At 71.5% G+C, this 57,671-nt stretch carries 45 protein-coding genes, 1 tRNA gene and 4 pseudogenes (2 of these 50 cut by a window edge); 33 read left to right on the top strand and 17 right to left on the bottom strand.

Features of this window, described 5'->3' with window-relative positions; translation table 11 throughout:
- From AMK25_RS29550 to AMK25_RS29505, 10 genes are all read left to right on the top strand, one after another.
- Nucleotides 1–774, top strand: the 3' portion of a protein-coding gene (locus AMK25_RS29550) for an NAD kinase (protein WP_073831635.1). Its footprint begins 111 nt before the window's first position; only the last 774 of its 885 coding nucleotides appear in the window; the start codon falls outside the window, past its left edge; its stop codon occupies nucleotides 772–774.
- 633 nt (nucleotides 775–1,407) lie between these two features.
- A complete protein-coding gene (recN, locus tag AMK25_RS29545; RefSeq protein ID WP_073831634.1) occupies nucleotides 1,408–3,165 on the top strand; it encodes a DNA repair protein RecN in 1,758 nt (585 codons plus the stop codon).
- A gap of 118 nt (nucleotides 3,166–3,283) precedes the next feature.
- Entirely contained in the window at nucleotides 3,284–4,462 is a 1,179-nt protein-coding gene (gene steA / locus AMK25_RS29540; RefSeq protein WP_073831633.1) for a putative cytokinetic ring protein SteA, read from the top strand.
- Between the two features lie 28 nt (nucleotides 4,463–4,490).
- Nucleotides 4,491–5,432 carry a copper transporter gene (locus AMK25_RS29535; RefSeq protein ID WP_073831632.1) on the top strand — a complete coding sequence of 314 codons (942 nt, stop codon included), beginning with the start codon at nucleotides 4,491–4,493 and terminating at the stop codon, nucleotides 5,430–5,432.
- A 60-nt stretch (nucleotides 5,433–5,492) separates the two neighbouring features.
- Nucleotides 5,493–6,356, top strand: a complete 864-nt coding sequence (locus tag AMK25_RS29530) for a hypothetical protein (protein WP_073831631.1) — start codon at nucleotides 5,493–5,495, stop codon at nucleotides 6,354–6,356.
- A 1-nt stretch (nucleotide 6,357) separates the two neighbouring features.
- Entirely contained in the window at nucleotides 6,358–8,055 is a 1,698-nt protein-coding gene (gene murJ / locus AMK25_RS29525) for a murein biosynthesis integral membrane protein MurJ (RefSeq protein ID WP_073831630.1), read from the top strand.
- Entirely contained in the window at nucleotides 8,052–9,185 is a 1,134-nt protein-coding gene (locus tag AMK25_RS29520) for a glycosyltransferase family 4 protein (RefSeq protein WP_073831629.1), read from the top strand. Before murJ ends, AMK25_RS29520 begins: the two co-directional genes overlap by 4 nt.
- Complete coding sequence (locus AMK25_RS29515; protein ID WP_073831628.1) at nucleotides 9,185–11,686, top strand: hypothetical protein; 2,502 nt, start codon at nucleotides 9,185–9,187, stop codon at nucleotides 11,684–11,686. The genes AMK25_RS29520 and AMK25_RS29515 overlap by 1 nt, the downstream gene beginning before the upstream one ends.
- Nucleotides 11,687–12,091: 405 nt before the next feature.
- Nucleotides 12,092–13,822, top strand: a complete 1,731-nt coding sequence (locus AMK25_RS29510) for a CTP synthase (protein WP_073831627.1) — start codon at nucleotides 12,092–12,094, stop codon at nucleotides 13,820–13,822.
- A complete protein-coding gene (locus tag AMK25_RS29505; protein ID WP_073831626.1) occupies nucleotides 13,819–14,424 on the top strand; it encodes an NUDIX domain-containing protein in 606 nt (201 codons plus the stop codon). Before AMK25_RS29510 ends, AMK25_RS29505 begins: the two co-directional genes overlap by 4 nt.
- Before the next feature lie 66 nt (nucleotides 14,425–14,490).
- Here the strand turns inward: AMK25_RS29505 and AMK25_RS29500 are convergent, their stop codons facing one another.
- The gene (locus AMK25_RS29500; protein WP_143194810.1) at nucleotides 14,491–14,805 is read right to left on the bottom strand and encodes a TM2 domain-containing protein; all 315 of its coding nucleotides are present in this window, start codon (nucleotides 14,803–14,805) and stop codon (nucleotides 14,491–14,493) included.
- A gap of 228 nt (nucleotides 14,806–15,033) precedes the next feature.
- Between AMK25_RS29500 and ald the strand changes: the two genes are divergently transcribed.
- The 9 genes from ald to AMK25_RS29455 all read left to right on the top strand — a co-directional run bounded on the left by ald (nucleotide 15,034) and on the right by AMK25_RS29455 (nucleotide 23,756).
- Entirely contained in the window at nucleotides 15,034–16,149 is a 1,116-nt protein-coding gene (ald, locus tag AMK25_RS29495; RefSeq protein ID WP_073831625.1) for an alanine dehydrogenase, read from the top strand.
- 11 nt (nucleotides 16,150–16,160) lie between these two features.
- Complete coding sequence (locus AMK25_RS29490; RefSeq protein WP_073831658.1) at nucleotides 16,161–17,132, top strand: site-specific tyrosine recombinase XerD; 972 nt, start codon at nucleotides 16,161–16,163, stop codon at nucleotides 17,130–17,132.
- Nucleotides 17,133–17,353: 221 nt separating this feature from the next.
- Nucleotides 17,354–18,277, top strand: coding sequence for a ParA family protein (locus AMK25_RS29485; RefSeq protein WP_013285595.1), 924 nt, complete (start codon nucleotides 17,354–17,356; stop codon nucleotides 18,275–18,277).
- A 41-nt stretch (nucleotides 18,278–18,318) separates the two neighbouring features.
- Nucleotides 18,319–19,434, top strand: a complete 1,116-nt coding sequence (locus AMK25_RS29480; RefSeq protein ID WP_073831624.1) for a segregation and condensation protein A — start codon at nucleotides 18,319–18,321, stop codon at nucleotides 19,432–19,434.
- A 4-nt stretch (nucleotides 19,435–19,438) separates the two neighbouring features.
- The gene (scpB, locus tag AMK25_RS29475) at nucleotides 19,439–20,527 is read left to right on the top strand and encodes an SMC-Scp complex subunit ScpB (RefSeq protein WP_073831623.1); all 1,089 of its coding nucleotides are present in this window, start codon (nucleotides 19,439–19,441) and stop codon (nucleotides 20,525–20,527) included.
- On the top strand, nucleotides 20,514–21,284 hold the full coding sequence (locus AMK25_RS29470) for a pseudouridine synthase (protein WP_073831622.1): 771 nt from the start codon (nucleotides 20,514–20,516) through the stop codon (nucleotides 21,282–21,284). Before scpB ends, AMK25_RS29470 begins: the two co-directional genes overlap by 14 nt.
- Before the next feature lie 171 nt (nucleotides 21,285–21,455).
- Entirely contained in the window at nucleotides 21,456–22,136 is a 681-nt protein-coding gene (gene cmk, locus AMK25_RS29465) for a (d)CMP kinase (protein ID WP_073831621.1), read from the top strand.
- A complete protein-coding gene (der, locus tag AMK25_RS29460; RefSeq protein WP_073831620.1) occupies nucleotides 22,133–23,539 on the top strand; it encodes a ribosome biogenesis GTPase Der in 1,407 nt (468 codons plus the stop codon). Before cmk ends, der begins: the two co-directional genes overlap by 4 nt.
- 143 nt (nucleotides 23,540–23,682) lie before the next feature.
- Nucleotides 23,683–23,756: transfer RNA gene (locus tag AMK25_RS29455), tRNA-Pro, on the top strand.
- A gap of 239 nt (nucleotides 23,757–23,995) precedes the next feature.
- On the opposite strand, the gene AMK25_RS29450 is transcribed toward AMK25_RS29455, so the two are convergent.
- The 5 genes and pseudogenes from AMK25_RS29450 to AMK25_RS33120 all read right to left on the bottom strand — a co-directional run bounded on the left by AMK25_RS29450 (nucleotide 23,996) and on the right by AMK25_RS33120 (nucleotide 27,146).
- Complete coding sequence (locus AMK25_RS29450) at nucleotides 23,996–24,934, bottom strand: hypothetical protein (RefSeq protein ID WP_083664861.1); 939 nt, start codon at nucleotides 24,932–24,934, stop codon at nucleotides 23,996–23,998.
- A 283-nt stretch (nucleotides 24,935–25,217) separates the two neighbouring features.
- Nucleotides 25,218–25,316, bottom strand: a pseudogene (locus AMK25_RS32885) (IS5 family transposase); the annotation flags it as partial.
- A gap of 183 nt (nucleotides 25,317–25,499) precedes the next feature.
- Entirely contained in the window at nucleotides 25,500–26,045 is a 546-nt protein-coding gene (locus tag AMK25_RS29440) for a hypothetical protein (RefSeq protein WP_073831618.1), read from the bottom strand.
- 31 nt (nucleotides 26,046–26,076) lie between these two features.
- Nucleotides 26,077–26,721: a hypothetical protein gene (locus AMK25_RS32880; RefSeq protein ID WP_241826548.1), complete on the bottom strand. Its 645-nt coding sequence runs from the start codon at nucleotides 26,719–26,721 to the stop codon at nucleotides 26,077–26,079.
- Nucleotides 26,718–27,146: pseudogene (locus AMK25_RS33120) on the bottom strand (NADAR family protein). Before AMK25_RS33120 ends, AMK25_RS32880 begins: the two are co-directional and overlap by 4 nt.
- 325 nt (nucleotides 27,147–27,471) lie before the next feature.
- On the opposite strand from AMK25_RS33120, the gene AMK25_RS29425 reads away from it, so the two are divergent.
- Nucleotides 27,472–30,147: a S8 family serine peptidase gene (locus AMK25_RS29425; RefSeq protein WP_073831617.1), complete on the top strand. Its 2,676-nt coding sequence runs from the start codon at nucleotides 27,472–27,474 to the stop codon at nucleotides 30,145–30,147.
- Nucleotides 30,148–30,739: 592 nt separating this feature from the next.
- Here the strand turns inward: AMK25_RS29425 and AMK25_RS29420 are convergent.
- Nucleotides 30,740–31,255: an Lrp/AsnC family transcriptional regulator gene (locus AMK25_RS29420; protein ID WP_241826547.1), complete on the bottom strand. Its 516-nt coding sequence runs from the start codon at nucleotides 31,253–31,255 to the stop codon at nucleotides 30,740–30,742.
- A 51-nt stretch (nucleotides 31,256–31,306) separates the two neighbouring features.
- Here AMK25_RS29420 and AMK25_RS29415 point away from each other — a divergent pair, with 51 nt between their 5' ends.
- From AMK25_RS29415 to AMK25_RS29395, 4 genes and pseudogenes are all read left to right on the top strand, one after another.
- A complete protein-coding gene (locus AMK25_RS29415) occupies nucleotides 31,307–32,365 on the top strand; it encodes a Glu/Leu/Phe/Val dehydrogenase dimerization domain-containing protein (protein ID WP_241826546.1) in 1,059 nt (352 codons plus the stop codon).
- Between the two features lie 238 nt (nucleotides 32,366–32,603).
- Nucleotides 32,604–32,818: pseudogene (locus AMK25_RS32870) on the top strand (transposase); the annotation flags it as partial.
- 205 nt (nucleotides 32,819–33,023) lie between these two features.
- The gene (locus tag AMK25_RS29400) at nucleotides 33,024–34,061 is read left to right on the top strand and encodes a DUF808 domain-containing protein (RefSeq protein ID WP_073831614.1); all 1,038 of its coding nucleotides are present in this window, start codon (nucleotides 33,024–33,026) and stop codon (nucleotides 34,059–34,061) included.
- A gap of 528 nt (nucleotides 34,062–34,589) precedes the next feature.
- Nucleotides 34,590–35,024, top strand: a complete 435-nt coding sequence (locus AMK25_RS29395; protein WP_073831613.1) for a DoxX family protein — start codon at nucleotides 34,590–34,592, stop codon at nucleotides 35,022–35,024.
- A 46-nt stretch (nucleotides 35,025–35,070) separates the two neighbouring features.
- On the opposite strand, the gene AMK25_RS29390 is transcribed toward AMK25_RS29395, so the two are convergent.
- Nucleotides 35,071–35,328, bottom strand: a complete 258-nt coding sequence (locus AMK25_RS29390; protein ID WP_143194807.1) for a hypothetical protein — start codon at nucleotides 35,326–35,328, stop codon at nucleotides 35,071–35,073.
- 276 nt (nucleotides 35,329–35,604) lie between these two features.
- Between AMK25_RS29390 and AMK25_RS29385 the strand changes: the two genes are divergently transcribed.
- Both AMK25_RS29385 and AMK25_RS29380 read left to right on the top strand, forming a co-directional pair.
- Nucleotides 35,605–36,231, top strand: a complete 627-nt coding sequence (locus AMK25_RS29385; RefSeq protein WP_073831611.1) for a VOC family protein — start codon at nucleotides 35,605–35,607, stop codon at nucleotides 36,229–36,231.
- Nucleotides 36,232–36,342: 111 nt separating this feature from the next.
- Nucleotides 36,343–36,834 carry a GNAT family N-acetyltransferase gene (locus AMK25_RS29380; RefSeq protein ID WP_158070684.1) on the top strand — a complete coding sequence of 164 codons (492 nt, stop codon included), beginning with the start codon at nucleotides 36,343–36,345 and terminating at the stop codon, nucleotides 36,832–36,834.
- Nucleotides 36,835–36,894: 60 nt separating this feature from the next.
- Here AMK25_RS29380 and AMK25_RS29375 read toward each other — a convergent pair whose 3' ends face one another.
- Complete coding sequence (locus AMK25_RS29375; RefSeq protein WP_143194806.1) at nucleotides 36,895–37,431, bottom strand: RICIN domain-containing protein; 537 nt, start codon at nucleotides 37,429–37,431, stop codon at nucleotides 36,895–36,897.
- A gap of 462 nt (nucleotides 37,432–37,893) precedes the next feature.
- Here AMK25_RS29375 and AMK25_RS32865 point away from each other — a divergent pair.
- Nucleotides 37,894–38,031, top strand: a pseudogene (locus AMK25_RS32865) (IS256 family transposase); the annotation flags it as partial.
- 49 nt (nucleotides 38,032–38,080) lie between these two features.
- Here the strand turns inward: AMK25_RS32865 and AMK25_RS29370 are convergent.
- The 3 genes from AMK25_RS29370 to AMK25_RS29360 all read right to left on the bottom strand — a co-directional run bounded on the left by AMK25_RS29370 (nucleotide 38,081) and on the right by AMK25_RS29360 (nucleotide 45,268).
- The gene (locus tag AMK25_RS29370) at nucleotides 38,081–42,853 is read right to left on the bottom strand and encodes a golvesin C-terminal-like domain-containing protein (protein WP_206744916.1); all 4,773 of its coding nucleotides are present in this window, start codon (nucleotides 42,851–42,853) and stop codon (nucleotides 38,081–38,083) included.
- Nucleotides 42,854–43,088: 235 nt separating this feature from the next.
- Entirely contained in the window at nucleotides 43,089–44,060 is a 972-nt protein-coding gene (locus tag AMK25_RS29365; protein WP_241826545.1) for an ArsR/SmtB family transcription factor, read from the bottom strand.
- Nucleotides 44,061–44,305: 245 nt separating this feature from the next.
- Nucleotides 44,306–45,268, bottom strand: a complete 963-nt coding sequence (locus AMK25_RS29360; protein ID WP_073831606.1) for an N-acetylmuramoyl-L-alanine amidase — start codon at nucleotides 45,266–45,268, stop codon at nucleotides 44,306–44,308.
- Between the two features lie 686 nt (nucleotides 45,269–45,954).
- On the opposite strand from AMK25_RS29360, the gene AMK25_RS29355 reads away from it, so the two are divergent.
- A complete protein-coding gene (locus tag AMK25_RS29355) occupies nucleotides 45,955–47,688 on the top strand; it encodes a hypothetical protein (protein WP_073831605.1) in 1,734 nt (577 codons plus the stop codon).
- Nucleotides 47,689–47,784: 96 nt separating this feature from the next.
- Here AMK25_RS29355 and AMK25_RS29350 read toward each other — a convergent pair whose 3' ends face one another.
- From AMK25_RS29350 to AMK25_RS29340, 3 genes are all read right to left on the bottom strand, one after another.
- Nucleotides 47,785–48,306 carry an AAA family ATPase gene (locus AMK25_RS29350; RefSeq protein ID WP_241826544.1) on the bottom strand — a complete coding sequence of 174 codons (522 nt, stop codon included), beginning with the start codon at nucleotides 48,304–48,306 and terminating at the stop codon, nucleotides 47,785–47,787.
- A gap of 356 nt (nucleotides 48,307–48,662) precedes the next feature.
- Complete coding sequence (locus AMK25_RS29345) at nucleotides 48,663–49,319, bottom strand: response regulator (protein ID WP_073831604.1); 657 nt, start codon at nucleotides 49,317–49,319, stop codon at nucleotides 48,663–48,665.
- Nucleotides 49,316–50,362, bottom strand: coding sequence for a sensor histidine kinase (locus tag AMK25_RS29340; RefSeq protein WP_241826543.1), 1,047 nt, complete (start codon nucleotides 50,360–50,362; stop codon nucleotides 49,316–49,318). The genes AMK25_RS29345 and AMK25_RS29340 overlap by 4 nt, the downstream gene beginning before the upstream one ends.
- Before the next feature lie 274 nt (nucleotides 50,363–50,636).
- Between AMK25_RS29340 and AMK25_RS29335 the strand changes: the two genes are divergently transcribed.
- Nucleotides 50,637–51,155 carry a DUF6326 family protein gene (locus tag AMK25_RS29335; protein WP_073831602.1) on the top strand — a complete coding sequence of 173 codons (519 nt, stop codon included), beginning with the start codon at nucleotides 50,637–50,639 and terminating at the stop codon, nucleotides 51,153–51,155.
- 349 nt (nucleotides 51,156–51,504) lie between these two features.
- Here the strand turns inward: AMK25_RS29335 and AMK25_RS29330 are convergent, their stop codons facing one another.
- Entirely contained in the window at nucleotides 51,505–51,984 is a 480-nt protein-coding gene (locus tag AMK25_RS29330) for a nitroreductase/quinone reductase family protein (RefSeq protein ID WP_073831601.1), read from the bottom strand.
- Between the two features lie 534 nt (nucleotides 51,985–52,518).
- Between AMK25_RS29330 and AMK25_RS32245 the strand changes: the two genes are divergently transcribed.
- The 4 genes from AMK25_RS32245 (at nucleotide 52,519) to AMK25_RS29310 (ending at nucleotide 56,809) form a co-directional block, all read left to right on the top strand.
- The gene (locus AMK25_RS32245) at nucleotides 52,519–54,108 is read left to right on the top strand and encodes a HEAT repeat domain-containing protein (protein ID WP_241826542.1); all 1,590 of its coding nucleotides are present in this window, start codon (nucleotides 52,519–52,521) and stop codon (nucleotides 54,106–54,108) included.
- Between the two features lie 477 nt (nucleotides 54,109–54,585).
- Nucleotides 54,586–55,509 carry an NAD-dependent epimerase/dehydratase family protein gene (locus tag AMK25_RS29320; protein ID WP_073831600.1) on the top strand — a complete coding sequence of 308 codons (924 nt, stop codon included), beginning with the start codon at nucleotides 54,586–54,588 and terminating at the stop codon, nucleotides 55,507–55,509.
- Nucleotides 55,506–55,982, top strand: coding sequence for a nuclear transport factor 2 family protein (locus AMK25_RS29315; RefSeq protein WP_073831599.1), 477 nt, complete (start codon nucleotides 55,506–55,508; stop codon nucleotides 55,980–55,982). Before AMK25_RS29320 ends, AMK25_RS29315 begins: the two co-directional genes overlap by 4 nt.
- Complete coding sequence (locus AMK25_RS29310; RefSeq protein WP_073831598.1) at nucleotides 55,979–56,809, top strand: SDR family NAD(P)-dependent oxidoreductase; 831 nt, start codon at nucleotides 55,979–55,981, stop codon at nucleotides 56,807–56,809. The genes AMK25_RS29315 and AMK25_RS29310 overlap by 4 nt, the downstream gene beginning before the upstream one ends.
- Before the next feature lie 35 nt (nucleotides 56,810–56,844).
- Here AMK25_RS29310 and AMK25_RS29305 read toward each other — a convergent pair whose 3' ends face one another.
- A protein-coding gene (locus tag AMK25_RS29305) for a TIGR03619 family F420-dependent LLM class oxidoreductase (RefSeq protein ID WP_073831597.1) crosses the window boundary here: on the bottom strand, nucleotides 56,845–57,671 show its 3' portion. The gene runs 43 nt beyond the window's last position; only the last 827 of its 870 coding nucleotides appear in the window; its start codon lies off the right edge, out of view; its stop codon occupies nucleotides 56,845–56,847.

Below are 57,671 nucleotides of genomic sequence, written 5' to 3'. Positions count from 1 at the left end.
GCCGAGGAGGCCGACGACCTGGACCTGCCCGGAGTGGTGCCGGTGACCGGTCCGGAGGCGGCCGAGGGCGCCGAGATCGTGTTCGCGCTCGGCGGGGACGGCACGTTCCTGCGCGCGGCCGAGCTGGCCCGTCCGACGAAGGTCCCGTTGCTGGGCATCAATCTCGGCAAGGTCGGCTTCCTCGCCGAGGCGGAGATCGACGACCTGGACACCGCGGTACGGGACGTGGTCGAGCGCAACTACAGCGTGGACGAACGGCTCACGCTGGACGTCACCGCCGAGTTCGAGGGCGGGCCGACCATCGAGTCGTGGGCGCTGAACGAAATCAGCGTGGAAAAGGGCGAGCGCGCCCAGATGCTGGAGCTGCTCGTCGACGTGGACGGCCGGCCGCTGTCCCGGTACGGCTGCGACGGCGTGATCTGCGCGACCCCGACCGGCTCGACGGCGTACGCGTTCTCCGGCGGCGGGCCGGTGGTCTGGCCCGAGGTGGAGGCGCTGCTGCTGGTGCCGATCAGCGCGCACGCGCTGTTCAGCCGCCCGCTGGTGACCGCGCCGACGTCGACGTTCGTCATCACCGTCGACCCGTTCACCACCCTGGCCGTGCTCTGCTGCGACGGCCGGCGCGTCTACGACCTGCCGCCCGGCGCCCGGGTCACGGTACGCCGGGGCACGTTGCCGGTGCGCATCGTGCGGTTGCGGGCGCGCCCGTTCACCGACCGGCTGGTGGCCAAGTTCGACCTGCCCGTCCAGGGCTGGCGGGGCAACCGTCGCTGACCGACGGATCAGCGGAAACCTCCGTTCGGACCACCGGTCCGGGCCGCCGCGCGCGTTACGGTGGGCGTACGGGCCGCGATGAGGTGAGTCCGGGCGCGGCGGTGAGGCCCGCCGCTTCCGGATGCGTGGCCCGGATGTCGCGGGCTCGGCCAGGGGGTGGTCGGGGCCGCGACGGTCGGGACGCCGGAGCGTCGAAGCCGGCCGCGGCGGGCGGACCGGCGCGCCGCGTCCGATCGGGTGTCGACCCCGTCGGGCGGACAGGTCGCGGAGCCGCCGCCGGAGGAAGCGGCGGCGCGCGAGCTGGGCGACGCGATCTCCGGCGTCCCGGCCCTCCACCGCGCTGTGCTCGTGTCCACCCGGCGACATGTCGCCGGTGCGGCGGCCGTCAGGTCGGCCAGCCGCCGTGGTCGGGCACCAGCGGGCAGATCGCGGTGCGACCGTCCACCACGGCCAGTCGGCGGCCCAGCCGCTGCGCGGGCTCACCGACCCGGGCCGTGTCCGCGCGTACCAGGCAGCGGTAGAGCTCCTCCTCGTCCGGGTCAGGCCTCCAGCACGGGGCTGAACCGTACGGATGCCCGCGGCTCGACCTGCCGGCTGGTCAACTGTCACACGGCGGGGCTACTGTCGGGTGCTGTGCTGGAAGAGCTGCGCATCACCGGACTGGGCGTCATCGAGGACACCACGCTGCCGCTGGCCGCGGGGATGAACGTCATCACCGGCGAGACCGGCGCCGGGAAGACCATGGTGGTGACCGGCCTCGGCCTGCTCTTCGGCGGCCGCGCCGACGCCGGCCGGGTGCGCGCCCAGCCGGGCCGCGCGGTGGTGGAGGGCCGGCTGCGCCTGGGCGGGCGGGTGGCCGAGTCGGTGCACGCCCGCATCGTCGACGCCGGTGGTGAGCCCGACGAGGACGGCTCGCTGCTGCTCAGCCGCACCGTGACCATCGAGGGGCGCTCCCGTGCGCACCTGGGCGGCCGGGCCATGCCGGTGTCCACGCTCGGCGAGGTCGGCGAGCAGGCGCTGGCCGTGCACGGCCAGTCCGACCAGCTGCGGCTGCTGCGCCCGGCCGAGCAGCGGGCCTCGCTCGACCGGTTCGCCGGCCCGGAGCACGAGAAGCTGCTCGACGCGCTGCGCGAGACGTACGCCCGGTGGCGCACCGTCGTCGACGACCTGGCCGACCGGCGGCGCAACGCGCGCGAGCGCAACCAGGAGGCCGATCTGCTGCGGCTGGGCCTGGACGAGATCACCCGGGTCGACCCCCAGCCGGGGGAGGACGACGAGCTGAAGGCGGAGGCGCAGCGGCTGGAGCACGCCGAAGGGCTGCGTACCGCGGCGCAGGTCGCGCAGCAGTGCGTGGCCGGCGGCGTCGAGGCGGCCGACGAGACGCCGGACGCGGCGACGCTGCTCGGCACCGCGCGGCGCACGCTGGAGGCGCAGGCCGGCACCGACCCGGCGCTGGGCGAGCTGGCGGCCCGGCTGGAGGAGGCCGCCACGCTGGTCACCGACGTGGCCGCGGAGCTGTCCACCTACCTGGCCGCGCTGGACGCCGACCCGGCCCGCCTGCAGACCGTCTACGAGCGGCGGGCCGCGTTGCGCGGGCTCACCCGCAAGTACGCCGACGACGTCGACGGCGTGGTCGCCTGGGCCGAGCGGGCCCGGACCCGGCTGTCCGATCTGGACACCTCCGACGAACTGCTGGACGAGCTGGACCGCGAGGCGACCCGCCTCGCCGGTGAGGTGGCCGACCTCGCCGGCCGGGTGTCGGCGTCCCGGCGGGAGGCCGCGGTCCGCTTCGCCGAGCAGGTGACTGTCGAGCTGGCCGGGCTGGCCATGCCGCACGCCCGGATCGAGGTGGCGGTGCTGCCCCGCCCGGCGGGCCGGTCCGAGCCGAGCCTGCCGGTCAACGGTGTCGAGACCGGTGTCGGCGCGGACGGCGCCGACGAGGTGGAGCTGCGGTTGCTGGCCCACCCTGGCGCGCCGGCGCTGCCGCTGCAGAAGGGCGCCTCCGGTGGCGAGCTGTCCCGGGTGATGCTCGCCATCGAGGTGGTCTTCGCCGGTTCCGGCGGCCCGCCCACGCTGGTGTTCGACGAGGTCGACGCGGGTGTCGGCGGCCAGGCCGCGGTGGAGATCGGCCGCCGGCTGGCCCGGCTGGCCCGCAGCCACCAGGTGCTCGTGGTCACCCACCTGCCGCAGGTCGCCGCGTTCGCCGACCGGCACCTGGTGGTGGCCAAGGACACCGGGGGAGCGGTCACCACGAGCGGGGTGCGCGTGGTGGAGGACACCGAGCGCGCCCGGGAGCTGGCCCGGATGCTCGCCGGTTTGCCGGACTCGGATCTGGGTATCGCCCATGCCGAGGAGCTCCTGGCCGTGGCGGCCAAGGAAAGGCGTCCGTGATACCCCGATTGTGAGCGCAAGCACACCGGGGCGGGTTCCGGTGTGCTTCCCTGGGTAGGCGGCCCTGCTCAGGCATGTCGCGACAGCAAAACCTGCCTCACATGCCAGGATGGTCACGATGCGTCTACCCATACTGCGCCGGAGCCGGAACCCGGAGCCGGGCTCCATCGTCGGCACCGCGCGCCTCGACCGCCGGACGAAACGGCTGGTCGGGCGGCTGCGCCCCGGCGACATCGCGGTCATCGACCACGTCGACCTGGACCGGGTGGCGGCCGACTCGCTCGTCGCGGTGGGCGTGGCGGCGGTGCTCAACGCCAAGCCGTCGGTCTCCGGGCGCTATCCCAACCTCGGCCCGGAGGTGCTGATCTCCGCGGGCATCCCGCTGCTGGACGACCTCGGCGAGAGCGTCTTCGAGCAGGTCCGTGAGGGCGACCGGGTCCGCATCGAGGGCAACACGGTCTTCGCGGGCGACGAGCCGGTCGCGCACGGCACGCTGCAGGACGCCGAGACCGTGGCCAAGTCGATGGCCGACGCCCGGGAGGGCCTGTCGGTGCAGTTGGAGGCGTTCGCCGCCAACACGATGGACTACCTGCGCCAGGAACGTGACCTGCTGCTCGACGGCGTCGGCGTACCGGAGATCCAGACCCAGATCCAGGGCCGGCACTGCCTGATCGTGGTGCGCGGCTACGACTACAAGGCCGACCTGGACGTGCTGCGCCCGTACATCCGGGAGTTCAAGCCGGTGCTGATCGGCGTCGACGGCGGGGCGGACGCGCTCGTCGAGGCGGGCTACACCCCGGACATGATCATCGGGGACATGGACTCGGTCACCGACGACGTGCTGCGCTGCGGCGCCGAGGTGATCGTGCACGCCTACCCGGACGGGCGGGCCCCGGGTCTGGCCCGGGTCAACGGCCTCGGCGTACCGGCCATCACCTTCCCGGCGGCGGCCACCAGCGAGGACCTCGCCATGCTGCTGGCCGACGAGAAGGGCGCCTCGCTCCTGGTTGCCGTCGGCACCCACGCCACCCTGGTGGAGTTCCTGGACAAGGGCCGCGGCGGCATGGCGTCGACGTTCCTGACCCGCCTGAAGGTGGGCGGCAAGCTGGTCGACGCCAAGGGCGTCAGCCGGCTCTACCGGCAGAGCATCTCCGGGTCGTCGCTGCTGCTGCTGGTCCTGTCGGCGGTGGCCGCGATGGCCTCCGCGGTGGCGGTCTCCACCGTCGGGAAGGCGTATTTGGGCGTGGTCTCCGAATGGTGGGACAATTTCGTGTTCCAGCTCGGCCAGCTCTTCTAGCTCCCCCGACGATCAAGAGGCTGCAAGCGTGATCAACTTTCGCTACCACGTGGTGTCCCTGACCGCGGTCTTCCTGGCGCTGGCGATCGGCCTGGTGGTCGGCACCGCCGCGCTCAACGGGCCGGTCGCCGACTCGCTGCGGGAGAACGTCAACGGTCTGCGCAAGGACAACTCGCTGATGCGCCAGACAGTCAACAGCATGCAGAAGCAGCTGGAGACCGAGGAGGACTTCGCCGCCGAGATGGCCCAGCTGGTCCTGCCCGGCAAGCTGACCGGCCGCCGGGTGCTGGTGCTCACCCTGCCCAGCGGCCGCGACCAGGCCGAGGGGGTGACGAAGATGCTCCAGACCGCCGGGGCCGACGTCACCGGCCGCATCGACGTCCAGGACAAGTTCGTCAACCCGGACAGCAACAACAACCTGCTGGAGCTGGCCGTCACCGCCGCCAGGCCGAACAGCGCCCCCACCGCCAACCTGCCCGGCAACGGGCACGGCGTGGAGACTTCCAGCGCGCTGCTGGCGAACGTCCTGGTGGACCGCCCCGCGGGCAGCCCGGCGGTCAGCGAGGCCGACCGGCGCACCGTGCTGGAGCACTACGCCACCGCCGGCTACCTCACCCCGGCGGACAAGATCTCCACCGCCGCCGAGGCGGTGGTGATGGTCACCGGCCAGCCGTACGTGGACAAGGACTCGGCGAAGAAGGACGAGTCGGTGGTGAAGATCGCCGAGCAGTTCGACCAGGCCGGGGCGCTGGTGGTCGCCGGCATGGGCTCGACCGGGGGGAACCTGGTCTCCGTGGTGCGGGGCGACCCGGTGCTGGCGCAGACCATCTCCACCGTCGACAACGCCAACACCGTGCAGGGCCAGCTGGTCACCAGCCTCGCCCTTGCGCAGCAGCTCACCGAGAAGAAGACCGGCCAGTACGGCGTGGGCGACAACGCCGCGGCCCGGGTGCCTACACTGCCCCGGTGACCGCTGCGGGCCGCCCGGTCCGTGCCGCGTCGCGTTCGAAGTCCGGATCGAGGAGGTCCCGTGAGACTGGGTCGGCTGCTCGCCGTGGGCGCGGGGGTGCTGGCCGCCCGCTACGCGCTGCGCCAGACGCGCACGTCGCCGGGCGGGCCGGCGCTGGAGCGCACCAACTACCGGGGCCGCACGGTGACCCTGGCCGCCGGACCGGCCCTCGCAGTGGGCGCGGCGACCGGGGGCGCGCTGGGCGCCGGCAGCGCCCCGGCCGGAGCCGCCGCGCTCGTCGCCGGGCTCGGGGCGGGCGCTGTCGGCCTCTACGACGACGTGGTCGGCGCACGCCCCGAACAGAAGGCGGCCAAGGGCTTCGCCGGGCACCTCGCCGCGCTGCGCGAGGGGCAGGTCACCGCCGGGATGGTCAAGGTCGCCGGGGTGGGCGTGGCTGGGCTCGGCGCCGCGGCGCTGCTCGCCGCGGACCGGCGGGTCGCCGCACACCCGCGCCGCCAGCGCGCCGGAGCGTTCGGCCGAGGGCTCGACGTGCTGCTCGGCGCCGGCGTGGTGGCCGGCACCGCGAACCTGGTCAACCTGCTCGACCTGCGGCCCGGCCGGGCGCTGAAGTCCGGCATGCTGCTCGGCGTGCCACTGACCACCGGCCCGTACGGCGGCATCGCGGCGGGCGCGGTCGGCGCGTCGGCCGCGCTGGTCGGGGACGACCTCGGCGAACGGGTGATGGTCGGGGACAGCGGCGCCAACGCGCTCGGCGCGCTGCTCGGGGTGAGCATCGCCGCGCGTACCGGGCCGCTGGGCCGGGCCGGCGTGCTGGCCGTGCTCGCCGCGCTCACCGCCGCCAGCGAGAAGGTCAGCTTCACCCAGGTCATCGCGTCCACGCCGGGGCTGCGGCACCTCGACGAGCTGGGCCGGCTGCCCGACTGACGTGACGAAACCGGCACCTCTCGCCGCCGCCGGCCGCGTCGCCGGGGCGGCCGCCCTCATCGCCGTCCTCACCGTGGTCAGCCGCCTCGCCGGCTTCGGCCGTACCGCCGTGTTCACCTGGACGCTGTCCACCAGCGACCTCGGCGGCGCCTACCTGGTGGCGAACTACGTCCCGAACTTCATCTTCGAGATCGTCGCGGGCGGGGCGCTCGCCAGTCTCGTCGTACCGCTGCTGGCCGGCGCCGTCGAGGCGGGTGACCGGCGCGCGGTGGCCGCCACCACCGGCGCGCTGCTGACCTGGACGCTGACGCTGCTGATTCCGCTGGCGGTGCTGGTGGCGGTCTTCGCCGACCCGCTGCCGGGCCTGATCGGCGACGGCCTCACTGAGGCGCAGCAGGCGTCCGGGGCCCGGATGCTGCGCGTCTTCGCGCCGCAGCTGCCGCTCTACGGCGTGGGCATCGTGCTCACCGGGGTGCTCCAGGCGCACCGCCGGTTCGCCTGGCCGGTCATCGCGCCGCTGCTGTCGAGCATCACCGTCATCGGCGTCTACCTCGCCTTCACCGCGACCGAGGGGCGGCTGGCCACGATCGGCGAGGCCGGGCGCGGCGGTGAGCTGCTGCTGTCCGCCGGCACCACGCTCGGCGTGGTGGTGCTCTCGCTGTCGCTGCTGATCCCGCTGCGCCGGCTGAGGCTGCGGATCCGGCCGGGCTACCGGTTCCCGGCCGACGCCCGGGCCCGGGTCGGCGGCCTGGCCGTCGCCGGGGTGGTCACCGTCGCCGCCCAGCAGATCGCCCTGGTCGTCGCGCTCAACCAGGTCACCTACGGCCGGACCGCCGACGTCGGCGTCTACAACCTGGCCCAGACCGTCTACTTCCTGCCCTGGGCGGTGCTGGCGGTGCCGCTGGCGGTGGCCGCGTACCCGACGCTCGTGGCGGCCCGGGCCGGCGGCGACGAACGGGCCTACCGGGAGACGCTCGCCCCGGCGGTACGCGGCGTGGTGCTGTTCAGCCTGCTCGGCGCCGCCGCGCTCGTCGGCACCGCGATCCCGGTCGGGCACTTCTTCTTCGCCGACCCGCTCGACGCGCGCACCGCCGCCGCCGGGATCGCCGGATTCGCGCCCGGCCTGCTCGGCTACGGCCTGTTCGCGGTGCTGACCCGCGCCCTGTACGCGCGCGGCGAGACCCGCGCGGCCACCATCGCCACCGCGCTCGGCTGGCTCAGCGTGCCCGCGTTCGCCGTCCTGTTCGCCCAGGCGCTGCCGCTGGCCGACCGGGTCCTCGCGGTGACGCTGGCGACCTCCGCCGGCATGGTGCTGCTCGGCGCGTTGCTGATCGCCGCCGTCCGGCGTGCCGCCGGCGCCGAGGCGCTCGCCGGGATCGGCCGGGCCGGCGCCGCCGGGCTGCTCGCCGCAGTGGTCGCCGGAGCGGGCGGGGCAGCCGTCGCGGCGGGACTCGCCGCGCTCGGTGACGGCACCCCGACGACACCGCAGGCCCTCGCGCAGGGCATGCTGTCCGGGGTCGTGGTCGGTGTCCTGTTCCTCGCCGTCGCCTGGCTGACCGACGCCCGCGACCTGCGGCCGCTGCTCGCGGCCGTGACCCGCCGGCTGGGCCGGCGACGCCCGTCCGGCGGGGACGACGGCCCGCCTGCGCAGCAGCACCCCGGCGAGCGGGGCGACGGAAAGGAGACCGTTTCCCCATGACGGACGCCTCGCCCGCACCGCGCTGGCCCGGGTCGGTGGCCCTGGTGCTGGCCTCCAGCACCGGCGGGGTCGGGCAGCACGTGCGCTCGATCGTCGGAGGACTCACCGAGGCCGGAGCGTCGGTGCTGGTGTGCGGCCCGGCCGCCACCGAGGAGCAGTTCGGCTTCACCGGCGCCAGCGCCCGGTTCACCCCCGTGGAGATCCCGGCCAGTCCCGCGCCGGGCGACGCGCGCGCGGTCACCGCGCTGCGCCGGGCGCTCGCGGACACACCCGTCGACGTGGTGCACGCGCACGGGCTGCGCGCCGGTCTGGTCGCCGCGCTCGCCCGACCCACCGCACCGCTCGTCGTCACCTGGCACAACGCGGTCCTCGCCACCGGGCTGCGCGGCGTGGCGTCCCGGCTGGTCGAGCGGATCGTCGCCCGCGCCGCCCGGGTCGCCCTGGGCGCCTCCGCCGATCTGGTCGAGCGCGCCGCCGCGCTGGGCGCCGCCGACGCGCGCCTGGCCCCGGTCGCCGCGCCCACCCTGCCCGCGCCGCGCCGCCGCCGCGCCGCCGTCCGCGCCGAGTTCGGCGTCACCGCCGACCGTCCGCTGATCCTCTCGGTGGGCCGGCTGCACCCGCAGAAGCGGTACGACGTGCTGATCGACGCCGCCGCCCGCTGGCGAACCCGTACCCCCGCCCCGGCCGTGGTGATCGCCGGCAGCGGACCCGCGTACCTGCCGCTGGCCGCCCGGATCTCGGCCGCCCGCGCGCCCGTCACGCTGCTCGGGCACCGCACCGACGTGGCGGACCTGCTGGCCGGCGCCGACCTCGCGGTGGTGACCAGCGACTGGGAGGCCCGCCAGCTGTTCGCGCAGGAAGCGCTGCGCGCCGGCGTACCGCTCGTCGCGACCGCCGTCGGCGGGCTGCCGGAGCTGGTCGGCGACGGGGCCGTACTGGTGCCGCCCGGGGACGTGGACGCCGTCGACGCGGCCGTGCGCGACCTGCTCGACGACCCGGGCCGCCGGGCCGAGCTGGGCCGCCGGGGCACCGCCCGCGCCGCGACCTGGCCCACCGAGGCGGACACCGTGGCCGCCCTCGCCGACCTCTACGCCGAGCTGACACCCCAGCACTCCGCCGGGAACCGCTGATGCTGCGCCGACTGACCCCGGTCCTGCTGACCCTGGTCGTGGTGGCGCTGGGCATCACCGCGCTGGCCGCCCGGCCGGACGACGGCGCGCACCGGCCCGGCGCCGACTTCGTGGTGCTCGTCGGCGCGGCCGGCCTGCGCTGGGACGACGTCGACCCGGAGAACACGCCGACGCTGTGGCGGATGGCCGAGCGGGGCGCGATCGGCTCCCTGTCGGTGCGTTCCGCGCACCGGCCAACCTGCCCGGTCGACGGCTGGCTCACCCTCGGCGCCGGGAACTTCGCCGCCTCGCCCGGCGCCCGTCCGGGCGGTGGCTGCCCGGCCGCCGGCGTCACTGTGGAACGGCCCGACGGCATCGGCGCGAACCTGCCCGACCAGCCGAGCGTCGTGGCGCACAACCAGGAACAGCTCGCCTGGGGCGCCAAGCCCGGCGCGCTGGCCGAGTCGGTGCGTTGCTCGGTTGCGGTGGGGCCGGGCGCCGCGGTGGCCGCCGCCCGTCCGTTCGGCCGGGTCGACAGGTACGCGCCCACGCTTCCCGAGAACCCGGCGGACCTGCTCGGCTCCTGCGTGCTGAGCATCGTCGACGTCGGCACCGTCGACGACGACGACCCGGCCGTACGGGCGGCTCAGGCGCGGCAGGCCGACGCCCGGCTGGCCCGGGTGCTCGCCGCCCGTCCGTCGCGCTCGCTGGTGCTGGTAGCGGGCGTCTCGGACACCGAGTCCCCGGCGCGGCTGCACGTCGCGATCGCCGACGGCCCCGGCTGGGACGGTGGCTGGCTGACCTCGCCGAGCACCGCCCGCTCCGGCTATCTGCAACTCGTCGACCTGGCCCCGACGGTGCTCGCCGTGCTCGACCGCCCCGCCCCGGATCGGGCCTTCGTCGGCCGGCCCGCTGTCACAGTCGACGACCGGCCGGACAACCTGCGGGCCGCGATCGAGGCGCCGGCCGACGCGGACCGGGAGGCCGCCGCCCAACGGCGCGTCGCCGGCTGGTTCTTCACCCTGCTCGCCGCCGCCCAGCTGGCCCTCGCGGTGGCGGTGCTGCCGCTGCTGCGCCGGGCCCGCCGGCACGCCGGACCGCACGGCCCCGAACCGGTGTCCCGGCGCGTCGTGGCGGTGGTGGAGCTGCTGCTGATCGCCGCCGCCCTCGCCGTGCCCGCGGCGCTGCTGGCCGACGCCGTGCCCTGGTGGCGCGGCAGCCACGCCGGCCTGTGGTACGCCTCGGTGACCGCGCTGCTCGTCGTCGGCGGCACCGCCCTGGTCCGGTTCAGCCCCGGGCACGAGCGGACGCTCGGCCCGCTCGGCGCGGTCGCCGGGCTGGCCGCGCTCGTGGTCGGCGTGGACGTGCTCACCGGCTCCCGGTTGCAGCTCAACGGCGTGGTCGGCTACTCCGCGCTGGAGGGCGGCCGGTACGCCGGGCTGGGCACCGTCGGGCTGGGCGTGTTCGTCGCCGGGTCACTGCTGTGCGGCGGCTGGCTCGCCCAGCGGTTCCGCAAGGGCTGGCGGCCGATGGTGATGGTCGCCGTCGGCGGACTGGCCGTGGTGATAGTGGGCAGCCCGTACCTGGGCGCCGACTCGATCGGCGCGATCGCGCTCACCGCCGGGGTCAGCGTGGCGGCCGCCATCTGCACCGGCGGCTGGCTCACCGTGAGCCGGCTGGCCTGGGCCACCATGGCCGCGCTCGCGGTCACCATCGGCTTCGCCCTGGTCGACCTGGGCCGACCCGCCGAGGAGCGGGGGAGCCTGGGCCGGTTCCTGGCCGCGCTCGGCGACGGCACCGGCGGGCTCACCGTGCACCGCTCCGGCGACTCCAACATCCAGACGCTGGTGAACAGCCCGCTCACCGTGCTGGCCCTGGCCGGGGCGGCGCTGGTCTGGCTGGCGTTGCTCCAGCCGTGGGGCGGCCTGATGCGGCTGTTCGGCATCTACCCGGCGATCCGGGCGGCGATGGCCGGCACCGCCGTGGCCGTCGGGCTGGGCGGCGTGCTGGGCGGCTCGGCGCTGGACGTGGCCGGTGCGGCGGCGGCGCTCGTGGTGCCCATGGCGGCGCTGTCGGCCCTGCGGGTGCTCGACCACTCCACCGACCGTACGTTGCCCGACAGCGGCCGTCCCGGCGGCGAGACGGGCACGGTCCCACGGGGCGGCCCGGACGGCTCCTCCCGGGGTGGCGCGGCTGCCGACGGGCCGGCGGCGGACGGTGATCTGCCGGCCGGTGACGGTTCGGGTGGTGGTGGGTCGGCCGGTGCCGGGCTGGCCGGTGGCGGTGCGGGTGGTGGTCGTTCCCGGCGCGACGGGCTGGCTGGCGACGGCGCGGGTAGCGGCCGGTCGGCGGGCGACGGCCCAGTCGGCGGCGGAGCGGGCGAGCCGGGGGAGACCGGGGAGCCGGCCGGACCGGATCGGCAGGGCCCTGACGGCAGCGAGGCGCCGAACGGGCCGCCCGCCGCCGGGGCGCGGGTCCCCGCACAGCCGACCCCGGCGTCCTCGGAGATCCCCGCCGGCTGACCCGGCCCGCGCGTGCCGCCCGGTAGGTGTGCCGCCCCCGCCCCGCTCCGCCCTCGCTCCGCCCTCGCCAGGTCGGGGAGGTGGCGGGGTCGAGGCCCGGAGGAAGGCACCACCTCGGCGAGGTGGTGTCGATCAAGAGGCCGGACCGGGGTCGGACCGTGCCGGACCGGGGTCGGACCGTGCCGGACCGGGGTCGGACCGTGCCGGACCGTGCCGGACCGTGCCGGACCCGGCCCGGAAGAGCGCCGGGGGAGGGCCGGCACCGGCCTCACGTGCGCCGACAGCGGGTGCGACGCCGGCTCACGGTCCGGATGGTGTTACCGTGGAATCCCGTGGATCGCGTGATCACTTGTCTGATCGGCACGGCGGTTCGCACGACCGCTACGGACGACACGGGAGCAGGCCTTGGCCCCTACAGCACGGACGACCAGGCACATTTTCGTCACCGGGGGCGTCGCCTCCTCGCTGGGTAAGGGCCTCACCGCCTCCAGCCTCGGCAGTCTGCTGACCGCGCGCGGACTGCGCGTGGTGATGCAGAAGCTCGACCCGTACCTGAACGTCGACCCCGGCACGATGAACCCGTTCCAGCACGGCGAGGTCTTCATCACCGAGGACGGCGCCGAGACCGACCTCGACGTCGGCCACTACGAGCGGTTCCTCGACCGGGACCTCTCCGGCAAGGCGAACGTCACCACCGGGCAGATCTACTCGGCGGTGATCGCCAAGGAGCGGCGCGGGGAGTACCTCGGCGACACGGTGCAGGTCATCCCGCACATCACCAACGAGATCAAGGCCCGCATCCGCGGCATGGCCGATCCGGACGCCGACGGCCAGGTGCCCGACGTGGTGATCACCGAGGTCGGCGGCACGGTCGGCGACATCGAGTCGTTGCCGTTCCTGGAGTCGATCCGGCAGATCCGCCACGACCTGGGCCGGGACAACTGCTTCTACCTGCACGTGTCGCTGGTGCCGTACCTGGCGCCGTCGGGCGAGCTGAAGACCAAGCCGACCCAGCACTCGGTGGCGCAACTGCGCAGCATCGGCATCCAGCCCGACGCGCTGGTGCTGCGCTGCGACCGGGAGATCCCGGACAAGGTCAAGGAGAAGCTGTCGCTGTACTGCGACGTCGACCGGGAGGCGGTCACCGCCGCCCCGGACGCGCCGAGCATCTACGACATCCCGAAGGTGCTGCACCGCGAGGGCCTCGACGCGTACGTGGTGCGCCGGCTCGGCCTGTCGTTCCGCGACGTCGACTGGACCCGCTGGGACGACCTGCTGGAGCGGGTGCACCAGCCGCGGCACACGATCACCGTCGCGCTCGTCGGCAAGTACGTCGACCTGCCCGACGCGTACCTGTCGGTCAGCGAGGCGGTCCGCGCGGCCGGGTTCGGCCACCGCGCCCGGGTGAAGCTCAAGTGGGTGCCGAGCGACGACTGCGTCACAGCGGCCGGCGCGGCCGCCGCGCTGTCCGGCGTCGACGGCATCGTGATTCCCGGCGGCTTCGGCGTCCGCGGCATCGAGGGCAAGGTCGGCACCGCCCGGTACGCGCGGGAGAACGGCATCCCGCTGCTCGGCCTCTGCCTCGGCCTGCAGTGCATGACCATCGAGGTGGCCCGCCACCTGGCCAACCTCGACGGGGCGAACTCCCTGGAGTTCGACGAGGAGGCGGTGCACCCGGTCATCGCCACCATGGCCGACCAGGAGGACATCGTGGCCGGCCGCGGCGACCTGGGCGGCACCATGCGGCTCGGGGCGTACCCGGCGAAGCTGGCCGAGGGGTCGATCGTCGCCGAGGCGTACGGCAGCACCGAGGTCAGCGAGCGGCACCGCCACCGGTACGAGGTGAACAACGCCTACCGCGACCAGCTCACCAAGGCCGGGCTGACCATCTCCGGCACCTCGCCGGACGGGCGGCTCGTGGAGTTCGTCGAGCTGGACCGCAACCTGCACCCGTTCTTCGTGGCCACCCAGGCGCACCCGGAGCTCAAGAGCCGCCCCACCCGCCCGCACCCGCTGTTCGCCGCGTTCGTCGGTGCCGCCGTGGCGTACTCGCAGGCCGACCAGCTGCCGGTGGACCTGGACGGCGCGTCGAAGAAGGCCAGCCGCGGCGGTGGCGCGAAGGCCTCGGCCAAGTGAGCGGCGTCGAGCACCGGTACGAGGTGACCGCGCGCCGCCAGATCTGGTCCGGCCGGATCTTCTCCGTGGTCAGCGACGACGTCACCATGCCCGGTGGCGGCGAGGCGACCCGGGACTACGTGCGGCACGTCGGCGCGGTCGCCGTGGTGGCGCTCGACGACGCCGGTCAGGTGGTGCTGATCCGCCAGTACCGGCACCCGGTCGGCCGGCACCTGTGGGAGCTGCCCGCCGGGCTGATGGACGTCGGCGGCGAGGACCTGGCCGCCGCGGCGCTGCGGGAGCTGGCCGAGGAGGCGGACCTGACCGCCGGGCGCGTGGACGTCCTCGTGGACCTGCACAGCTCGCCCGGCTTCGCCGACGAGGTGGTCCGGGTGTTCCTGGCCCGTGAGCTGGCCGAGGTGCCGGCGGAGCAGCGGCACGACCGGCACGACGAGGAGGCCGACCTCCAGGTGGTCCGCGTCGACCTGGCCGAGGCGGTGCGGATGGTGCTGGCCGGCGAGATCACCAACGCGTCCTGCGTGGCCGGGCTGCTCGCCGCGGCCCGCGCCCGCGAGACCGGCTTCACCGAGCTGCGCCGGCCGGAGGCGCCGCTGCCGCGCTGATCGGGAACCGACGACGAAGGGGCCGCGCGGCGCTGTGCGCCGGGCGGCCCCTTTCCGTTCCGGTGGTCAGTCGCGCAGCGGGCGGCCCTGCCCGTCGACACCGCCGTTGACGAGGATCAGGATGCCGTCGACGAGGCCCCAGATCGCGCCGATACCGCACGTCACGAGCGTGACGATGAGCTGGATGACACCGGTCTTGGTGTCGCCCATGTAGAACCGGCCGATGCCGAAGCCGCCGAGGAGGATCTGGAGCACACCCGCGACGACCTTGCTCTTGTCCGAGACGCCCTGCGGGTACTGCTGGTAAGGAGTGGTCATGAGCGGACACAATAGTGATCGACTCGCGTCCTGTCGGCCCCGGCACTCCGTTCGTGGAAGGATATTTACCGAACTCTGTCCTGTCGGCTGATGACGTCTCCACCGGCCAGCCTGGCCCACGCCTGACACACCGTCAGCACCAGCGGGCACCGGATGTCACAGTGTCGCCGTCCGTGGGCTTCCCACGGCTCTAGACTGCCGCCGGCGGGACCGGTGTACCGCGCCGGCAACGGAGCCGGCGCGGCGCCGCGCAGTCGGGGGTGAGCAGCCCCGGAGGAAGGTGTCTGCATCGTGAAGGTCGGAATCCCCCGCGAGGTCAAGAACCACGAGTACCGGGTGGCGATCACGCCCGCGGGCGTCAACGAGTTCACCCGCCACGGCCACGAGGTCTTCGTCGAGGCCGGCGCCGGCGTCGGCTCCAGCATCACCGACGACGAGTTCGCCGCCGCCGGCGCGAAGATCCTGGCCACCGCCGACGAGGTGTGGGACACCGCCGAGCTGGTCCTCAAGGTCAAGGAGCCGATCGCCGAGGAGTACCACCGGATGCACGAGGGACAGGTGCTCTTCACGTACCTGCACCTGGCCGCCTCCCGCGAGTGCACCGACGCGCTGGTCGACCGCAAGGTCACCGGCATCGCGTACGAGACCGTCGAGCTGCCCGACCGGTCGCTGCCGCTGCTCGCCCCGATGTCCGAGGTGGCCGGCCGGCTCGCACCCCAGGTGGGCGCCTTCTACATGATGCGCACCGGCGGCGGGCGGGGCGTGCTGCCCGGCGGCGTCTCCGGCGTGTACGCCGCCAAGACCGTTGTCATCGGCGCGGGCGTGTCCGGCCTCAACGCCGCCGCCATCGCGCTGGGCCTGCAGTCCGAGGTGCTGCTGCTGGACAAGAACGTGGCCCGGCTGCGCTCCGCCGACGCCATCTACCGGGGCCACCTGCAGACCGTCGCCTCCAACGCGTACGAGATCGAGCGGGCCGTGCTCGACGCGGACCTGGTCATCGGCGCGGTGCTGGTGCCCGGCGCGAAGGCCCCGAAGCTCATCTCCAACGAGCTGGTCTCCCGGATGAAGCCGGGCAGCGTGCTCGTCGACATCGCCATCGACCAGGGCGGCTGCTTCGAGGACTCGCGCCCGACCACGCACGCCGACCCGGTCTACAAGGTGCACGACTCGATCTTCTACTGCGTGGCGAACATGCCCGGCGCGGTGCCGAACACCAGCACCTACGCGCTGACGAACGTCACCCTGCCGTACGCCCTCGAACTGGCCAACCAGGGCTGGCAGCAGGCGCTGCGCAACGACCCGGCGCTGGCGCTGGGCCTCAACACCCACGCCGGCAAGGTCGTCTACGGCCCGGTCGCCGAGGCGCACGGCATGGACGTGCTGCCGCTGGACGAGGTGCTGAACTGACCGACACCGTGGTGCGCAGGGCCGGCGCGGAACCCGCGCCGGCCCTGCGCCGCGCGGTCCGCACGTACCTGGACCACCTCACCGTCGAGCGTGGGCTGTCCGCGAACACGCTCGCCTCGTACCGCCGGGACCTGGACCGCTACCTGGCCACGCTGGCCGCGGCCGGGGTGGACGACCTGGCCGCCGCCGGGCCCGCGCAGGTCGAGGCCCACCTGGCCCGGCTGCGCGCCGGCGACGACGACCACCCGCCGCTCGCCGTCTCCTCCGCCGCCCGCGCCGCCAGCGCGGTACGCGGCCTGCACCGCTTCGCGCTGCGCGAAGGGCTCACCGCCGCCGACCCCAGCCGCGACGTCCGCCCGCCCGCGCCGCCGCGCCGGCTGCCCCGGGCGCTGCCCGTGGACGCGGTCCTGCGGCTGCTGGAGGCCGCCGACCTGCCCGGCGCCACCGGCGACGCCGCCGCCCGCGCGCTGCGTGACCGCGCGCTGCTGGAATTCCTGTACGGCACCGGCGCGCGCATCTCCGAGGCGGTCGGCGCCGCCGTCGACGACCTGGACCTCGACGCCGGCGCCGTGCTGCTGCGCGGCAAGGGCGGCCGGACCCGGCTGGTCCCGGTCGGCGGGTACGCGGCCGACGCGTTGCGCGCCTGGCTGGTCCGGGGCCGTCCGGCGCTGCTCGCTGCCGGACGCGGCACCCACGCGGTGTTCGTCAACGCCCGCGGCGGCCCGCTCACCCGGCAGGGCGCCTGGGCTGTGCTGCGCGCCGCCGCCGGCCGGGCCGGCCTGCCGGTCGACGGCCCGGACGCGATCTCCCCGCACACGCTGCGCCACTCGTACGCCACGCACCTGCTCGACGGCGGCGCGGACGTGCGCGTCGTGCAGGAGCTGCTCGGCCACGCCTCGGTGACCACCACCCAGGTCTACACGCTGGTGACTGTGGAACGGCTGCGCGAGGTGTACGCCACCGCCCACCCCCGCGCCCGCTGAGCGCGCCGGGCTCGCGGCCCCCGGGTCTGTGATCGGGCCGCGCCCGCGGCTGACGGGCGGCCGACACGCCGACCCGCTACCGAACGTGCTGCTGGCCGGTGGCGTACAGTCGGCATCGGCGCGGGCCTCCAGGTACGACGGACCGGGGGTGCGCAGCGGCGCCGCGAGGGACGTCGGACGGCTCCGACGCCGGGTGGTCGTCGGGAGGGGGCAACGAGGACATGGCAGGAAACGGTGACCGTGCCGAGACCTGGACGTCGGAGCTCCGTGAGCAGCAGGCGACGCTGGGCGCCGATCTCGGCCCCGCCGACCCGGCCGCCTACACCATGCGCAAGCCGATCCCCGAACCCATGCCGACCGACCGGCACGGCCCGGCGCGGATCATCGCGATGGCCAACCAGAAGGGCGGCGTCGGCAAGACCACGACGACCATCAACCTGGGCGCGGCCCTGGCCGAGTACGGCCGCAAGGTGCTGCTCGTCGACTTCGACCCGCAGGGCGCCCTCTCGGTCGGGCTGGGCGTCAACCCGCACAACCTGGACCTGTCGGTCTACAACCTGCTCATGCAGGACGACGTCACCGCCGAGGACGTCCTGATCAAGACCGACGTGGCCGGGCTGCACCTGCTACCCGCCAACATCGACCTCTCCGCCGCCGAGATCCAGCTCGTGAACGAGGTCGCCCGGGAGATGGCCCTGGCGCGGGTGCTGCGCACCATCCGCAAGGAGTACGACTTCATCCTGATCGACTGCCAGCCCTCACTGGGCCTGCTGGCGATCAACGCGCTCACCGTCGCGCACGGCGTGCTCATCCCGCTGGAGTGCGAGTTCTTCAGCCTGCGCGGCGTGGCGCTGCTGCTCGACACCATCGACAAGGTGCGCGAGCGGCTCAACTTCGACCTGGAACTCGAAGGCATCCTCGCCACCATGTACGACAGCCGCACCACCCACTGCCGCCAGGTGCTGCAGCGGGTGGTCGAGGCGTTCGGCGACAAGGTCTACCAGACCGTCATCACCAAGACGGTGAAGTTCCCCGAGTCCACGGTGGCCGGCGCCCCGATCACCACCCTCGACCCGGCCTCCTCCGGCGCGCGCAACTACCGGCAGCTGGCCCGGGAGGTCATCGCCGCCCAGGCGGACCGGTAGGGCGCACGCCGGCCGCCCGCCGCGTCGTCTACGGTTTCCCGGTGACCGCCCCGCCCCTCGACCCGCCACACGGCGCCGGCGACCCTGCCGTAGCCGCGCAGGTCGACGGCGCCGACCCGGTCACCAACGGCTTCACCGTCCGGCTGGACAACTTCACCGGCCCGTTCGACCTGCTGCTCCAGCTGATCAGCAAGCACAAGCTGGACGTCACCGAGGTCGCGCTGCACAAGGTCACCGACGAGTTCATCGCGTACCTGCGGGCGATGGGCGACCAGTGGGACCTGGACGAGACCAGCGAGTTCCTGCTCGTCGCCGCCACCCTGCTCGACCTCAAGGCGGCCCGGCTGCTGCCCTCGGCCGAGGTCGAGGACGAGGAGGACTTGGCGCTGCTGGAGGCGCGGGACCTGCTGTTCGCGCGGCTGTTGCAGTACAAGGCGTACAAGGAGGCCGCCGCGCACATCGCCGAGCTGGAGGCGGTCGGCGGCCGGCGCTACCCGAGGGCGGTGACGCTCGAACCCCGGTACGCGGAGGCGCTGCCCGACCTGGTGCTCGGCATCGGTCCCGAGCGGCTGCGCAAGCTCGCGGTCAAGGCGATGAGTCCGAAACCGGTGCCCGAGGTGTCCATCGCGCACGTGCACATGGTCCGGGTCAGCGTCCGCGAACACGCCGGCATCATCGCCGACCGGCTGCGCCGCGCCGGAATCGCCACGTTCTCGCTGCTCTGCGCCGACTGCGAGATGACACTCGAGGTGGTGGCCCGGTTCCTGGCGCTGCTCGAGCTGTACCGGCAGGGTCTGGTGGCGTTCGTGCAGGAGCAGGCGCTTGAGGAGCTGACCGTTCGGTGGACCGGCCCGGCCGACGGCGAGGCCGAGCTGACAGTCGACGAGTACGCCGGCAACCCCGAGCCCACCCCCGCCGCCGGGTCGCCGGAGGGCGCCGGGGTCCTCGACGCGGCCGGGGTGCCCGACGCGGCCGGGGTGCCCGACGGCGCCCCATCGGGCGCTGTCGCCGTGCCCGGTGGCGGCACCTCGGCTGACGCTGCCGCATCCGGTCCTGTCGCTGGGTCCGGCGACGGCGCATCGGCTGACAGTGCCGCATTCGCTGACGCCGCCGTGCCCACCGAGCCCGCGGACGAGCCCGCACCGACGCAGGAGTGAACGGATGAGCGACGAGGAACGCCGCGACTCGCTGGCCGACCAGGCTGCCGCCTGGATCCCCCCGTGGCAGCGCCCGTCCGCGCCCAAACCCGATCCGGACAGCCGTGATTCGGCAGAAACCGCCGACTCGGCGCCCGAGCCGTCCACAGATCTTGGAAGCCAAGGGCCCCTGGAGGGGCCAGATTCTTCCAAGATCGCCGAAACCACGGCGGATCTTGGTACGGAAGCGCCCCTTGAAGGGCGCCTCCGTACCAAGATCTCGGGTGGAAGCTCGACTGCCGACGCTGACGAGCGCATCGAGCCGTCGGTCGACGCCGGCATCGATCCGGCCGCCTTCGGCGACGCTGGGCACGGCGACGGCGGGCACGACGACGACGGCCGGCGAGACGCCGACAACACCGCTGGGCGGGACGTGGACGCGGGGCGGGACGCCGACGCAACCGCGCAGGAACCGGGGGACCGGGCGAGCGGGGGAGCGGCGGGCGGCGTACCCCAGAAACGGGGACGTCGGCGGGCCGCGCCGGAACCGCCGCCCGCGCCCGTCCTGGACGACGCGGAGCTGCGCGGCGCCCTGGAGGCGATCCTGCTGGTGGTGGACCAGCCGGTCAGCGAGCTGACGCTGGCCGAGGTTCTGGAACAGGCCCCGGAGCGGATCGGCGCGATGCTCGACGAGATCGCCGCCGGGTACACCGCTGCCGGGCACGGGTTCGACCTGCGCCGGGCGGCGGGTGGCTGGCGTCTCTACACCCGGCCGGAATACGCCACCTACGTCGAGCGGTTTGTGCTGGACGGGCAGTCCGTGCGGCTGACCCAGGCCGCGCTGGAGACGCTCGCCGTGGTCGCCTACCGGCAGCCGGTGACCCGTTCGCGCATCTCGGCCATCCGGGGTGTCAACTGCGACGGGGTGCTCCGTACCCTGGTGGGTCGCGGCCTGGTCGAGGAGTGCGGCACCGAAGCGGACAGCGGCGCCTACCTCTACCGGACCACCACCATGTTCCTGGAGAAGCTGGGGCTCAACTCGGTGGACGACCTGCCGCCCCTGGCCCCGTTCCTTCCCGACGACGTAGAAGAGCTTGCCGATGCGACGCGATGACCGTGCCCCGAAGCCCGACGCCCCCGTGTACGAGGGCGCCGAGCGCCTGCAGAAGGTGCTCGCCGCCGCGGGGGTGGGTTCCCGGCGCGCCTGTGAAGACCTGATCTTCCGGCGGCGGGTGACAGTGAACGGGCGGGTGGCGCAGCTCGGCGACAAGGCCGACCCGGCCCGCGACGTGATCGTCGTCGACGGGGAGCGGCTGCAGGCCGACGTCCGCCTGGTCTACGTGGCGATGAACAAGCCGCGCGGTGTGGTCACCACCATGGCTGACGAGAAGGGCCGCACCGAGCTCGCCGACTTCATCGGCGCGCGGCTGGAGCAGCGGGTCTACCACGTCGGGCGACTGGACGCCGACAGCGAGGGCCTGCTCCTGCTCACCAACGACGGCACCCTCGCCCACAAGCTCATGCACCCGTCGTACGAGGTACTCAAGACCTACCTCGCCGAGGTGGCCGGGCCGATCCCGCGCAACCTGGGCAAGCGGCTGACCGCCGGCGTCGAGCTGGAGGACGGGCCGGTGAAGGTCGACGGGTTCAGGCTGGTCGACACGCTCGGCAAAACCGCCCAGGTGGAGCTGACCCTGCACGAGGGTCGCAAACACATCGTCCGGCGCCTGATGGCCGAGGTGGGACACCCGGTGTCCCGTCTGATCCGTACGTCGATCGGTCCGATCAAGCTCGGCGACCTGCGCACCGGGCGGCTGCGGCGGCTCACCAACGCGGAGGTCGCCGCCCTGTTCAAGGCCGTGGGTGACTGACCCCGACGATCGGGGTACGGCTCCCGGTAGGCTTCGACGCGGTCCGCGGGCCGGCGCGTGCCGCCCGGCGGGACGCCCGCGCGGCGCGGGCATGATTGACGACAGAACCATCCGCTCAACGGCGTCCGGGAATCCGGGCGACCCGCGAGGTACGGGCTGAGGAGGACAACGGTGGAGGAGAACGTACCGGCCGGGCGATGCGTGGTCGCTGTGGACGGGCCGTCCGGTTCGGGGAAGTCCACCGTGTCGCGGCGGCTGGCGGCGGGCCTCGGCGCCCGCTACCTCGACACCGGCGCCATGTACCGGGCGCTGACCTGGGCGGTCCTGCGCTCCGGCGTGGAACTCACCGACGCCGAGTCGGTGGCAAAGGTCGCCGCCGAGGCCGACCTGCGCATCGGCACCGACCCCCAGGGGTACGCCGTGACAGTCGACGGCACCGACGTGTCCACCGCCATCCGCGGCGCCGAGGTGACCGCCGCGGTGTCAGCGGTTGCCGCCGTCGCCGCCGTACGCGAGCTGCTGGTGGACCGGCAGCGGCGGGTGATCGCCGACGCGGGCCGGATCGTGGTCGAAGGCCGGGACATCGGCTCGGTGGTCGCGCCGGACGCGGAGCTGAAGGTGTACCTGACCGCCTCCGAGGCGGCGCGCGCGAAGCGGCGCAGCGCGGAGGACGCCGCCGACGTCGCGGCGACCGCCGCGGACCTGGCCCGCCGGGACCGCCTCGACTCGACCCGCAAGGTCAACCCGCTGCAGCAGGCCCCCGACGCTGTGGTGCTGGACACCACCGAGCTGGGCATCGACGAGGTAGTGGCGCGCCTGCGCGAGATGCTCACGGAGCGGGGTGCCGCGTGAGCGAGGATTTCGAAGGCTGGGTGGAGCTGCGCGAGCCGGAGGTCGACTCCGGTGAGCCGACCGGCCCGCAGCCCGTCGTAGCGGTGGTCGGCCGCCCCAACGTCGGCAAGTCCACGCTCGTCAACCGCATCATCGGCCGCCGGCAGGCGGTCGTGGAGGACATCCCCGGGGTGACCCGGGACCGCGTGCCCTACGACGCGCAGTGGAACGGCCGGGCGTTCACAGTGGTGGACACCGGCGGCTGGGAGCCCGACGCCAAGGACCGGGCCGCGGCCATCGCCGCCCAGGCCGAGACCGCGGTGGCGACCGCCGACGTGGTGCTGTTCGTGGTGGACGCCATGGTCGGCGCCACCGACGTGGACGAGGCCGCGGTGAAGATGCTGCGCCGCAGCGCCAAGCCGGTGATCCTCATCGCCAACAAGGCCGACAACACCACCATCGAGATGGAGGCGACCTCGCTGTGGTCGCTCGGCCTCGGTGAGCCGTTCCCGATCTCCGCGCTGCACGGCCGCGGTTCCGGCGACCTGCTCGACGCCATCCTGGACGCGCTGCCCGAGGCGCCGGCGATCGTGGAGAACCGCCCGCGCGGCCCGCGCCGGGTGGCACTGGTGGGCCGCCCCAACGTCGGCAAGTCCAGCCTGCTCAACCGCTTCTCCGGTGAGGAGCGGGCGGTGGTCGACTCGGTGGCCGGCACCACAGTGGACCCCGTCGACAGCCTGGTGGAGATCGGCGGCGAGACCTGGCAGCTGGTCGACACGGCCGGTCTGCGCAAGCGCGTCGGCAAGGCCAGCGGCACCGAGTACTACGCCAGCCTGCGTACCGCCTCGGCGATCGAGGCGGCCGAGGTCGCCGTGGTGCTGATCGACTCCAGCGAGGTGATCAGCGAGCAGGACCAGCGGATCCTCACGATGGTGGTCGAGTCCGGACGGGCGCTTGTCATCGCGTTCAACAAGTGGGACCTGGTCGACGGCGACCGCCGCTACTACCTGGACAAGGAGATCGACCGCGAGCTGCGGCGCATCCCCTGGGCGATCCGGCTGAACCTGTCCGCCAAGACCGGCCGCGCGGTCGACAAGCTCGCACCCGCGCTGCGCAAGGCGCTCGCCAGCTGGGAGACGCGCATCCCGACCGCGCAGCTCAACCAGTGGCTCACCGCGCTGGTCCAGGCCACCCCGCACCCGGTACGCGGCGGACGCGCCCCGCGCATCCTCTTCGCCACCCAGGCCGGGGCGGCGCCGCCGCGGTTCGTGCTGTTCACCACCGGCCCGCTCGACGCGGGGTATCAGCGCTTCGTCGAGCGCAAGCTCCGCGAGGAGTTCGGCTTCGAGGGCAGCCCGATCGAGATCTCGGTACGCCCGCGCAAGAAGCTCGGCCCCGGCGGCCGGGGCAAGGCCCACGGCTGACCCGCTCCCTGCTCTGCCGCACGCCACCCTCCTAGGATGCTCTAGGGGGTGTGGCGTGCGGCGCGGGAGGGGCCTCTGCGCACGGTGCGAAGATCCTGCGCTAAGCTGTACCGGCTGCCGCGGGGGAGACCTGGCGGGGGCATCGGGACGTGGCGCAGCTTGGTAGCGCACTTGACTGGGGGTCAAGGGGTCGTCGGTTCGAATCCGGCCGTCCCGACAAAGAAAAAGCCCTGACCAGCGGGAAAGCTGGTCAGGGCTTTGATTTTCTTCGATGGAGATTTGAACCGCCCCCCGAAAACCCCCCGTTTACGCGGTGCGGCAGCCAAGTTCGTCATCGGTGTGCATCGTTCTCTTCTGACGATGATCCGACGCCTGGCCGCCGAGCCGGGGTGGGAGGCCGTCCGGGTCTGATCCGGGCGGGCGACCGCGACCGGTCGACGCCCGGGACCGGCCCCGTCAGCGCGGGTGGTAGACGACCGCGCGGCTGACACCCCAGACCGGGCGGATCGTCGCGGCGATGCGGCCGCGGTCATCAAGGTCGACGACCTCGCCGTCCGTGCTGACCCCGGCGAGGCTGAGGTCGTGCAGGACGCCGCGCCGCCACAGCGCCGGGCGGGCGCTTCTGTCGGTGGCCTGGGAGTTGGCCAGGATCTCGCCGCGGTTGTTGATCGCCCGCAGTTGGGTGAAGCTACCGCCGAGGGTGCCGACGTCCAGAGCGCGGCCGTGCCGCCAGAGGATGCCGCGCTCGAACTGCTCGGCCGAGAACTGCCAGCCGATCACCCAGCCGCGGTCGTTGAGGGCGTACGTGTTGCTGCGGTCGAAGGGGCCGGCGCCGAGGTCGGTGACCCGGCCACTGTGCCACAGGGCGGCGTGGAAGCCGCCCGGCACGTACACCCCGCCGGAGACCTGGCCGCGGTCGTTGACGTCGGACGCTTCGCCGAGGGCCAAGGGCCGGGCACGGCCGTTCGTCCACAGGACGGGACCTGCGTCGGTGCGGCCGAGGACCTGGCCGCGGTTGTTGATCGCCACGGGCAGGGTGGACGGGACGCCCAGCGGCCGCAGGACACCGCGGTGCCAGACGTACCCGCCGGAGCCGTCGCCGCGGGTGCCGACGACCTGGCCGCGGTCGTTGACGTCGATCGGGTCGAAGGCGCCGAGATCGATCATCCGGCCGTGGCGCCAGAGGAACCCGCGGTAGGTGCCGTCGGCGGCCTGGGCACGGCCGACCACGTCGCCGCGGTTGTTCATTGCGCTGGCGTAGCTGCTGTCGCCGCCGAGGGTGCCGAGGTCCACCATGCGATAGCCAGCCAAAGCGCCGGGCGCGGCAGACGCGGCGACGGTGGGCGCGGCCGTCAAGGCGGCCGCGAGGAAAGCGGTGGCGAGGATCGATGGCATGAAACGGCTCCTTCCGGAGCGTCGCCGGACGAAACGTGCGCTCAGCGTAGGCGCGTCCCACCGCTCCGCCAGGGCGCCGTCACGAATCCGACAGCCTCGCCGTCCGCTACGCGTCACTCGCACGCGATCGTGGGAGTGGCGCCCCTTTTAGAGGGCATCTGATCCGTGTAGTGGTTGATTCATGTTCGGCCGTGGCGTCGATGGCTTCGGTTCGTTGATCACGCCGTGCGTGTGAAGCGGCGTGGATATCGGTCGGATTTATCGGATGAGCGGTGGGCGTTGATCGCGCCGGCCAGCCGAAGGTTCGTTCCACGACCCACCGGCGTGGCTGAACGTGCAAGCCCTTCTCTGCCGGGCGGGGCACCACCTCGACGTCGATGCCGAGCCGGGCGCCGTGCGCCCGGACCCGGTGTTGTAGCCGCTGTCGACCCACGCCCTGATTCGGCGTCGGGCCCACATCGAATCCGTCCGCCTACGCGCCGATCGACACGGTGTCGAGGTCGGCCCGATCCGGCCGCCACTGTTCTCGCTGGCCCGGACGCTCCGACAACCAGCCCGGCGGCAATCAGCCCGCGCCGTGGACGGCGAACGCAGCCCAGTGCCGCGGCGCCGCGAACGGACGCCTCCTGTACCGCTCATCCGTGCACCGCCCGGCGTCGGATCGGAGCGCATCCGGTTCGCCGGCGTCGCCGGCCTGCTGAAGATCGAATGCCCGCTGCTTCCAGAACAGATAGCGGTTCATGTCGCCGGCAGCCTGATGCGCCCGCGCAACGATTTTGTTGGCGGCCACCGTCCAGGCGGCGTCGGCCCGACCGTCGGACAGGATCCGCAGCGCCCGCTGCACATGCCGGGCCTGCAACTCGCCGTCGACGGCGAGGACCGCGACGTGGCTGCGCCGGCCGTTCGCCGCAGGCGTACGGATGATCCAGCCACGCGACTGCGCTTCCTCGGCCAGCTCGAAGACAATCCCGAAGCGCTTGGCCAGCAGCCAGGCGCGAACGTCGTCGCTCAGCCGGTCGAGCTGGGTCTGCGCGCCGCGGGCCGGCTCAAGCCGCTGGCGCCGGGGCCTCCTCGGCCTCGCGCACAGCCCGGACCTGCTCGGACACCGCATCCACCTTCTGCACGACCCGGACGGCGGCCCGTTATTGCCACCTGACGAGGTAGATGCCTTGCCTGTGGGTGGTGAAGTGCCCGTCCGCGGGGTGCACTGTCGCAGAGTGGTAGGTGCCGGGATAGCTGGGGTCGGGCCGCCGGAGCGCCATGTCGAGGACGTACCGGGCTGTGCGCCGGAACGCGACCGCGTTGCCGGCCATGAACAGGGTGTGAGCGTGCAGGCGTTGGTGGAACCTGTCCCTGTGACAGGAACGCCGACGGGCTTGGCGATTGAGTTCGTGGACCTCGTCCCAGGCGGGAACGTCGTTCGGGTTCCAGGAAATGGTGTGCGGAGCCCCGGCTCCCAGGCGGTGACGTAGCTGCTTCCACCGGTTCGGGGCGAACTGCAGGTCGTGGTGACTGAGTACCAGATCGAGCTCACCGACGGTCACGGTGGCGAGGGAGGGCTCCGGCGGCGGCTTGCCCCGTAGCGGTAGGTGGATCAGTGTGTGGCGTGATCGGGCTGCCAGCATCCACAGGCCCGTGATGGTGAACGCGGCCTCGGCGTTGAGTTCCAGGACGAACCAGGGGTTGTTGTCGACCAGCACCGCGCCGGTCACCGGTTCGGCCGGGCGGACGACGCGGTACTGATCGGCGCCGAGCCGTCCCTGATGTACACGGATGTTGAGGTTCATGCGGTGGCGAGCTGCGCGCGGGCGTGCATCAGCGCGAACCCGAGGAGGCTGCGGCCGCGCCATTGGGCCGGATCGTGGGCGCGTGGGTCCGTCGCGGAAAGACCGATGCCCCAGACCCGATCCTTCGGGCTGGCTTCCACCAGTACCCGATTGCCCGTACGAGACAGGTACCGCCCGAGGTCAGGGTGCTGGCTGAACTTGGCCACGATGCCGGCGGCGACCAGGTCGAAGCGGTACGCATCCCAGGCGGCCTGGTCGAAGTCGCGGACCTGCCGGCCCAGGCCTTAACCGCGCCCGGGTGCGGCGCCGTGAGCATTGCGCGGTGATCGCTTCGTCGCCGAGCTGGTGCCCCCAGAAGAACAGGTACTTGACCCGCCCGCCCGCAGCTCGGGCAGGCTGCGCGGCGAGGAGGTGGTGTCGGGCATGTTCGGCAGGGTGCCAGAACCGTATGGTCACGCGCCATCGGGTTTGCTCCGCCGGTCGCGGGTTTGCCGGCCGTCCTCCCCGGGGTTGAGCGGGCCGAGAGCGACCTTGCTGCCCTTCGGTTTGAGGCGAGCCGCCTCGGCCTTGCGACGCGCCGAGATTTTTATTGCTGAGTCAAAAATTCGACGTTCATCTCTGGCATTGGGAGTGGTCGTGCGTTCATGATGTGGCGGTACGGCTGCCCGGAGATCCGCCCACCCTGTTGGATGACGTGCTCGGCAGGGCCGGCCGGTCCCCGGGCGCGTCGCTTTCGACTGGGAGGTAGTCATGACACCGACGGGACCACGCAGGCCCGCCCTGCTCCGGTCCGGCATCGCGGCCGCAGCAACCGTGCTGGCTCTTGCCGCGAGCACCGTGTCCGCGACGGCCGCCCCAGCCGAAGGTGACATCCTCGCCGCGGGCGGCCCGACCGCCGTGGCTGGCTCCTACATCGTCGTGTTGCGGGACTCCGCCGTCAGAGCCACCGCCGTGGACACCACTGCCCGTGACCTCACCGCACAGCAGGGCGGCGGCGTCGGCCCGGTCTACCGGCACGCCCTGCGAGGCTTCGAGGCCCGACTCTCCGAGCGCGGCGCCCGCCGCCTCGCCGCCCATCCGGCCGTCGCCTCCGTTACGCAGAACCACACGGTGTCCGTGGCAGGCGTGCAGAGCCCGACGCCGTCCTGGGGCCTGGACCGGATCGACCAGCGCGCGTTGCCGTTGGACAACTCATTCACCTATCCTCGCGTGTCGCCGGGCGTGCGTGCGTATGTCATCGACTCCGGGATCAACCTGACCCACACCGAGTTCGCCGGGCGGGCGGTGTCCGGCTGGGACTTCATCGACAACGATGCCGACGCCACCGACTGTATGGGGCACGGTACCCACGTGGCCGGCACGGTCGGCGGCACCACCTACGGGGTGGCCAAGAACGTGCAGTTGGTGGCCGTACGCGTCTTCAACTGCGACGGCCGCGGCACCACGTCGAACGTTCTTGCCGGGGTCGACTGGGTGACCGGCGACCATGATCCGGGTGAGTTGGCCGTGGCGAACATGAGCCTCGGCGGCCCGCCGTACGCGCCCATGGTCGACGCCGTGCGACGGTCGATCGCAGACGGCGTCACCTACGTGGCGGCTGCGGGCAACGAGAGTGGCGCCGACGCGTGTTCCTACAGCCCGGCCTCCGTCCCGGAGGCGATCACCGTCGCCGCCACCGACGCCACCGACGCCCGCGCATCGTTTTCGAACATCGGTACGTGCGTGGACCTGTTCGCGCCGGGCGCCGAGATCACCTCGGCCTACATCGGCAGCAGCACCGCAACCCGCACCGCCTCCGGAACCTCGATGGCCACCCCGCACGTCACCGGGGCGGCGGCGTTGATCCTGGCCGACAACCCCACCTACACCCCGGCGCAGGTGACCCAGGCACTTCTGGCCGACACCACTCCCGGCGTGGTGACCAATCCGGGTGTCGGCTCGCCGAACCGGCTGCTCTACGTCAGCGCCATTACCCCGGCCAACGACTTCGCACTGACCGCTACCCCCGCCAGCGGCACCGTCACTGCCGGCGGCACCATCTCCACCACGATCACCGCGACCGTCACAAACGGTGCGGCCCAACCGGTCTCCCTGGTGGCCCGCGGCCTACCCGGAGGCGCCGACGCCACATTCCAGCCCGCGAGCGTTCCCTCCAATGGCAGCACCACCCTGACCATCAACACAGCGTCGACAACCATGGCCGGCGACTACACCATCACGGTGATCGGCACCGGGACCGGTGCAACCCGCGCGACGGCATTCCAGCTACACGTCAACGACCCGGCCGGCTGCGTCGGCTCGAACGGCACAGACACGGCGATCACCCAGAGCACGAGCGCCCTGGTCCCCATCGCGATCACCGATTGCCCCGGCGCCGCCGCTCGCAACAGCACCATCGAACTGCACATCGACCATTCTGGCATCGGTGACCTCGACATACGGCTGCTCTCACCCGACGGCACCTGGTACTACCTGCTGGACCGCACCGGCGGCCACAGCGAGGACATCGACTACACCTTCACCCACGACCTGTCGTCCGAGACCGCGAACGGCACCTGGACGCTGTGGCTCAACGACCTCCTGCACTCGGGCACCGGGTTCCTCGACTCGTGGCGCATCAACCTCGCGGGCGCCGACCTGCCGGCACCAGCATGCGGTGGCCGCACCACCACCAACCTGCGGATACCGGCCGGCGGCACGGTCGAATCGTCAATCAGCGTGGCCGACTGCGGCCTGGCGCCGTCGACCAAGAGCTACATCGAGCCCAACATCCGTCACCAGTACGGCCGAGACCTTCGAGTCTCCCTCATCGCGCCGGACGGGCAGGCAATCCTGCTCAAGGATGCCTACGTGGGGTCGTACCGAGCAAACGTCCGCGAAACCTTCATCACCGACCTGTCGAGCAGGCCCACAGCTGGCACCTGGAAACTGCGGGTCGAGAACGTCGCCAACTATGAAGGCATGTTCGAAGGCTGGAAGCTGACCCTCGATGGCGGCACCACACCACCGCCCACCACGCCGCCGCCGACGACGCCTCCCCCCACCACGCCGCCGCCGACGACGCCACCGCCCACCACCCCGCCTCCGACCACCCCGCCTCCGACCACCCCGCCCCCCGGTGGGAGCCCCTCCTGCACCGCCGTCTACTCCGTGCAGGACCAGTGGAACGGTGCGTTCGTCGCCAACGTCAACATCACGGCAGGAGCCACCCCGCTCACCGGCTGGCGGGTCACCCTCAACCTGCCGGGCGGTGCCTCGATTACCTCGCTCTGGAACGGTGTCAATAGCGGTACCAGCGGGACCATCACCGTCGCGAACCAGAGCTACAACGGACGGCTGGCCGCAGGCCAGACCACCAGTTTCGGATTCCAGGGCACCGGAAACGGCACCGGCGCCACCGCTACCTGCACCGGAAGCTTGAGCTAGAGCGACCGGCAATAGGTATGGCGTCTGGACGGAGGGGACCCCCGAGGCGGCAAGCGGGCACGGGCCCATTGATCACGATAGTCCTCTACGCTTCGTGACCGATTGAGTCCCGTGCCTGCATATATAGGTGCCGTCGGCGACGGTGATCTGGTCGATCCGCCGCCGAAGCGCCGGCACCAGAGCCAGCAGTGGGGCCGAGGGTGTCGATGACCCTTTCCGCCGCCGAGTGCGACCCCCCGAACAGTGGGCCCACCCCTGGAAGGCCGTCGAGGTCACCTGCACCCATCGCCGTCCACGATGGACGCAGAACGAGGTACGCGAGAAATGCCCTCAGCGGGCGCGTTGACCACTTCGCCGAGCTGCACCCAATCTGCTCTCCCCAACCGGGCTCGCACCGGACCGCCCACCGGTCGAGGGCTGCCAGCCCGGTGCCACGGTTGGCGCCAGCGCCTGGCTCCCGCCGGGGAGCACGCCCACGATCGCCGCGCCGTGTCAGCGGCATGAGCGCGCACCTGATCAAGCGGTCCTGGCGACCGCACCGCGCCTGATTGGCGGTAGATGTGCGCGCTGTCCCCAACTCCGTGGCCGTGCGTTACGGGTCGAGTGGTTCGATGACCTGCTTTCGGGCGTGTTGGTAGATGACGGAGCTGCGGAACCCGACGATCTCGCGGCGTCCGCTGAACTTGTCCATGAGGAAGGAGTGCAGGCTGTCGACGCTGGGTACGGCGACGTGGACGAGGAAGTCGTCGCCGCCGGCCACGACGTACACCGACAGCACCTCGGGCAGCTCCATCGCATATTTCTTGAAGCCGTCGATGACGGTGCGGCTCAGGGGCCGGACCTGCACGTGCAGCAATGCTTGGACGCCGCGGTTGAGAGCGGCCAGGCTGATCTCGGCGTGATAGCCGGTGATCACGCCGCGTTCCCGCAGTGCGCGCACGCGTTCCAGGCAGGTGGACGGCGCCAGGCCGACCGCGCGGGCCAGTTCGCGGTTGGTCTGCCGCGCATGTGTCTGCAGGTGCTCGATGATCGCCGTATCAAGTTCGTCCACGACCGGGATCTTGTCATCTTCTCCGAACGATGTTCGCTTCAAGCTGGTCGGCGCCAACCACCTGCCTACTGTCGATCCCGTTCCGGCGAGCGCACGACAGGAGCCATCATGGTCGCGACCCACCTCGACACCGAGTCGATGCACGAACACGTCGTCATCAGGCGGGGCATACGGTCCGGCCTGCCGATCGTTGTCGCGGTGCACTCCACCGCGCTCGGTCAGGCCATCGGCGGCTGCCGGCTCGCGCACTACCCGCACTGGCGTGACGGGCTCACCGACGCGCTGCGGCTGTCAGCCGCGATGTCGGACAAATGCGCGCTGGCTGGGCTGCCCAACGGCGGCGGCAAGACCGTCGTCGCCCTGCCCCCGGGCAGGACACTCGACACGGCCGCCCGTCGGGCGGTGCTGCGCGACGCGGGCGACGCGATCGCCGGGCTGGACGGCGCCTATGCCACCGGACCGGACGTGGGAACCGGACCGGACGACATGGTCACGATCGCCGAGCGGACCCCGCATGCGTTCTGCCGACCGGTGCACGCAGGTGGCAGCGGCGACTCCTCCGGACACACCGCCGTCGGCGTCCTCGCCGCGCTGCATGCCCTGTGCGCCGAGCGATTCGGGTCAGCCGATCTGTCCGCGCGCAGCTTCGCCGTGCTCGGCCTCGGCCGCGTCGGCGGGCACGTACTGCGCATGCTCGCCGACGCCGGCGCGACCCTGGTGGCCGCCGACATCGACGAGGGCAGACGAATGCTCGCCGACACCGCGGGTGCCGCCTGGACCAGCCCGCAGGACTGCCTGACCGCCGACGTGGACGTGCTCGTCCCCGCCGCCCTCGGCGGTCTGCTCACCCCGCACACAGTGCCGACACTGCGCTGCGCCGCGATCGCCGGCCCGGCCAACAACCAACTCGACACCCCGGCCACCGCCGACCTGCTGCACCAGCACGGCATCCTCTGGGCACCGGACATCATCGTCAGCGCAGGCGGCATCATCCACGCCACCGCCGTCGAGCTACACCGGGAAACGTCCGCCCAGGCCACCGCCCGGGTCCACGGCATCGCCGACACCCTCACTGACATCCTGCACACCGCCCGCGCCACCGGCTCGACCCCGGCAGCCGCCGCTCGCTCCCGCGCCCGCCACCGCATCGAAAACGGCCGCCGCTGACCCTGCCGCCCCCGACCGCAAGACAACGGCCAACCGTCACCGTTCTCGACGCAGCCGCACCATCGATACCCGGCCGAAGGCCCTTCCGTGAGCGCTCCACCAGCTAGAGGACGGAGATGGAGCTGGGAGCTCGTTCTTGCCGAGCTAGCGCGCGTATCACGTTGAAGGAACCGTGTCGCCAGGCCGCGAGGCTTCTCAGCAGCTGGATTGTCGCTTCAGTCGCTGTCTGCCGAGGGCGGCCAAAACAGGTCCGAGCCCCGTCGACCGCCGCAAGCCAGGCTCGAAACACCACGTCATCACCGACGGGGCGGCATCCCACTCGCCGCGTCCCTGACCGGCGGCAACCTCCACGACGTTACCCAACTACTGCCCCTGGTCGACAAGATCCCGCCGATCAAAGGCGTCCGCGGCAGACCCAGACAGCGACCGAAACGCATCTACGCCGACCCTGGCTAACGGTGACTGCGGCGGACGGGTTCGGCCTGAGCTGGCGCCAGGTGGTGACCCGGGCGCGGTGGTGGCGGGTCGTCGGCTGAGCGCGACAGCCGCTCACCTCAGCTCTCGCCCGATATACGACCGGGTGGTGGCGTGCCGCGCACAGGGACCTGAGCGAGAATGGGCCAGTTCGAACTCTGCGCAACCCCGGAAGGACCCTCCCTTGGCCAGTGGACTCGTAGCCCTGCTGGATGACGTGGCGGTGCTGGCCCGAGCCGCCGCCGCGTCGATCGATGACATCGGGGCGGGCGCCGCGAAGGCCGGCGCCAAGGCTGCGGGGGTCGTCGTCGACGATGCGGCCGTCACGCCGCAGTACGTGCGGAACCTGGCGGCCGAGCGCGAGGTGCCGATTATCAAGCGCATTGCCGTGGGGTCGCTGCGCAACAAGTTCTTCATCATCCTGCCGGCGGTGCTGCTGCTCAGTCAGTTCGTGCCCTGGCTGCTCACTCCGATCCTCATGCTCGGCGGCGCCTACCTCTGTTACGAAGGCGCGGAGAAGGTGTGGGCCAAGATCGCCCATCACGATGCCTCCGGCGCGGGCGAGGAAGAGGTGCAGGACGAGGCGACACTGGTGTCCGGGGCGGTACGAACCGACCTGATCCTCTCGGCGGAGATCATGGTCATCACCCTCAACGAGGTGATCGATGAGGCGTTCTGGTCCCGCCTGGCGATCCTGGCTGTCGTCGCCGTCGTCATAACCGTCCTGGTGTACGGCGTGGTGGCCCTGATCGTAAAGATGGACGACGCCGGGCTGCGCCTGTCGCAACGTTCCGGCGCCGTCGCCACGTTCGGCCGCGGTCTGGTGAGGGCGATGCCGGTAGTCCTCACCGTGCTGACGGTAGTCGGCACCGCGGCGATGCTGTGGGTGGGCGGGCACATCCTGCTGCTGGGCACGAACGAGCTGAACCTGCACTTCCTGTACGAGGCCGTGCACCACGTGGAGGTCGCCGCCCACGACGCCACGGGTGTTCTCGGCGGGCTCGTCGGCTGGCTCGTCAACACGGTGGCCAGCGCGGTCCTCGGGCTGATCGTCGGAGCGCTGGTCGTGCTGGTCATGACGCTCACGCTCCACCGCCGCAAATCCAAGGCTGCGGCTGCGACTGCGGCGGCCACGACTCGTACTGACGCCACCATCCCCGTGCCGCCGAGCCGTGCAGCTCAGCGTCGCGACGCTCCTGCGGACCGAGCGCCGCGCGGTTGACCGCAAATCATCGCAACTCGACCACGGGGTCAGGCGTTCTGGTGCTGAAGTCTTCGCTGGTAGTGGGCCGTCTTGGCGCGGTACTGGTGTCGTCGTCATCGTGACCTACCGACTCAGAGACCGCGACCTCGGCCGCGTCCCCGCAGCCACCAAGACCAACGACTAAAGATCAACCAAACCAAGGTGGTCCAGTTTCAGCCGGAACACGGTGGACGGATTGACCATCCAGCGCGGTCCGCGGGCCAGCGGCCGCACCGCTCGATGCTAGACCGCCTGTCGGCTCCGCCTGAAAGGCTAGGGTTGGGGCGGCGTTGACAGCAGCCCATCGGCCGTTCCGTCCGTCGCTGGAACTGACCGTGGCCGCGGTCGGGGGCGGTGGCGGTCACCTTGGCGGAGGCTCCCCACAGCTCAGTCGACAGACCGAGGCGGTACCCGACCTAGGGCCGGACTGCCCCTTCTGTCCTTAGGGTGGTGGGAGCGCCCTCGCAGCGGCCGTCCGTCCCTCGTTCACGCCACGGGAGAGACACCATGACCTCCACGTTCGCCCGACGGTTGACGGGCGCGGTCGGCCAGGTCGCGTTGGGCGCGATGCTGCTCGTTGCCGGCATCGCCCACCTGACAGTCGCGCGCCAGGAGTTCCTGGCGCAGGTGCCCTCCTGGCTCCCGCTCGACGCCGATCTCGTCGTCGTCGCCTCCGGAGTGGTCGAGATCTGTCTCGGGCTGGCACTGCTCGCGGCTTGGAGACAGCCTGTACGCGGCCTCACCGGAGCGGTTGTAGCGGCCTTCTTCGTCGCGGTCTTCCCGGGCAACATCGCTCAGTTCACCGAAGGGCGTGACGGATTCGGCCTGGATACCGACGCGGCACGGGCGGTCCGCCTGCTCTTCCAGCCGCTGCTCGTACTCTGGGCGCTCGCCGCCACCGACGCGGTTCCCGCGCTCCGCTCACTGCGCCGTCGCCCCTGACACACGACCCGAATCCAACGACATCCGTCAGCCCGGTTGCCGTTCGCTACCTGGGTGCCAGTTGCAGATCATCTCTGATGGCGACCGCTTGGGCGACGAGATCGATCGCTGCGTCGAGGTCGGCCGCGGCGAAGGCGCTAGGTCCCTGCCCGGCGCCAAGCTCGTCGAACCACTCGACGTTGCCCAACGCTCGCCCTTGTCGTGCGTCACTCAACGCCTCGGCAGCAGGACGAACAGCCACTGGGCCGACCTTCCGGTCGGCTAACACTGTCAGCCCCTCGATTGGTACGAGGATCGTCGTCATGTCAACGGTCACCAATGACGGCAAGATCATCCCGCCACAGACATCAACCCTCGGCCTGCGGTGAGGCAAGGTGCACGACCTCACCGTCGTGCCCGTCAAGTAAACACCTCAGTCCGTCGGGCTGTCATCGGCAGAGTCGCTCGTGGTGGCGGGCCCTGGGACCATTCCTGCTTCGCGGTCGGCGTGGTGTCCTTGCGGCATGAGAGTGCACCGCCGACCAGTGAGTGCGAGAGCCGTGGTGCGCTGCGTCGCGGAGCCGCTGCTAGGTTCGCCGGCATGACGGTGCGGATCACGGCAGGGCAGTTCCACGCGGCCGACGGTGTCGAGGACTGGCGCTGCCTCTACCACGTGGTCTCGGCGTATTTCCGCACCGGCTCGCTGGCCAAGGGCATAGCGTTCGTCGATGAGGTCGGCGGGCTGGTCGGTGGCGCGGAGCAGCAGTACGTCAACATCGATCTGCGTCACGTCGGCGTAACGGTGTCCCTGATGTCGCGCGACGTTGCGCTGGCCCGCCGGATCTCGGCTGCCGCCAGGGAGCTCGGCATCCCCGCCGACCCGACCGCCGTGCAGCTCATCAACGTCACCCTCGATGCCCTGGTGGGCGCGGAGGTGCTGCCGTTCTGGCGGGCGCTGCTGGGTTACCGCCAGATCGGTGACGACTATCTGGCCGACCCGGCGCGCCGGGGTCCGGGCTTCGGGGTGCAGCCGATGGATGCTCGGCGTCCACAACGCAACCGCATGCACCTTGATGTCGCCGTCCCACATGATCAGGCCGAGGCCCGCATCGCCGCCGCATTGGCTGCGGGTGGCCAGCTGGTTTCCGACACGCACGCACCAAAGTGGTGGGTCTTGGCCGACGCCGAGGGCAACGAGGCGTGCGTCGCCACCTGGGTCGGCCGATAACAGCGGCTCACTTCGAGGTTCACGGCCGCAATCGACCGCATCGACGCACGCTCGCCAATGTGGTCCGGCATCAACAGACACACTGGCTTGACCGTCGACCACACTGACGACATGACGACGATCGTGCCGATAGCCCTCGCCCATCCGGCGTTCGATCAGGTGGCTGCTCTGTTCGACGACTACCGGGCGCACTACGGCCAACCGTCAACCCCAGGGCTCACCCGCTCCTGGCTGCACGACCAGATCGCACAACACCGGATCTCCGTCGCTGCCGCCATCCGAGCTGATCAGGTCTGCGGCTTCATCACGGTCACGATCACGCCGGCATCGCTCATGCTGGGCACCGCATGGTCGATCCGCGATCTCTACGTGGCCCCGCTCCATCGCCGTAGCGGTATCGCGAACGCCCTGCTCCAGCACGTCATCCGCGACGCCCGTGCCGCTGGCGCGCATCGCGTTTCACTCCAGACCGAGACCGACAACATTCCCGCCCTGACGCTCTACACCGACATCGGCTTCCAGCCCGTCACCGGCCTGGAACTACTCAACCTCACTCTCGTTTCCATCCGTCAAGATCCAGGAGACACAGAGGGGTGCCGTTAGCGAGACAGGCCCGAGGCCGCTGATGCGCCTCGGGGCCTGCCTCGTGTGGAGTGGCTCACGTCAGTAGACGTTGAAGCGCTGGTTCCATTTGTTGTTGCACGTGAAGACCTGCAGCCTCGCGCCGTCGCTGTACTGAGCGTTGAGGACGTCGAGGCACAGCTCCTTGTTCCGCATGTTGTGGAGCGGACGCCAGTTCGCGTTGTCCTGGACGGGCTCCGCGTACCACCTCTGGTTGGACGCGTGGCTGCACGACCAAGTCTGCACGCGGGTGCCATTGCCCACGGTGCCGTCGACGGCCATGTCGAGGCATTTGTCGGCGATGTTGCTGTGGAACTCGTAGACATCGAAGCCGTTGTAGTAGCCGACGTGGTGGATGGTCCAGTACTGCTGGGTGTTGTAGTTCAGTCGCCACAACTGGACCGGGGTCCCGTTCGCGGCATTGCCGTTCAGCACGTCGAGCACCATCTTGGGGCTGCCCTGCGGCAGCACGCTGATGTACGTGTTGACCGCTGCGCTGGCGGGCGTGGGCATGGCGAACACGGTCGCCAACACGACGAGGCAGGCGGCGATGGCTTTGAAAACCTTTCGGGTGCGCATCTTCGGCACTCCATCTCGGGTCGGGGCGGTGCGGGCCTCGGCACCGCGTATGACGCCATCCTGAGACGGCCCGGCAGGCGCCGGCCAGACGTTTCAGGCTTGCCTTCAAGGTGTGACCGGCACGGCCGTCGGGTCACGACGATCGCACCGACGGACTCGACGATCGAAGCGAGCCGGCAACGAGCTTGAATATGCGTACGCGTAGGAATGCGGTGGGGATCCCGCGCACCTTGCTCGTCGCCGAGACCGGCCCTCAGGCCGTCCGTACCGCGTGTCGTTCTGGGTTCACCCGGCTTGGGTGGACCGAGGCTGCCGGTGCCCTTGCCGAGGATTCGGAGTTGCGAGGGCGGATGAGCCGATGCCGATGCCGATGCCGATGTGCCGGGCGACGGTGCGGCCGCTGGCGCCAACCGATAGATCCTCGCGCGCGATGATGACCGCCGCGGATGCACGACTTGATGGCAGCTCACGAAGCGGGTCCTGGAATCGGCGCTCGAGGGCGTGATCATTGATCACCAGGGCTATGGCAAGGGCGGCCCGGCGGGTGAGAACGGTGGAAGCTCCCGCAATGGTGTGCGGGCCAAGACGGTGCTGACGGATGAGCCGGTGGGATGAGCCCCGGCCACCTGACGGCGGCCGGGGCCTCGGTTCAGCAGACGTACATGGTCTTCTGGCCCACGAACGCCGCTTCGTCGGTCAGCGGTACGGTCAGATATTCCGTGCCGCTGGTCAGCAACTGGTTCTGATAGCCAGGGCTACCGATGATGTCTTCGTAGGTGCCGGTCTGCATCCGGCAGTCCTGGTGGCTGTACATCGCACCGACCATGCTGCCCTCCGCCCGGTTCTCGGTCGCGGGGATCATCAGCAGCCGGGTGCTCAGCGGAGAATTCTCCCCGCCGGTGAAGAAGTCCCAGGCGCCACCCTCCTCGGAGGTGTAGAACGGATATTCGTCGCACTGGTCTTCGGGCCGCGTCGTCGGGCAGGAGGTCTGGCCGTACGGTGCGTTCATGAACCAGCTGCGGGACTTGAGCACCTTGGGCTTCTCCGTCGAGCTGTTGACGTAGCGCAGCTGCACCCAGGGCGGGTTGGCGTCGATCGCGGCGTCGTCGTTGCGGGCGGCTCCGCGGGCGTCGAAGGCGGTGGGGAACAAGATCGGTTTGGACAGGCAGGGGTTGCCGACGATCCCGCCGCGCCGGGTCAGGTCGAGGCAGCGTTCGGCGGCGAGTTTCGCCTGTTGGTCGGTGACGATCCACCTGCCCTTGTCGTCGGTCGGCGCGCGCTTCGCCGAATAGTCGAGGATGCGTTTCTTGATCGCCGCCACGTCGTCCGCCCGCGGGCGCCGGGCGTCCGCGAAGGCCGCGGTGAGCAGGTCGGCGAAGCCCTGCTGGCCGCGGGCGGTCGGGTGGAAGGTGCCGGTGCCCGGCGTCTTCTCCCCGCTGCCGTCGGTGGACGTCGAGGTGACCGCGTTCAGCCACCGGTAGCCGTCGTCGCCACCGCACGCCCACTTCTTCTGTCCGCTGTTGCCGACGCTGATCGCCGCAGTGGTGTGGATGTAGCGGATGTCCACGCCCTCGGCGCGCAGGTCGTCGACGACCCGCGCGATGGCGATGGAGATGCGACCGGCCATCGCGTTGAGGAACAGCCGGGCCTGCGAGCTGATGTTGTAGCAGGCGTTGTTGCCTTCCTCGTTGGGGAACATCTGCGGGTAGCCCACGACGAAGATCTGGGCGTTCGGGGCGGCAGTGTGGATCGCCCGGTAGGTGGCCTTCAGCTTTGCCGGCAGCCAGTCCCGAATGATTTTTGTTTGGTAGTCGCGCAGTGGTTCGGGGTCGACGACGCCGTTCGACCGGGTCAGCCGGTAGTTCGGCCCAGAGCAGTCGTTGAGAGTGGCGATGCACCCGGTGAGCACGTCGGAGAACCGGGCGTCGTTGCCGCCGATCGAGATCGACACGTGCGTGGTCTCCGGGTCCAGCCAGCCCTGCTCCACCTGGGTCAGCTCGCCCCAGCGGTCGACCGCCTGTCCCCAGTCGGTGTGTCCCGCCGTGTCGGATGCGGCCGGCGGAACGTTGACCGCGTCGCGGGTGACGGCCGTGGTCGTCGCGCCCGAGCAGGCGAGGAAGCCGAAGCTGCCCCAGCTGTACTTCGTCGACATCTGTTCGATGGTGTAGTGGTCGTTCGGGAAGTCCCGGACGGAGTCGCGGCCGGGATCATGCACCAGGCGGGGGTACGCGCCGGCCGTCGACCGGTGGCAGGCGTCGACGTTGGAGCCCTTCGTGCCGTTGGTTCGCCTGAGGTCGCTGTTGCGGTCGTACGGCGCCACGCCCTCGCCCGACGAGTAGGAGTCGCCCAGCGCGACGTATCGGGGCATGCCGCCGACCTCTTCGGGCACGCCGGGGGGCGACGGGCTGGGCCAGCTGAACGCCACCGCGTCGAAGATGATGCTGTCGTCTCCGGTGCCGTCCTTGGCCACGGTGGTCAGCGAGACCGACGGCTGGCCCCGGAAGTTGAAGGTGCCCAGGTCGACCCACTTGTTCTGCTGCCAGGTCTGGTTGATCACCCGGTACCGGGTTTCGCCGTTGCCCAGATCGATCGTGTACTTCGCCTGTTGTGTCCAGGCGCCGAACTCGGGCACGAACACCTGGACCCGCCGCCAGCCGGTGCCGGTGTCGTTGAGCCGCCAGGTGCCAGTGACCTTGAGGTTTCCGCCCTGGGCCGCCTGGGTCCGGGTGCTGGCCCGCCAGTAGTGGCCGCCGTAACCGCCGCCGACCTGGTGGAAATCGATCTTGGACGGGTAGGTGCCGTTGGCTACCCCCGTGAAGGAGAGCTGGAACGTACCCTGGTTCTGCAGCTGTCTGGGGCATGACCGCGGCGAGGGCGAGCCGAGCGGAACGTTGTCGACCACCTTGGCGCCGGCGGCGAGGTCACCGCCGCTGTCCTGGCAGTGCGGCGGGTAGCTGATGCCGTCGCTCTCGCAGGCCGTCTGGCCGGCTGTCGTGCACCACGGGTAGCCCGGGTCGAACCGGATCTGCTCGTGGCCGCAGGTGTCGCAGACGACTCCCGGCGGCGCCTTCCACCCGACCGCGGAGTGGGCCCAGCACCTCAGGTCGTACAGGCCCGTGGTGTTCTTGTGCAGACACGGACCGGGCTTCTCGCTGCTGACGTCCGGATCGTTCGGCTGCACGGAGGCGTACGGATCGCATTGGTTGGTGCTGTCACAGAAGGTCTTCAGCGGGGGCTTGACCTTGGGCTTGTCCTCGCTCAGGTTCCACCAGGCGTAGTTGAAGCCGGGCCGCTCGACGCCCGGCGACTCGGTCGCGGAGATCGGGTTGCCGGCCCAGCCGAGCACCTTCTCCGGGTACGGCCAGTTCTGCGGCGTGCGAGCGTCGTCGTACGAGGTCATGAACGGGTGCCGGAGCGGGTCGTACCTGGGGTTGATCGGGTTGTTGAGCCACCCGACACCCCACGGGTCGGTCTCGTTCCTCTTCGGGTAGAAGCCCGAGTTGTACGCCCACACCGCGTAGAACCAGTTCTCCAGCGCGGACGGATCGGCGTTGTGCACCCGCAGCCCTGCCGCGTAGGTCTGGTTCCACTTCTCCTGCAAGATCTTCAACCCGTACGCGATGTTCGCAGTGAAGTCGAGCGCGACCGCCCGCTGGGTCTGGAACGGCAGCGAGACCTCGACCTTGTTGCCGTTGGCGTCGGTCTTCTCGTGGCCCGCCAGGCGCATGCCGTCGGTCGCCTGGGTGAGCCCGTAGCCGCAGTCGGCCTTCGTCCAGTCGATGTCCCAGTCGTCCAGCGAGGTGGCGTTGTAGATGTCGCGCCCGTAGTAGTTGCCCATCAACGGGTTCGCCGGCACGCCGGGCAGCGCGAACTTCGACGCCTGCCACATGTTGGATTCCTGGGTGATGATGCCCAGCATGATCTGCGCCGGCACCCGGCCGCCGCCGGCCAGTGGTGGCGCCGGGAACAGCGTCTGCGGCTCGTACGCCGGCATGCCGTAGCCCTTCCAGTTCGCCGGGCGCGAGGCCGCGTCATTGAGCCGGCCGAAGACCGCCTGGTCGACCGCCCACTCGACGTTGCGCGGCTTCGGCTGCACGGTCTGGTTCGCCGGGTCGTTGCGCGGCACCGAGCAGTAGCGGTCCGCCTCGACCGGTTCGGCCGAGGCGTCGGCCGCGATCCGGGAGCGGGGCGTGGTGGCCGTGGCTGCGGCGCCGAGTTTCGGATGGGTGGTTCGGCCGGCGATCGCCTCGGGTCCGGCCACCTCGGGGCTCACCTCGAAGATGAGCGACTTGCCGGTCCTGGTCACCGTCGCCGTGACGGCGACGGTGCGGGCCACGCTCGGGTCGCCGCCCTGGGTTCGCGGGTCGCCCCCGCCGGCCGCCTTGACCTGGGTGAGCGCCAGTTCGCCGCGGGTGGACAGGTCACTGTCGCGCGGAACGGCGATCCGGCGCACGGCGGCGGGCAGCGCGGAGATGTGCGCCGGCCGCCCGGTGATGAAGGTCCGGCCGCCGTCACCGCGGGCCAGGCCGACATCGGCAGAGCGGCCGCGCGCGAGCTCCCGCACGGACCGGCCGACCGCCCGCTTCACCCGGGTCTGCTGGCCGTCGGAGTCCATGAAGATGACGCCGCCGGCTGCGTCGGGCGCCAGCCGGAACGGCACCCCGGTCGCCGCGACGGACCGGGTCACCTTGCCGGTCCTCGCCACCGAGACCAGCCCGCCGGCGGCCGCCGCGACGATGCCGTCCTTGACCGGTACGGGGGAGCTCAGCTCGGTATTCAGCAGGATCGGCTTGGACAGCGTGCGTGCCGCTGCATCCACGGTGAACAGCCGGCTCCGCGGCGCGGTGGACGTCGGGTCCTCGCGGTTCTCACCGCCGAGCTGGGAGAGCACCGCCTGCTCGCCCGCGCCACAACCGGGGTTGAAGTAGGCGAGCGACGACTGCACCGGCAGCTTGGTCACCTGGCGCGTCTTCAGGTCGACGACCGCGGTGAACCCGCCGCGGTCGAACAGCTCCGCCTTGTTGGTGAAGGTGCGGGGTGCGTACACCACGACCAGCCGGCGACCCGAGCCGGTCACGCAGGCGTTGCCGATCCACAGGTCGACGTCGAAGCCCGGCTCGGCGAGGCTGGCCGCGGTCTCCCAGGTGTAGCCGGTGGCCGCCGTGGCGGTGAGAATGTGGAAGCCGTTGGCGTCGCCGGAGGTCGTCCAGATCCGGTCCGCGGAGCCGCGCCACCCCTTCGGCAGGACTCTGTCCCGGTCGCCGGGTGCGACGCGATCGGCAGGCCCGGCCGGGGCCGCCGGTGCCGCCGGCGCGGATTGCTGGGTCGCCGCCGGTTCGGCCCGGGCCACTGCCGACAGTGCCGGGCCGGAAAGCAGCGCAACGGCGGCCACGGCGGCCCCCACCGCCTTGCCAGGCGTCAATAACGTTCCTATCTTCACGGGTCTCCGTCCATTTACGGGTGCAGTGCAAACAATGGAGGGACCATGTTCTGGCTGCATGCCGACGGCAGACCACACCTTTAACCCGAGCGCGAAAGGTATGCGCGGCGAGTCTCGGATGCATAAGGCGGCAAGGTTAATTGCATTCTCGAGTAACTGCGGCACCGGCACCGTCCGACGACGGACGTCCACGCCCGGTGACCGGCGGGGGCGGAGCCTACGCCGCAGGACCCGCGGCGACGTCGATCGGCGCGCTTCGACGCGGGGTGTCGTCGAGCATCGCCGCGCCGAGTGGGGTGATCGTGTGCAGCACCGCCTTGCCGATGCGGGTGGTCCTGATCAGCCGGGCGTCGCGCAGCACGGCGGTGTGCTGGCTGATCGACGCCGCGCTCACTCCGACGCGTCCGGCCAGCTCCGAGGTGGTCTGGCCATCGCCTATTGCCTCCAGCACGTCCGCCCGGGTCGGTCCGATGAGGGCGGCGAGGGCGCCCGGCCCGGAAGGCCGCGTCGCGTCCAGGTGCCGGGTCAGGTCGTGTTCGACCGGATACACCAGCACCGGCGTGAGGGTCGGGTCCCGCAGCGTGTCGGGAGTCTTCCAGGACAGGTAGGACGGCACGAGCAGCAGCCCGCGGCCGTTGAGATGGATCGACTGGGTGGACGGCACATCGACCACGAACGCCGGAGGCTCCCAGCGCATCATCGGCCGGAAGCTCTTCAGCAGCCCCTCACCGCCGTGCTCCAGCAGCACCCGCGCCCGCCGTGCCCGGTCGGCGTCCACGTGCGCCCGTGCCTCCGCCCAGAACGGGGCGACCGCGACCGCGAACTGTGACCGCATCGCGCCGGCCAGGCGGCCCAGCACGTCGCCGTCGCCGTCGGCGAGGCGCCGCATCCAGGACGGCAGTGGCCCACCGAGGCGGGCGAGCTGCTCCATTTCGGCGCGGAGCCGGGCCGTCGGAGTGCGTAGCAGGGCCTCGATCGCGTGCGGCAGACCGAGCCCACCCTCGGCCGGGGTCAGGAAATCCGGATAATAGGCACCGTTCACCAAGGGCCGGAGCATTTCCAGATCGGCGGGTCGCATGGCTGGCACGGCCCGCCGGCGCCACCGCCCGAAGATCGCCGCCGGCCCCGGGCGGTCGAGGCGGAACACGCTGAAGACCGTCTCCCACATCGGATCGGGTGCTGCGGCCACGCGGACCCGCCCGATATCCTCCGCCGTGAAATAGATGCGCAACGAGGCTCCCGAAGACGCATGTAAATGCCGTGAGCTCGCGGCAGTCTAGCCTTGGAATATCGGAGCGCGCCACTATCGTACGCAGGTGTGATTCGCGCTTCGTTACCTTCGAGGTGATTGTGCCGTTACCGTGCCACGAAACGTCACCTCGGGCGCGTCTCCGGTTCGCCGGCGTTGCCGCACGGCGGTCGCTGCCACCGCCGTCAACCGACGAACGCGGAGCGACGCGGGTCGGCCAGCACGGCCGCGATCTCCTGGCGCAGGTCGCCCAGCATCCCGCTGAGCACCCCGCCCGGGCACTCCGTCGGCCCCCAGTCTTGATGCCCCGCGATCGCGGGTACGCTGCGGCGGAGGCCGCTTATCGGATTGACGTAGGTCACGCTGGCCAGTGGATCGACGTGGCACCAACCGGTCAGGGCGGCGAGCAACAGGGTGAGGCTGCGCCGCGCAGCCGCCGTCGGTTCGCGCGCCACGAAGGTCCCGAGCAGGACGACACCCACGTTCCCCGCGTTGTAGCCGCCCACGTGCGAGCCGTTCACCATCCAACCGGCCGGGTCGAAACCGGGCAGCACGTCCCCGCCGGAGCGCCGGCCCTCGTAGACCCGGCCTGCCTCGTCGACGAGGAAGTGGTAGCCGAAGTCGCCGTAGCCAAGGTCGATCGCCTGGTAGCGGTAGATGGCGCGCATCCGCGCGGCCGGATCAGGATCGTCGTTGCCGGTGGCGGTGTGGTGAACGGTGAACGTCTGCACCGGCCAGAACGTGGGTGGGTACTTTTCCACGCCGGCGGCGTCGAACCGCAGGGACTCGTCGGCGCCCCAGGCGGCACGGCTCAGGAAGGGCAGCCCCGCCAGCCGGGAGCGTTCTGACACCTCGGCGGACGCGGGCCGCAGGGCCGGGCCGTCGGTGCCGTTGAGGACGACCGCCCGGCTGCCGGGCGGCAGGTCGAGGTCGACGGCCGGAGCGTTGGGTACGGTGACGAAGGCCAGTTGCTCGGTCGCGGGTGCGGCGTCGCCCGCGCCGGCCGTGCAGCCGCCGGGCGCCGGGGCCCACCGGCTCCACGCCCCCGACCGGTCGGCGGAGCGCCACCGTGCCGGGGCCGAGCCGGCCGGCGACCGCAGGGCAACGACCTGGGCGTCGAATCCAGGCCGAACGATCCCGCTCCGCAACGGTCTTGTCGCCAACGTCCGGGGAGCCGGGGCGCGGTCGGACGTCGGGGCGCCAGCCCGTGCGGGTCGTGGCGTGGCCAGGACGGTTGCCGCCCCAATACCGGCGCCGAGCGCGCCGAGGAGGGTTCGCCGGTCGAGGCCACCGACTGCTGGCGTCTCGACGTCAGGACGATCGGTATGCACGATTCCTTCCCTTCGCCCGCAGTGCACATGCGTACGACAGGCATCGTGAATTCCGTCGACGCGCCGCGGCAATTCCTTTCAGTGCAGCCTTAAAGGATCGGGACAGCGCCGCTCGAATTGTTGCCTGAGGTACGCGCCGACGGCGCGGGATGAACGCCTTATACGCGCGGATGGGCGTTGCGATTGCGTCGAATGTCGTTATATCGGCGTCTTCGCAGAACTTCATGGCATCCGCAAGACCGAATCGACCTTCTTTAACTTTCCTCTGGCTGCTGGTAGAAGTGCGACATGCCCGCACGGCGTGTCACATCACTGTTGGATGAGAGCGGATCGCGACGTGCTGGCTCGCGGCTGTTGCACGGGGCGTGCCTCGCCGGGGCGGGCGCCTCGGGTTTCATGATCGGTCGACTGCTGCTCGCGGTGCTTGGTGCGGGCACCGATTCGGGGGAATGGCGCTTTTCGCAGCTGGTCAGGGCAACTCGTCGTACAGCACTGGAGGTGTGATGAGCACACCTGCCGAGGTCGACCGCCTGCTCAGCGCCGCCGACGAGATCACCGCGCGGGCCGGTCTCGGCCCGGGCACCCGGGCGGCCGTTGAGCGGGCCGTTGCCGCTGCCCGCAGTCTCGGCGATCCGGGGCGTCTGCTGCATGCTCTCGGCCGCGCCACCCTGAACCTCTCTCAGGAACGGCTCGCCGATGGCAGTGACGTCACTGAGCTGCGGGAACAGGCCGAGGAGGTCATCGCGCTCGCCGGCGATCTGCTCTCCGATCCGGACTGGCATGCCGACGCCGTGGTCCGCACCGTGCAGGCAGGCCAGATCCTGGCCGGCAGCGGGCTCGTCGATCGCGGCCGCGATGTCGTCGAACGGGTGTGGCGGTTGGTCGCGCCCCGGCCCGCCGACGGCCTCGACGCCCGCCGCGCTCGGACTGCGGCACTGACTGGGCTGGTCACCCTGCGACTCGAGACGGACCCCTCCGTCCTGGGACCGTTAGCCGCCGAGATGGTCGACCTCCAGCGTGGGCTCGCCCGCGACACCGGCGAGGCGGCCGCCGTGATCGACCTGGCGGACGCCCTCGGAATCTTCGCGCGGGTAGCCAGCAGTCTGGGGCGGCCGGACCTGACGCGGGTGGCGCTGACCGAACAGTACTCGCTGGAACAGATGTTCCAGGGCTCCGGAGCACAGAAGCGACTAGAGCGGACCGAGGCGTCGCTGGCGCAGCTGCAACAAGCCGCGCCGGAAAACCTGGTGGTGCCCGACTCGGGCGCATGGCGGATACGCCGCTCCTACCTGGATCTGCTGGCCCAGCCCTCACCATCCGGCGTTACCGCCGGCGGGTTCGCGGCGCGGCTGGCGGCGGAGTCGCGGGTGACCGGCCCCGCACCCGGCAACCGCCCGCCCGCTGACCCGTCGGTGATCGCCGATTGTGCCGCCCGGCTCGATCAAGGAATCTCTCTGGCCGACGCGGACCAGATCATCGAGGCCGACCGCGTCCTCGCCGAGCTCGCCGACGAGTTGAGCCTGTACGACGGGGCGACGTCGGACCCGGCAAGGCGGGACGTCCGGCGCCTCTGGTCCGCCGCCCTCTACCAGCGGGCGATGCTCCGGCACCGGATCGGCCACTGCGACGACGCCTGGGACCTTGCCTGGCTGTCCGTGGTCGTTGCCGTCCGGCGGCACGAGGGCCTGCTACGCGGGACCGCCACCGAGCGGGAGGCGCTGGCCGACGCGGTCACCCACATGGTCGACGCCGCCGTGGTCGCGGAAGCCACCGGACGTCACGAAGACCAGATCATGCTGCTGTCCGAGGTCATCGACCGCTGCGCGGACGCGGACGCGGCCTACCCACGGCTGCGTCGAATCCTCGGCACGGCCCTGCACAATCTCGCCGCCGCGCTGCTCGAACGCCGGCAGACAGCGACGGCGGCGCCCTTGGCCGAACATGCCTACGCCATCCGTCATGAGCTGGCCGCGCTGGACCAGCGCGCAGCCTGGGAGTACGCGAACACACTGCTGCTCACCGCCGCCCTCGCCGTCGACCGTCAGGACTGGCGAATCGCCGTCGAACGTCTCAGCGCAGTTGGGCGGCTGCTGGTTGCCTTACGGACGTACCCGGAAGCGATGGCCGGATACGCAGGACAGCTTGCCATCGAGGTCACCACCCGGGCGCCCGAGCTGGTGGACCGGGCCCGTGCCGCCGGCACCTGGCCCTATCAGACTTGGACCCCTCAGGCGTAGCGCCCACCCGTAGCGCGGAGGTTCCCAGCAGCCGGAAAGCATCGGGCCGGCCCGCCCGCCGAGCGGCTCGTCCAGCGGCGCTGCGAGCGGCATGTGTCAGTAGACCGAGGGTGGCCAGCGGTATCCGCGCCACTCATCCCATGCCGCGAATCCAGCCGGGGGGTCATCAATGGGTTCGCTGCCGTCGAGTTCGCCTCGCGTGGGGACCTCGATGTTGCCAGCCCACTGGGCGAGTTCGTCGTCGGACATGGGCCAAGTCGTGTCTGGCGCTTCGGCTTGCCGCTGATCAAGTCGTCTTCGCTGCTCGGCCGGGGTGAGTTCGAAGTAGCGCATCTCCACGGCCGCGCCGAGGTCTGCTGCTGCCTGGCGTAGAGCGGAGCGCTCGTCCCGGCTCCAGAGGCCGTAGTCGATGACGACGTTGTTGCCCAGTTCAAGGGCGCGCAGCCCGATCTGGATGAGCCGTCCTTCGATCACGGCCCCAGCTGATGGCGGGTTTTCGTGCCCGTAGAGAGCCTTGACCCACTCGTCCTTCGTGAGACGAAGTGCTTCCCGCTCGATCTCGATGCACCGAGCGGCAGTGGTCTTCCCGGTGCATGGGAGTCCGACGGTCAGGAACAACGTTGGCTGCCTCATCATCACCCGCTTCCGACCGAACCGAACTCATCATCATTGCCGCGATCCGCTCATGCCGTGGTCATCACGATCGTAGTTTGGATCGCGGTGGCGGCATTCGAACGTGTCACGGAGCAGGTGCGGCGCGATGGCGCTACAGGAGTCACTGGCTCTACCTGCGACAGCCCCCCTTCATCGGCGCCGGACAGACCTACTGGGTCGATCACGAGACCAGCGAACTGTGCGTCGATCGCGGTGGCCTCCGTATTGATAGCCGGCACGTGAAACCGCCCGAGGTGAATCTCTCGTCTTGTCGGGCCCTCGGCGCTCCTGTTTCCGCGACTCGCGTATGCGGGCGCCGATCAGGTGCCGACGCGGCGTGTCTCGTAGGCCCACATCACGATCTCGACGCGGTTGCGGGCGTTGAGCTTGCGCATCAGGGCGGCGATGTGGGTCTTGACGGTGCTGAGGCTGATGGACAGCTCATCGCCGATCTCGCTGTTGGTCCGGCCGCGAGCGGCAGCCAGCAGGACCTGTTCCTCGCGAGCGGTCAGCGGCTCGACAGGCTCAGGTGGCGCCGAGCGCGGGCGGCTGTTCGCGAAGGAGGACAGGAGCCTCGCGGTGATGTTCGGTGCGATCAGGGCGTCGCCGCGGGCCGCGGCATGGACGGCCTGGGTGAGCATCTCGGCGCCGGCGTCCTTGAGGAGGAAGCCTCGGGCGCCTGCCTTGAGCGCGCCGTAGACGTACTCGTCGAGGTCGAAGGTGGTGATGACGACGACGGCCAGAGGATCGGCGACGTCGGCCCCGGCGAGCTGGCGGGTGGCTTCGATTCCGTCGACCTCGGGCATGCGGATGTCCAGCAGGCACACATCGGGACGCAGCGAACGGGCCATGGAGATCGCCCGGCGGCCGTCGGCGGCGTCGCCGACGACGGCGATGCCCGGTTGGGCGTCCAGGATCATGCAGAGCCCTGCCCTGACGATGTCCTGGTCGTCGGCGACCAGCACGCGGATGGTCATGACGCGCGCGCTGTCCGAGGAAGCGAGGCGTCGACGCTCCAGCCGCCGTCCGGGGCAGGTCCCGCCCGGAGGGTGCCGCCGAGCAGGCTCGCCCGCTCGGCCATGCCGCGCAGCCCGTAGCCGGCGTGCGGGGAACTCGTCGTGGTCGCCTCGCCGTCATCGCGCACCCGCAGGTGCACCTGGTCGCGGGATGCGGTGACGTCGACGGTGACTCCGGTGGCGCCGCGGGCGTGGCGGGTCGCGTTGGTGACCGCCTCGGCGGCGATCAGGTAGAGGGCGGTGCCGACTGCCGGCTCAACGGCCTCGGCGTCACCGGAGACCTGCACGCGGACGCCCAGCACCTCGCCGCCGGGACGAGCGAGTCGTTCGATGTCCACCACTCCTCGCCGAGGGGCGAGATCGGCGTCCGTACCGTCGCGCAGCACGCCCACGAGGGCTCGCATCTCCCTGAGCGTCCGGGACGCCTCTTCCTCGATGGTGACCAGGGTGGCCAGCGCGCGCTCCGGATCTGCGGCGGCCAGCGCGCGACCTGCCTGTGCCTGGACGGCGATGGCCGAGACGTGATGGCCGACCGTGTCGTGCAGCTCGCGGGCGAGCTCGTTGCGCTGGTGGAGCCGGACCTGCTCGACGTCGCGGTCGTGGCTTCTGGTGCGGTAGCGCACTGCCGCTCCGAGCGCGGCCGAGCACAGGAAGAAGCCGTAACCGGCGACCTTCTCCGCGGGTGAGGTCGACTCCGCGACGAGGGTGACGGGTAGCCAGATGAGGATGATGCCGAGTCCGAGGGCAACCTCGCGGCCTGCCCCCCAGCGCAGCAGGGCGTAGGGCAACACGAGCAGCCCTGCGATGCCCAGCAGGCCGGTGGCGTCAATGACCGCGATCCTCGCGACGTCGAAGACGAGAACGGCCCCGAAGGCAACGGTTACCGCGGCCAGCGGTCGCGTGCGTCGATACAGCAGGCACGCCGCGACCACGACGCTGACACCGACCAGCAGCGGCGCCCATGCCCTGTCGTCGCGCAGCAGCATCTCGACGACCGAGATCACGACAAGAGCCGAGGACAGCGCCCAGTCCCGCCACACCCGCACCGGCGGACCTGTGGGGCGAGGCTCAGCCCAGATCCCAGCAAGCATGCTTCCCCCCTTCCGGAGAAGGTAAGGGGGCCGCCCCTCGGGCGGATCAGCCGAAAGTACGGCGAGTGTCCCGCGCCCGGGGCCGGGACAGCCCGAGCCCGCAAGCGGATGTGGCGCCCGCCAACGCTGGTCATGGTGGAGACATCGAGTGAGCCGACCCGGCTGACGCCAGCAAACAGGAGACGTGATGACCAGAACCGACAGACCAGCCGGTGCGTTCCAGGAAGCGCACATCCCGGTCCAGGCGAAGCTCGCCGCGGCATGGGCCAGCTTCATGTTCCTCTACATCTACGTCGACTACCTCGCCCTGTACAAGCCCGGCTTCATCAACGACATCCTGGCCGGCACCGTGCACGAGTTCGACACCGGCCCGACCTTCGTCGCCCTCGCGCTCACACTCATGGCCATCCCGATCCTCATGATCGTGCTCTCCGCGACACTCCCCGCCCGCGTCAACCGCGCCATCAACCTCGTCTTGGCAACGCTCTACATCCCCGTCACGGCGTACAACGCGGACGGCGAGTCCTGGACCTACCTCTACTTCTACGGCTTCTCCATCGGGTTCGAGCTGCTGCTCCTGGCCTTCATCCTGCGCGCCGCATGGACCTGGCCCCGGGTCATTCGAGCCACCGCGAGCAGCAGCACGATCCAGAGCGGGACGGCACCGACGTCGCTCAGTACCACGGAGTCGCCCACCCGTCGGTAAGCAGCAGCGTGAGCCCGAACAGCCCTGTCGCAGCGTCGGGCCCGGCTGCAGCAGCTGCTCGCCGTCGCGCCGGCGCAGCTGACCCTGACGCCGCAGACGGCCGACATGCGGCAGGTGTCGGACTGGCTGCTGCACTGGACCGTCGCCGCGGGCATCGAAGGCGTGGTCACCAAGCGGCTGGCCGGCCGGTACGAGCGTGCTACTCGGCCGCCTCGATCCGCGGGGACGACTGCGCTACATCGGCCGCTCCCACCCGCTCACCACCGGCCAGGCGCCCGCAGAACGCCGCGACGCCGTACCGATCGCGTGACCAGCGAAGACAGTCGCTCAGGAGGTGCCCCGCGATGCCTCAGACGTGCCGGGGCCGGGGCACCAGGACCACCACCGCGGTTTCGGATGACCGCCGCGCAGCGTAGCCATCCAGGTTCTTGTCGATCTCACGCCAGCGGGCCCACAGCCGCGACCGTTCGTCGCCCGTCGCAGCATGCCCACGCACCGGCCGCGGCCCGTCGACCAAGTCAACGGTCGCGTCCGGGTGCGCCTGCAGATTGAGCCACCAGGCCGGCTCGGGCTCCCCCCACCCGTTCATGGCCAGCGAGACCAGATTCCCGTCGTCCTCGAAGTAACCGAGGATCACACTGCGCTGCTGGCCCGTGCGACGCCCGACGGTGGTCAGGCGCAGCATCCCGTACCGGTTGCCGCGCGGACGCGACAGTCCGACCCGGCCGCCGGAACGCCGGAACACGCCCCGATGAGCCGACCAGAACAGCCGAATGAACCAACGGGGCGGCAACCACGGCTTCTTCGCAGGGCGCGAGGACTCGGTCATTCCTTCATCGTATTGGCCGCTGTCACTCATGAACGGCAACCAGCGGTAGGCCGGTAGCGCCGAACGATTTGCTGACAGCCGCCCTGCCCACCCGATCAAGTCAACGTCCGCTCATGGCCGCAAGCAGTGGATGACGCGAGTGCGGGCAGTTTGAGTCCGCTCAGAGTCCTGTCGCAGTTGCACTGCCTCTTCGACGCGGTCGCACCGCAGCAGGACCTTGAACGCGGTGACCTGCCCCTGCGGTCGGCCGAGCAGGCCGGCCGAGTGGCGCAGAGGGTTGTAGTCGACGGGCTGCCGGGTAGTCGGCCGGAGAGCAGCCATTGGTCGTCGTGGCGCTCCTTGAATGGGCGGTCTCGTAGTTGCGCGACGCGGGTGAGAGCGGGCTGGGTGGGTCGCCGAGCCCGTAGGTGCAGCTCGCCGTCGATGTCGAGTGGCACGAGACGGGAGGTTCAGGGCTGGGTGGAACTGCTCAGGCTTGCCGTCGGCCCGGAAAACCGGGTTCGATCGCCATGGGTGGCGAGGCAGGATGTCGCGGTGATCTGGGGCAGACGTGACGGGCAGGCCCTCCCGGCTTCGCCGGTGGAGGAGGACGGGCTGCTTTCGGTGGTCCGAGTTGCGGTCGAGGACGCCCGGGCCGGTCGATGGGAGGCGTTGGACCGGTTGGTCGACGTGCTGCTTGAGGTCGCTGCTCATGGCGACGAGGTGGCGGCGCGGTCGGCGTTGGTGCTGGTGACGGCTGTGCCGGGGCTGGTGGTTCGGCTCGACGAGCACGCGCGGTCGGCGCCGTGGTACGGCCGGCACCGGGAACCCGCATGGCGGCGGGTCGCGGGACGGTCTTCTGCGATGCCGTCGGGGCCGGTGGCGACAGCGCTGGCGAGCATGCATGGCGATGGGCGGGTCCGGGAGCGTGGGGTCGCGGCGATGATCGCCCGCCCGTACGCGGAGGTGATGCCGTTTCTGGTGGTGCGTACCGCCGACTGGGTGGCCCCGGTGCGGGATCGGGCGCGGGCCGGGCTCGCGGTGTTGCTCGCTGACGATGCTGATGTCTACCTGCCTGCTGTCCTGCCGATGGCGCTGCGCCTTGAGGCGCGGGCTCGCGCCGGCTTCGCGGTCGCTCAGGTGCGGGTGGCGGTGCTGGTGGCGCCGGAGCAGTTGTGGCGCGGCCTGTTCGCCTCGGCTGGCGGCCGGGAGCGGCGGTTCGTCTTCGACACCGTGCTGGCGCGCGGTGGGCTGCGTACGCCGGATCTGGTGACCGTGGCCGAGTCGGATCCGGACGTGCGGGTGCGAGCGCGGGCGGCGGAGGCGGCGTGCCGCGACGCGGTCTGGACCCGCCGGCATGATCTCCTGCGTCGGCTGGCTCGCTCGGCTCGGGCGGAGGTGCGGGTGGTGGCGTTGACCGGGCTGGTTCGGGCCGGTCAGGACGCCGACGTCGCCGGACACCTGGACGACGAGGCGCCGTTGGTGCGGGCCGTGGCCCGCGACGCGGCCCGCCGACTGGGTAGGGATGCGCGGGAGCACTACCGCGCGGGCGCCGACGCCGATGAGCCCGAAGCCGGTGCCATCGCCGGGCTGGCCGAGACCGGCTCGGTGGCGGACGCCCCGCTGCTGCTTCGACTGCTCGGCCACGAGAAGCCGAAGGTCCGGGCCCAAGCAGTACGAAGTCTGCGGCTGTTGGACGCGGTCGTGGTGGGGGAGCTGGTGCCGCTGGTGCGGGATCCGTCACCGGCGGTGGTGCGGGAGGTGGCGCTGGCGCTGCGCCCGGTTGCCGGCGCGCTGCCGCCGGCCCTGCCGTGGGAGCTGCTCCGCGACGGCCGGGTGGAACTGCGGCGCGCCGGCTACAAACTCCTGCGCGGTCGTGGCGCCGGCGTGGAGCTGCAGGCGGCGTTGATCCTGGTCGCTGACATGGATAAGCGCCTGGCCGAACGGGGCAAGGCCGATGCGATCCGCCTCGCCAGGGACGCGGCGAGCACGACCTGGCGCCGTTCCCCGCGACCGGAGTTGCGGGTCACCGAGGCAGAGCGCGTGGAGCTGCTCGCATTGGCGGTCCGAGCGGCGGCGAGGCTCGGAGACGAGACCAGCCAGCAGCTCGCCGGTTGGGTTGCGGATAGCCAACCTGTCGAGTGACGGAGCGCCACACACTGGAGGTCCTCAGCAACCCCGACGCTGGCAGGGCAACACCCTTGCGTCCCGTGAGCCGGTCACCGGCCCGAATGAGCACGATGACCGGCGCGGCTTCGCCTGGCGAGGAAACACGTTGCCCCTGACGCCCGCCGTCCGGTAGCGCTCCTTGACCGCCGGTCCAGGACGCTGGCCTTGCGCTATCTAAAGTCCGGACGACTGCGCGCTGGGAACCGCTCGCATCCGGCGCGGTCTGTGCTCAAGGGAGCGTCCCCGACGAGTTCTCGGAGTCGACGGCCGAGGTCAGTCGCTCCGCTCCTGCCGCGCAATAGCGGTGGCGCTGTCGGCGGGCAGGGCGCCTTCGGGTCCCGATCACCTCCTCTCGTGCTAACCTACCAATCGCTTGGTTGGTTGATTCGGAAGTCATGCCGGCTCCCAGACTCACGCCGGGGGAGTCGCCTCACTACGCAAGGAGACCTCGCGATGGAGGTACTCGTGGTCGGTGGAACCGGCATGATCGGGGTCCACACCGCCCTTCACCTGCGCGACCGGGGAGACAACGTCACCGTCGCCGCCCGAGGGACGGTCGACGCGGACTCACCCGTCGCCGGCCTGCCCGTCCTCCGCGGGGACTACACCCGCCAGACCTTCACCCGCCAGGACCTGGCCCCCTTCGACGCGGTCGTCTTCGCCGCCGGGCAGGACGTACGCCACCTGCCCCGCGACGCGGACGAGGCCACGTTCTGGAAGGAGACTCAGAGCGCGGGGGTGCCGGCCTTCGCCGCCCTCGCCAAGAGCGCAGACGTCTCCCGTTTCGTCCAGGTCGGCAGCTACTACCACCACCTGCGACCCGACCTGGCCGACTCTAGCGCCTACGTCGCCGCCCGCCGCGACGCCGACGAGGGTGCCCGGGCGCTGGCTGACGACTCCTTCACTGTCTGCACTCTCAACCCGCCGTCGATCATCGGTGCCATCCCCGGCGTCACGGCAAAGCGCTACCGCCGCATGGTGTCCTGGGCGGCCGGCAACGAGCCGCAGATCCCCGACCACGCGCCGGCCGGCGGCACGAACTACATGTCGGCCCGGTCCCTGGCCGAGGCGATCGGCGGCGCGCTCGACCGTGGCGCGGCGGGCGCGGCCTACCTCGTCGGTGACGCCAACCTCACGTTCACGCAGTTCTTCCAGTTGCTCGTCGACGCGGCCGGGGGCAACCGCACCATCGCCGAGCTCGACGAGCCGCACCCCTTCATGCCCGACTCGATGATCGTCCAGGGCCGCGGGAACGTCCTCGCCTATGAACCGGATCCGGCCGAGACCGCACTGCTCGGCTACACCCGCGGTGACTGCGAGCGGGCGGTCGCCGAGCTCGTCCAGGTCGTACGCGCGGCGACCGCTCGCGCGGCGTGACCGGCCTCGACGCGGCCGACCTCACCGCGCTGCGCGCACTCTCCGAGACGTATGCCGCGGCCGCCGACGACCGTGACGCGGCGGCGATCGGCGCGCTGTTCGTCCCGGACGGCGTCCTCGTGGTTCCCGAGCCGCCCGCGCACCTCGACCCGCACGTGTCCCACGTCGGCCGCTCCGCTGTCGTGGCCGCGCTCGGGGCACTCGCCGGCACCCTGGCGACCACTCACGTCGTAGCCGGGACGCGCTACGTGCCGACGCCGACCGGGGCCCGTGGCCGGGTCCGCGGCACGGCCCACCACCTGGTCCCCGGTCGCGACGGGCCCTCGGACCTCGTCTGGTTCCTGCACTACGACGACGAGTACGCGCGTACCGCCGAAGGATGGGCCTTCACACGTCGCGCGGTGACCATCAACTGGATCGAACGCCACCGCGTCTCCGTGACCAGGGCCGACGAGGAAGGAACCGGCAGATGAGCGCCACCCGCAGGCTCGAGGGCCAGATCGCTGTCGTCACCGGCGGCGCCCTCGGGATCGGCGGCGGCATCTCCCGCCGTCTCGCCGCCGCTGGCGCCCACGTCGTCCTCGTCGACATCGACGGGGAGGCCGCCGCCGGCACCGCCGCGGACATCCGGAGCGCCGGCGGCGAGGTCGAGGTCGTCCTCGCCGACGTACGCACCGCCGACGGTGTCGCCGACGCGGTCGCCGCCGCGGCGGCCGTCGACTCGGGACGGGTCGACGTGCTCGTCAACAACGTCGGTGACTTCCGCCCGGCCTCCAGGACCTTCCTGCACTCGACCCCGCAGCAGTGGCAGGCGCTCTACGAGATCAACCTGTGGCACGTGCTCGCGATGACCCATGCGCTGCTGCCCGGCATGGTCGATCGAGGCCGTGGCGCCATCGTCAACAACTCGACAGTCGAGGCCTTCCGGGGAATCCCGGCGTGCGCCCCGTACTCCGCCTACAACGCCGGGGTCAGCGCCTTCACCAAGAGCCTCGCCGTCGAGGTCGCCGGCCACGGGGTGCGGGTCAACGCGATCGCGCCCGACCTCGCCGACACGCCCCAGACGCCGGCCGCGGCGATGCTGCGCGGACGCGACCCGGAGCTGATTCGTACGTGGATCCCCGTCGGGCGCTTCGGCGAGCCCGACGACTACGCCGCCGTCGTCGAGTTCCTCGCCAGCGACGACGCCCGCTTCGTCACCGGGCACACGATCCCCGTCGACGGAGGGACTCTGGCCGCCTCGGGCTGGTACGCGCGTACCGACCGCAAGGGCTGGTCGAACATGCCGAACGAGGCCTGACCGTGGACGCCGGATCCCGGCGTCCACGGCCGTGCTCAGTCGCGGCGGTCGAGACGGAAGAGCTCGGCTGCCGCCGCGAGCTGGTCGAGGTACTCGGCCAGGTCACGGTGCCGTACGACGAGGTTGACCGCGGTGGCCCCCGCCTCGCCGATCCGGCCGACGAGGTCGAGCGCGGCCTCGGGGGCGCCCGTCGGGTCGAGGCGGGCCGGAGGCGTGATGACGACGTCGAACCCGTCCGGCAGGTCGTGCTCGGTGAGCATCCGCGGCAGGGTCTCCAGGTCCGGCCCGCGATACGTGACGGGGGCCGGCGCCCACCCGTCGCCCAGGGTGACCGCGCGCCGGAGGGCACGCCTGCTGTGGCCACCGACCCAGATAGGGACCTTCTCCTGAACCGCGTGCGGGCTGATCACCTGCTCGGTGAAGTGGTAGTACTCCCCGTGGTAGGTCGCGAGCCGTACCGACAGGGATGCCCGCAGGGCCCGCAGGGCGTCGTCGGCCCGTGGCCCCCGGTCGGCGAACGGACGCCCGAGCAGCGCGAACTCCTCCTCGAGGTTGCCGACGCCGACTCCGAGGACGACCCGTCCGCCGCTGAGGTGGTCGAGGGTGCCGTACCGCTTGGCCAACTCGAGCGGATGGTGCAGCCCGAGCACGAGCACGTACGGCAGGAAGCGGATCCGCTCGGTGATCGCCGCGAGGTACGAGAACGTCGCGACCGGGTCGTAGAAGCGTTCACCCCGGGCCAGCCCCGGTGACACGCTGACGTGCTCCGGGCAGGTGAAGAACTCGTACCCGAGCCGGTCGGCGGTCGTGAAGACGGTGCGCAACTCGGCGACCCCGGCCTCGGCCTCCCACGGGGGCCGGG

Source organism: Micromonospora sp. TSRI0369, from assembly GCF_001905625.1.
GTDB lineage: Bacteria > Actinomycetota > Actinomycetes > Mycobacteriales > Micromonosporaceae > Micromonospora > Micromonospora echinospora_A.
This window is presented reverse-complemented; position numbering and strand designations above follow the sequence as displayed.

Excerpts from the sequence above, each read along its gene's own strand:
- steA (WP_073831633.1), top strand. The coding sequence starts at position 3,284 with ATGCGTCTACCCATACTGCGCCGGAGCCGGAACCCGGAGCCGGGCTCC.
- AMK25_RS29520 (WP_073831629.1), top strand. The coding sequence starts at position 8,052 with ATGACGGACGCCTCGCCCGCACCGCGCTGGCCCGGGTCGGTGGCCCTG.
- AMK25_RS29515 (WP_073831628.1), top strand. The coding sequence starts at position 9,185 with ATGCTGCGCCGACTGACCCCGGTCCTGCTGACCCTGGTCGTGGTGGCG.
- AMK25_RS29485 (WP_013285595.1), top strand. The coding sequence starts at position 17,354 with ATGGCAGGAAACGGTGACCGTGCCGAGACCTGGACGTCGGAGCTCCGT.
- scpB (WP_073831623.1), top strand. The coding sequence starts at position 19,439 with ATGAGCGACGAGGAACGCCGCGACTCGCTGGCCGACCAGGCTGCCGCC.
- AMK25_RS29470 (WP_073831622.1), top strand. The coding sequence starts at position 20,514 with ATGCGACGCGATGACCGTGCCCCGAAGCCCGACGCCCCCGTGTACGAG.
- AMK25_RS29450 (WP_083664861.1), bottom strand. The coding sequence starts at position 24,934 with ATGCCATCGATCCTCGCCACCGCTTTCCTCGCGGCCGCCTTGACGGCC.
- AMK25_RS29440 (WP_073831618.1), bottom strand. The coding sequence starts at position 26,045 with ATGCGGTGTCCGAGCAGGTCCGGGCTGTGCGCGAGGCCGAGGAGGCCC.
- AMK25_RS32880 (WP_241826548.1), bottom strand. The coding sequence starts at position 26,721 with ATGAACCTCAACATCCGTGTACATCAGGGACGGCTCGGCGCCGATCAG.
- AMK25_RS29425 (WP_073831617.1), top strand. The coding sequence starts at position 27,472 with ATGACACCGACGGGACCACGCAGGCCCGCCCTGCTCCGGTCCGGCATC.
- AMK25_RS29415 (WP_241826546.1), top strand. The coding sequence starts at position 31,307 with ATGGTCGCGACCCACCTCGACACCGAGTCGATGCACGAACACGTCGTC.
- AMK25_RS29395 (WP_073831613.1), top strand. The coding sequence starts at position 34,590 with ATGACCTCCACGTTCGCCCGACGGTTGACGGGCGCGGTCGGCCAGGTC.
- AMK25_RS29390 (WP_143194807.1), bottom strand. The coding sequence starts at position 35,328 with ATGACGACGATCCTCGTACCAATCGAGGGGCTGACAGTGTTAGCCGAC.
- AMK25_RS29385 (WP_073831611.1), top strand. The coding sequence starts at position 35,605 with ATGACGGTGCGGATCACGGCAGGGCAGTTCCACGCGGCCGACGGTGTC.
- AMK25_RS29380 (WP_158070684.1), top strand. The coding sequence starts at position 36,343 with ATGACGACGATCGTGCCGATAGCCCTCGCCCATCCGGCGTTCGATCAG.
- AMK25_RS29375 (WP_143194806.1), bottom strand. The coding sequence starts at position 37,431 with ATGCGCACCCGAAAGGTTTTCAAAGCCATCGCCGCCTGCCTCGTCGTG.
- AMK25_RS29355 (WP_073831605.1), top strand. The coding sequence starts at position 45,955 with ATGAGCACACCTGCCGAGGTCGACCGCCTGCTCAGCGCCGCCGACGAG.
- AMK25_RS29345 (WP_073831604.1), bottom strand. The coding sequence starts at position 49,319 with ATGACCATCCGCGTGCTGGTCGCCGACGACCAGGACATCGTCAGGGCA.
- AMK25_RS29335 (WP_073831602.1), top strand. The coding sequence starts at position 50,637 with ATGACCAGAACCGACAGACCAGCCGGTGCGTTCCAGGAAGCGCACATC.
- AMK25_RS29330 (WP_073831601.1), bottom strand. The coding sequence starts at position 51,984 with ATGACCGAGTCCTCGCGCCCTGCGAAGAAGCCGTGGTTGCCGCCCCGT.
- AMK25_RS29320 (WP_073831600.1), top strand. The coding sequence starts at position 54,586 with ATGGAGGTACTCGTGGTCGGTGGAACCGGCATGATCGGGGTCCACACC.
- AMK25_RS29310 (WP_073831598.1), top strand. The coding sequence starts at position 55,979 with ATGAGCGCCACCCGCAGGCTCGAGGGCCAGATCGCTGTCGTCACCGGC.